Origin of the sequence: Pseudomonas sp. NFACC32-1, from assembly GCF_900101215.1 — a bacterium.
In the GTDB taxonomy this organism is placed as follows: Bacteria; Pseudomonadota; Gammaproteobacteria; order Pseudomonadales; family Pseudomonadaceae; genus Aquipseudomonas.
Genome location: NZ_FMUL01000001.1, coordinates 287,859 through 345,529, shown reverse-complemented (window position 1 = coordinate 345,529; position 57,671 = coordinate 287,859). Strand labels below are relative to the sequence as shown.

Annotated in this window: 45 protein-coding genes and 1 other RNA gene (1 of these 46 only partly in view); 22 read left to right on the top strand and 24 right to left on the bottom strand. The window is 62.6% G+C overall.

The features are described from left to right. The 5 genes from ccoS to BLP99_RS01470 form a co-directional block, all read left to right on the top strand. A protein-coding gene (ccoS, locus tag BLP99_RS01490) for a cbb3-type cytochrome oxidase assembly protein CcoS (RefSeq protein ID WP_053158784.1) crosses the window boundary here: on the top strand, nt 1–70 show its final stretch. It extends 149 nt beyond the left edge of the window; the window shows 70 of its 219 coding nt (coding positions 150–219); the start codon falls outside the window, past its left edge; its stop codon occupies nt 68–70. Beyond that, entirely contained in the window at nt 63–746 is a 684-nt protein-coding gene (locus BLP99_RS01485; RefSeq protein WP_072389057.1) for a sulfite exporter TauE/SafE family protein, read from the top strand. The genes ccoS and BLP99_RS01485 overlap by 8 nt, the downstream gene beginning before the upstream one ends. A 143-nt stretch (nt 747–889) precedes the next feature. Further along, nucleotides 890–2,272 carry an oxygen-independent coproporphyrinogen III oxidase gene (gene hemN, locus BLP99_RS01480; protein ID WP_072458064.1) on the top strand — a complete coding sequence of 461 codons (1,383 nt, stop codon included), beginning with the start codon at nt 890–892 and terminating at the stop codon, nt 2,270–2,272. 95 nt (nt 2,273–2,367) lie between these two features. Next, entirely contained in the window at nt 2,368–3,102 is a 735-nt protein-coding gene (gene fnr, locus BLP99_RS01475; protein ID WP_072389061.1) for a fumarate/nitrate reduction transcriptional regulator Fnr, read from the top strand. A 76-nt stretch (nt 3,103–3,178) separates the two neighbouring features. After that, nucleotides 3,179–3,727: an adenine phosphoribosyltransferase gene (locus tag BLP99_RS01470; protein ID WP_072389063.1), complete on the top strand. Its 549-nt coding sequence runs from the start codon at nt 3,179–3,181 to the stop codon at nt 3,725–3,727. Nucleotides 3,728–3,852: 125 nt separating this feature from the next. On the opposite strand, the gene recR is transcribed toward BLP99_RS01470, so the two are convergent. From recR to dnaX, 4 genes are all read right to left on the bottom strand, one after another. After that, nucleotides 3,853–4,455: a recombination mediator RecR gene (gene recR / locus BLP99_RS01465; RefSeq protein WP_072389065.1), complete on the bottom strand. Its 603-nt coding sequence runs from the start codon at nt 4,453–4,455 to the stop codon at nt 3,853–3,855. Nucleotides 4,456–4,521: 66 nt separating this feature from the next. Continuing rightward, entirely contained in the window at nt 4,522–5,556 is a 1,035-nt protein-coding gene (locus BLP99_RS01460; protein WP_072458065.1) for an NADP-dependent oxidoreductase, read from the bottom strand. 175 nt (nt 5,557–5,731) lie between these two features. Further along, nucleotides 5,732–6,070, bottom strand: a complete 339-nt coding sequence (locus tag BLP99_RS01455; RefSeq protein ID WP_053153324.1) for a YbaB/EbfC family nucleoid-associated protein — start codon at nt 6,068–6,070, stop codon at nt 5,732–5,734. Nucleotides 6,071–6,134: 64 nt separating this feature from the next. Beyond that, nucleotides 6,135–8,204 (bottom strand): DNA polymerase III subunit gamma/tau, encoded by a 2,070-nt coding sequence (dnaX, locus tag BLP99_RS01450; RefSeq protein WP_072389069.1) that lies wholly within the window; start codon nt 8,202–8,204, stop codon nt 6,135–6,137. A gap of 142 nt (nt 8,205–8,346) precedes the next feature. Here dnaX and BLP99_RS01445 point away from each other — a divergent pair, with 142 nt between their 5' ends. Beyond that, complete coding sequence (locus tag BLP99_RS01445) at nt 8,347–9,111, top strand: substrate-binding periplasmic protein (RefSeq protein WP_072389070.1); 765 nt, start codon at nt 8,347–8,349, stop codon at nt 9,109–9,111. On the opposite strand, the gene BLP99_RS01440 is transcribed toward BLP99_RS01445, so the two are convergent. Beyond that, nucleotides 9,063–10,805: a putative bifunctional diguanylate cyclase/phosphodiesterase gene (locus BLP99_RS01440; RefSeq protein ID WP_092179554.1), complete on the bottom strand. Its 1,743-nt coding sequence runs from the start codon at nt 10,803–10,805 to the stop codon at nt 9,063–9,065. The genes BLP99_RS01445 and BLP99_RS01440 overlap by 49 nt on opposite strands. Nucleotides 10,806–11,111: 306 nt before the next feature. Here BLP99_RS01440 and BLP99_RS01435 point away from each other — a divergent pair, with 306 nt between their 5' ends. Next, the gene (locus tag BLP99_RS01435; protein WP_072389072.1) at nt 11,112–11,426 is read left to right on the top strand and encodes a helix-turn-helix domain-containing protein; all 315 of its coding nucleotides are present in this window, start codon (nt 11,112–11,114) and stop codon (nt 11,424–11,426) included. Between the two features lie 41 nt (nt 11,427–11,467). Here BLP99_RS01435 and BLP99_RS01430 read toward each other — a convergent pair whose 3' ends face one another. The 7 genes from BLP99_RS01430 to BLP99_RS01400 form a co-directional block, all read right to left on the bottom strand. Next, nucleotides 11,468–12,118 (bottom strand): Pr6Pr family membrane protein, encoded by a 651-nt coding sequence (locus tag BLP99_RS01430; protein ID WP_072458067.1) that lies wholly within the window; start codon nt 12,116–12,118, stop codon nt 11,468–11,470. Nucleotides 12,119–12,373: 255 nt separating this feature from the next. Continuing rightward, an RNA gene (gene ffs / locus BLP99_RS01425) (signal recognition particle sRNA small type) lies at nt 12,374–12,470 on the bottom strand. 133 nt (nt 12,471–12,603) lie between these two features. Beyond that, on the bottom strand, nt 12,604–13,764 hold the full coding sequence (locus BLP99_RS01420; RefSeq protein ID WP_072430341.1) for a zinc-binding metallopeptidase family protein: 1,161 nt from the start codon (nt 13,762–13,764) through the stop codon (nt 12,604–12,606). A gap of 184 nt (nt 13,765–13,948) precedes the next feature. Then, nucleotides 13,949–16,312, bottom strand: a complete 2,364-nt coding sequence (gene ligA, locus BLP99_RS01415) for an NAD-dependent DNA ligase LigA (RefSeq protein ID WP_072430340.1) — start codon at nt 16,310–16,312, stop codon at nt 13,949–13,951. 177 nt (nt 16,313–16,489) lie between these two features. Beyond that, nucleotides 16,490–17,332 carry a cell division protein ZipA gene (gene zipA / locus BLP99_RS01410; RefSeq protein ID WP_072389076.1) on the bottom strand — a complete coding sequence of 281 codons (843 nt, stop codon included), beginning with the start codon at nt 17,330–17,332 and terminating at the stop codon, nt 16,490–16,492. Nucleotides 17,333–17,587: 255 nt separating this feature from the next. Next, entirely contained in the window at nt 17,588–21,076 is a 3,489-nt protein-coding gene (smc, locus tag BLP99_RS01405) for a chromosome segregation protein SMC (RefSeq protein WP_072458068.1), read from the bottom strand. Nucleotide 21,077: 1 nt separating this feature from the next. Beyond that, complete coding sequence (locus BLP99_RS01400; protein WP_072389078.1) at nt 21,078–21,737, bottom strand: GntR family transcriptional regulator; 660 nt, start codon at nt 21,735–21,737, stop codon at nt 21,078–21,080. 389 nt (nt 21,738–22,126) lie between these two features. Between BLP99_RS01400 and xdhA the strand changes: the two genes are divergently transcribed. The 4 genes from xdhA (at nt 22,127) to guaD (ending at nt 28,248) form a co-directional block, all read left to right on the top strand. Beyond that, entirely contained in the window at nt 22,127–23,581 is a 1,455-nt protein-coding gene (gene xdhA, locus BLP99_RS01395; RefSeq protein ID WP_072389080.1) for a xanthine dehydrogenase small subunit, read from the top strand. Further along, entirely contained in the window at nt 23,574–25,973 is a 2,400-nt protein-coding gene (xdhB, locus tag BLP99_RS01390) for a xanthine dehydrogenase molybdopterin binding subunit (RefSeq protein WP_072430337.1), read from the top strand. Before xdhA ends, xdhB begins: the two co-directional genes overlap by 8 nt. A 121-nt stretch (nt 25,974–26,094) precedes the next feature. Next, complete coding sequence (gene xdhC / locus BLP99_RS01385) at nt 26,095–26,925, top strand: xanthine dehydrogenase accessory protein XdhC (RefSeq protein WP_072458069.1); 831 nt, start codon at nt 26,095–26,097, stop codon at nt 26,923–26,925. Between the two features lie 18 nt (nt 26,926–26,943). After that, nucleotides 26,944–28,248 carry a guanine deaminase gene (gene guaD, locus BLP99_RS01380; protein WP_072389086.1) on the top strand — a complete coding sequence of 435 codons (1,305 nt, stop codon included), beginning with the start codon at nt 26,944–26,946 and terminating at the stop codon, nt 28,246–28,248. A 130-nt stretch (nt 28,249–28,378) separates the two neighbouring features. Here guaD and BLP99_RS01375 read toward each other — a convergent pair whose 3' ends face one another. After that, nucleotides 28,379–29,143, bottom strand: coding sequence for a GntR family transcriptional regulator (locus tag BLP99_RS01375; RefSeq protein ID WP_003183531.1), 765 nt, complete (start codon nt 29,141–29,143; stop codon nt 28,379–28,381). A gap of 362 nt (nt 29,144–29,505) precedes the next feature. Here BLP99_RS01375 and BLP99_RS01370 point away from each other — a divergent pair, with 362 nt between their 5' ends. Continuing rightward, entirely contained in the window at nt 29,506–30,696 is a 1,191-nt protein-coding gene (locus tag BLP99_RS01370; protein WP_072389088.1) for a benzoate/H(+) symporter BenE family transporter, read from the top strand. 87 nt (nt 30,697–30,783) lie between these two features. Here the strand turns inward: BLP99_RS01370 and BLP99_RS01365 are convergent, their stop codons facing one another. Next, entirely contained in the window at nt 30,784–31,128 is a 345-nt protein-coding gene (locus BLP99_RS01365) for a YggL family protein (RefSeq protein ID WP_072389090.1), read from the bottom strand. 232 nt (nt 31,129–31,360) lie between these two features. On the opposite strand from BLP99_RS01365, the gene dacB reads away from it, so the two are divergent. Continuing rightward, nucleotides 31,361–32,827: a D-alanyl-D-alanine carboxypeptidase/D-alanyl-D-alanine endopeptidase gene (gene dacB / locus BLP99_RS01360; protein ID WP_072389093.1), complete on the top strand. Its 1,467-nt coding sequence runs from the start codon at nt 31,361–31,363 to the stop codon at nt 32,825–32,827. Nucleotides 32,828–32,891: 64 nt separating this feature from the next. Here the strand turns inward: dacB and BLP99_RS01355 are convergent, their stop codons facing one another. Together BLP99_RS01355 and rlmKL are read right to left on the bottom strand one after the other, a co-directional pair. Next, a complete protein-coding gene (locus tag BLP99_RS01355) occupies nt 32,892–35,276 on the bottom strand; it encodes a sensor domain-containing diguanylate cyclase (RefSeq protein WP_092179552.1) in 2,385 nt (794 codons plus the stop codon). Nucleotides 35,277–35,419: 143 nt separating this feature from the next. Continuing rightward, nucleotides 35,420–37,690, bottom strand: coding sequence for a bifunctional 23S rRNA (guanine(2069)-N(7))-methyltransferase RlmK/23S rRNA (guanine(2445)-N(2))-methyltransferase RlmL (gene rlmKL, locus BLP99_RS01350; RefSeq protein ID WP_072389097.1), 2,271 nt, complete (start codon nt 37,688–37,690; stop codon nt 35,420–35,422). A 560-nt stretch (nt 37,691–38,250) separates the two neighbouring features. Here rlmKL and rmf point away from each other — a divergent pair. Further along, the gene (gene rmf, locus BLP99_RS01345) at nt 38,251–38,466 is read left to right on the top strand and encodes a ribosome modulation factor (RefSeq protein WP_003223300.1); all 216 of its coding nucleotides are present in this window, start codon (nt 38,251–38,253) and stop codon (nt 38,464–38,466) included. Nucleotides 38,467–38,694: 228 nt separating this feature from the next. Here the strand turns inward: rmf and BLP99_RS01340 are convergent, their stop codons facing one another. Further along, nucleotides 38,695–39,714, bottom strand: a complete 1,020-nt coding sequence (locus BLP99_RS01340) for a quinone-dependent dihydroorotate dehydrogenase (RefSeq protein WP_072458072.1) — start codon at nt 39,712–39,714, stop codon at nt 38,695–38,697. A 242-nt stretch (nt 39,715–39,956) separates the two neighbouring features. On the opposite strand from BLP99_RS01340, the gene BLP99_RS01335 reads away from it, so the two are divergent. The 8 genes from BLP99_RS01335 to cobA all read left to right on the top strand — a co-directional run bounded on the left by BLP99_RS01335 (nt 39,957) and on the right by cobA (nt 51,688). Then, on the top strand, nt 39,957–41,168 hold the full coding sequence (locus BLP99_RS01335; RefSeq protein ID WP_092179550.1) for a CmpA/NrtA family ABC transporter substrate-binding protein: 1,212 nt from the start codon (nt 39,957–39,959) through the stop codon (nt 41,166–41,168). A 14-nt stretch (nt 41,169–41,182) separates the two neighbouring features. Next, nucleotides 41,183–41,758 (top strand): ANTAR domain-containing response regulator, encoded by a 576-nt coding sequence (locus BLP99_RS01330; protein WP_092179548.1) that lies wholly within the window; start codon nt 41,183–41,185, stop codon nt 41,756–41,758. A 359-nt stretch (nt 41,759–42,117) separates the two neighbouring features. Continuing rightward, a complete protein-coding gene (locus tag BLP99_RS01325) occupies nt 42,118–43,329 on the top strand; it encodes a nitrate/nitrite transporter (protein WP_072389103.1) in 1,212 nt (403 codons plus the stop codon). 9 nt (nt 43,330–43,338) lie between these two features. Continuing rightward, nucleotides 43,339–45,009: a bifunctional protein-serine/threonine kinase/phosphatase gene (locus BLP99_RS01320; protein ID WP_072389105.1), complete on the top strand. Its 1,671-nt coding sequence runs from the start codon at nt 43,339–43,341 to the stop codon at nt 45,007–45,009. A gap of 428 nt (nt 45,010–45,437) precedes the next feature. Continuing rightward, nucleotides 45,438–47,891 carry a nitrite reductase large subunit NirB gene (gene nirB / locus BLP99_RS01315; RefSeq protein ID WP_092179546.1) on the top strand — a complete coding sequence of 818 codons (2,454 nt, stop codon included), beginning with the start codon at nt 45,438–45,440 and terminating at the stop codon, nt 47,889–47,891. Beyond that, nucleotides 47,888–48,205: a nitrite reductase small subunit NirD gene (gene nirD / locus BLP99_RS01310; RefSeq protein WP_072389109.1), complete on the top strand. Its 318-nt coding sequence runs from the start codon at nt 47,888–47,890 to the stop codon at nt 48,203–48,205. Before nirB ends, nirD begins: the two co-directional genes overlap by 4 nt. Next, on the top strand, nt 48,205–50,922 hold the full coding sequence (locus tag BLP99_RS01305) for a nitrate reductase (RefSeq protein ID WP_076407239.1): 2,718 nt from the start codon (nt 48,205–48,207) through the stop codon (nt 50,920–50,922). The genes nirD and BLP99_RS01305 overlap by 1 nt, the downstream gene beginning before the upstream one ends. 10 nt (nt 50,923–50,932) lie before the next feature. Continuing rightward, nucleotides 50,933–51,688, top strand: a complete 756-nt coding sequence (gene cobA, locus BLP99_RS01300; RefSeq protein ID WP_092179544.1) for a uroporphyrinogen-III C-methyltransferase — start codon at nt 50,933–50,935, stop codon at nt 51,686–51,688. Nucleotides 51,689–51,911: 223 nt separating this feature from the next. Here the strand turns inward: cobA and BLP99_RS01295 are convergent, their stop codons facing one another. From BLP99_RS01295 to BLP99_RS01265, 7 genes are all read right to left on the bottom strand, one after another. Continuing rightward, nucleotides 51,912–52,946, bottom strand: a complete 1,035-nt coding sequence (locus BLP99_RS01295; protein ID WP_072389115.1) for an OmpA family protein — start codon at nt 52,944–52,946, stop codon at nt 51,912–51,914. 108 nt (nt 52,947–53,054) lie between these two features. Continuing rightward, complete coding sequence (gene sigX, locus BLP99_RS01290; RefSeq protein ID WP_053155315.1) at nt 53,055–53,645, bottom strand: RNA polymerase sigma factor SigX; 591 nt, start codon at nt 53,643–53,645, stop codon at nt 53,055–53,057. A 91-nt stretch (nt 53,646–53,736) separates the two neighbouring features. After that, nucleotides 53,737–54,561: a mechanosensitive ion channel family protein gene (locus BLP99_RS01285; protein ID WP_072389117.1), complete on the bottom strand. Its 825-nt coding sequence runs from the start codon at nt 54,559–54,561 to the stop codon at nt 53,737–53,739. A 2-nt stretch (nt 54,562–54,563) separates the two neighbouring features. Then, nucleotides 54,564–54,815 carry a CrfX protein gene (locus BLP99_RS01280; RefSeq protein WP_371128572.1) on the bottom strand — a complete coding sequence of 84 codons (252 nt, stop codon included), beginning with the start codon at nt 54,813–54,815 and terminating at the stop codon, nt 54,564–54,566. 56 nt (nt 54,816–54,871) lie between these two features. After that, nucleotides 54,872–55,867 (bottom strand): zinc transporter ZntB, encoded by a 996-nt coding sequence (locus BLP99_RS01275; RefSeq protein ID WP_072430333.1) that lies wholly within the window; start codon nt 55,865–55,867, stop codon nt 54,872–54,874. A 25-nt stretch (nt 55,868–55,892) separates the two neighbouring features. After that, the gene (gene rraA / locus BLP99_RS01270; protein ID WP_072389121.1) at nt 55,893–56,384 is read right to left on the bottom strand and encodes a ribonuclease E activity regulator RraA; all 492 of its coding nucleotides are present in this window, start codon (nt 56,382–56,384) and stop codon (nt 55,893–55,895) included. 137 nt (nt 56,385–56,521) lie between these two features. Further along, nucleotides 56,522–57,514, bottom strand: a complete 993-nt coding sequence (locus tag BLP99_RS01265) for an alpha/beta fold hydrolase (RefSeq protein WP_092179542.1) — start codon at nt 57,512–57,514, stop codon at nt 56,522–56,524. Nucleotides 57,515–57,671: the final 157 nt, after the last annotated feature.

Here is a 57,671-nt window from a genome sequence, read left to right as displayed (position 1 = left end):
CAAGGCCGCGGTGGACGAGGCCGACGGTCAACCCCGCGAACCGGACGACAAGGCCCCTCCTCATGCTTGAGCTGGCGCCGCAACTGGTCTCGGCGGTCATTCTCGGCCTGTTGGGCGGTGGGCACTGCCTGGGTATGTGCGGCGGCCTGATGGGTGCCCTGACCCTGGCGATTCCCAAGGAACAGCGCAGCCGGCGCTTGCGGCTGCTGCTGGCGTACAACCTGGGACGGATCCTGAGCTATGCCACCGCCGGACTGCTGATCGGCCTGGCCGGCTGGGCTGTCGCCAACAGCGCAGCGGCGATGATCCTGCGGGTCCTGGCCGGCTTGCTGCTGATCGCCATGGGCCTGTACCTGGCGGGCTGGTGGAGCGGCCTGACCCGTATCGAAAGCGTCGGTCGCGGGCTGTGGCGGCTCATCCAGCCCGTCGCCAATCGCTTGCTCCCTGTTTCGAGCCTGCCTCGGGCCCTGCTGCTGGGCGCGTTATGGGGCTGGCTGCCGTGCGGCCTGGTCTATAGCACCTTGTTGTGGTCGGCGAGCCAGGGCAACGCGCTGGACAGCGCGCTCTTGATGCTTGCCTTCGGCCTCGGCACCTGGCCGGTACTGCTCGCCACGGGCCTGGCAGCCGAGCGCGTCACGGCGCTGTTGCGCAAGCGCAGCGTGCGCGTGGCCGGCGGGCTGCTGGTGATGGTCTTCGGCCTCTGGACCCTGCCGGGGCCGCACCAGCATTGGCTTATGGGGCACTGATCGGCAACCGTCATCCCTCGCAGGCTCGCTCGTACACTCACCACGCCCCTGCCCACAGTCGACGCCCGTTGATGCAAATCAAGACGCTCCCCCGCTGGCATCCCTAGACTCGCCCCATGCCAGTTTATCCGGGGAACGCCCGCATGCTCGACGCCATTCGTTGGGACCCAGACCTGATCCGCCGCTATGACCTGGCGGGGCCTCGCTACACCTCGTACCCGACCGCGGCGCAATTCACCAGCCAGGTGGGGACCTTCGACCTGCTCCACGCCCTGCGCGAGAGCCGCAAGGCATTGCGGCCACTGTCGCTGTACGTGCACGTGCCGTTCTGCGCGAACATCTGCTACTACTGCGCCTGCAACAAAGTCATCACCAAGGACCGGGGCCGTGCCCACGCCTACCTGCAGCGCCTGGAACAGGAAATCCAGCTGATCGGTTGCCATCTGGACCCGACCCAGCGCGTGGAACAGTTGCACCTGGGCGGCGGCACGCCAACGTTCCTCAGCCATGACGAGTTGCGCCAGTTGATGGCCAAGCTGCGCAAGCATCTGAATCTGCAGGACGACGATTCCGGCGACTACGGCATCGAGATCGATCCACGGGAAGCCGACTGGTCCACCATGGGCCTGTTGCGGGAACTGGGATTCAACCGGGTCAGCATCGGCGTGCAGGACCTCGACCCTGCCGTGCAGCGGGCCGTCAATCGCCTGCAAAGCCTGGATGAAACCCGCGCCGTGATCGAGGCGGCCCGCACCTTGCAATTTCGCTCGATCAACATCGACCTGATCTACGGCCTGCCCAAACAGACCCCGGAAAACTTTGCCCGCACCGTACAGGAGATCATCCAGCTGCAGCCCGATCGCCTGTCGGTGTTCAATTATGCCCATCTGCCGGAGCGCTTCATGCCCCAGCGGCGCATCGACAGCCAGGACCTGCCGTGCCCCGTGCAAAAGCTGGCCATGCTGCAAGGCACCATCGAACAGCTGACCGCCGCCGGTTACCGCTACATTGGCATGGACCACTTCGCCCTGCCCGACGACGACCTGGCGATCGCCCAGGAAGAGGCCACCCTGCAACGCAATTTCCAGGGCTACACCACCCATGGCCACTGCGACCTGATCGGCCTCGGCGTGTCGGCCATCAGCCAGATCGGCGACCTTTACTGCCAGAACAACAGCGATTTGAACCAGTACCAGAACACCCTGGCCGACGGCCAACTGGCGACCAGTCGCGGCCTGCTCTGCACCGCCGACGACCGCCTGCGGCGGGCGGTGATCCAGCAGTTGATCTGCCATTTCAACCTGGAATTCGCCGAGATCGAGCGAGCCTTCGACATCGATTTCGTCGAGTACTTCGCCTCGGTGTGGCCATCCCTGCAAGTCATGGCCGACGATGGCCTGATCGAGCTCGACAGCGAACACATCAGGGTCCTGCCCGCCGGGCGCCTGCTGGTGCGCTCGGTGTGCATGGTGTTCGACGCCTATCTGGAGCAGCAAAATCGCCAGCGCTTCTCCCGCGTGATCTGAGCGCGACAATTTGACGACGAAAGCGCACTGGCCGGGTTGCCTGAGCTGGGTTACCCTTACGGCTGATGTGTGTTTTTCCCACAAGGATTAAAGAAATGTCCGAGCCCGTCAAATTGCGCGCACACAACCAGGCCCATTGCAAGGATTGCAGCCTGGCCCCTCTATGCCTGCCACTTTCTCTGAATCTGGAGGACATGGACGCGCTGGACGAAATCGTCAAGCGGGGCCGCCCCTTGAAGAAAGGTGAGTTCCTGTTCCGCCAGGGCGACACGTTCGACTCCGTGTACGCCGTGCGATCGGGCGCCTTGAAGACGTTCAACCTCAGTGACAGCGGCGAGGAGCAGCTCACCGGTTTCCACCTGCCCAGCGAGCTGGTGGGCCTGTCAGGCATGGACACCGAAAGCCATCCGGTCTCGGCCCAGGCGCTGGAAACCACCTCGGTCTGCGAGATTCCGTTCGAACGCCTCGACGAACTGGCGCTGCAACTGCCACAGCTGCGTCGCCAACTGATGCGGGTGATGAGCCGCGAGATCCGCGACGATCAGCAAATGATGCTGCTGCTCTCGAAAAAGACCGCCGACGAGCGCATCGCCACCTTCCTGGTCAACCTCTCCGCGCGCTTCCGTGCCCGGGGCTTCTCCGCCAACCAGTTCCGCCTGAGCATGTCGCGCAACGAAATCGGCAACTACCTGGGCCTGGCCGTGGAAACCGTGTCGCGGGTATTCACCCGCTTCCAGCAGAACGAACTGATCGCCGCCGAAGGCAAGGAAATCCACATCCTCGACCCGATCCAGCTCTGCGCCCTGGCCGGCGGCTCGATCGACGGCTGATGAATGCGAGCGGCTGAGGGTTTCCCTCGGCCGCGCTATACTGCCGCGTTTGCAGCCTTGCCAGGACACCTCGACGATGGTCTTCGACTCCTTCGACATCAAATCCCTGATCCGCCCCGTAATCGATTTCCCCAAGCCCGGCGTGATCTTTCGCGACATCACCCCACTGTTCCAGTCCCCCACCGCCCTGCGGCTGGTCATGGACAGCTTCGCCCACCGCTATGTCGAAGCCGACTTCACCCACATCGGCGCGATGGATGCCCGGGGCTTCCTGATCGGCTCGATCCTGGCCTACCAGTTGAACAAGCCATTGGTGCTGTTTCGCAAGCAAGGCAAGCTGCCAGCCGATGTGCTGGCCGAGGGTTACCAGACCGAATACGGCGAAGCCTTCCTTGAAGTGCACGCCGACAGCCTGTGCGAGGGTGATTCGGTGGTGATGTTCGATGACCTGATCGCCACCGGCGGCACGCTGATCGCCGCCGCCAACCTGATCCGTCGCATGGGCGCCAAGGTCCATGAAGCCGCCGCGATCATCGACCTGCCGGAACTGCTCGGTTCCCAGCGCCTGGAAGACATGGGCATCCCCACCTTCTGCCTGACGCAGTTCTCCCTCAGCGAAAAATAACGGGCAGGCAACCATCGAACCTGTGGGAGCGAGCTTGCTCGCGATGGCGGTCTATCAGTCGCATGGAGGTTGGCTGATCCACCGCTATCGCGAGCAGGCTCGCTCCCACAGGTACTGTGTAGCGGTTACAACGCGATCGGCTTGCGACCGGCAAACGAATGCGCCAGCGTCCCGCCGTCCACCAGCTCCAGCTCCCCACCCAGCGGCACGCCATGGGCGATGCGTGAGGCGACCAGGCCTTTGTTGCTCAGCAGCTGGGCGATGTAGTGCGCGGTGGCTTCGCCCTCCACTGTCGGGTTGGTGGCCAGGATCACTTCCTTGAAGGTGCCGGCCTCTTCGATGCGCGCCATCAGCTCAGGAATGCCGATGGCTTCCGGCCCCAGGCCGTCGAGGGGCGACAGATGTCCCTTGAGCACGAAATAACGCCCACGAAACCCGGTCTGCTCCACCGCGTACACGTCCATCGGCCCTTCCACGACGCACAACAGGCTGTCGTCCCGCCGCGGGTCGGCGCATTGGGGGCACAGGTCGTCCTCGGTGAGGGTCCGGCACTGACGGCAATGCCCTACCCCTTCCATGGCCTGGCTCAAGGCCTGGGCCAGGCGTGAGCCGCCGCTGCGATCACGCTCGAGCAACTGCAACGCCATGCGCTGGGCCGTTTTCTGACCCACGCCCGGCAAGGTTCGCAGGGCATCGATCAGTTGGCGAATCAAAGGGCTGAAGCTCATTGAGGAAATATCCGACATGACAACGAGACGCGGTTTATACCCGCGCCTCCGATTAGCGTCAAATACTCAATCCTGTGCCACCCGCACTACCAGCTTGCCGAAATTGCGTCCCTCCAACAGGCCGATAAACGCCTGCGGTGCGTTCTCGAGGCCATCGACCACGTCTTCGCGGAACCTCACCTTGCCGTCCCGGACCCAGGGTGCCATGGCACTGAGAAATTCCGGCTGCCGGTCGCCGTAGTCGTCGAACACGATAAACCCTTGCATCCGCACCCGCTTGGTCAGCAAGGTGCGCTGCAGGAGCGGCAGGCGGTCGGGACCGTCCGGAGCCTGGTGATCATTGTAGGAAGCGATCAGCCCGCAGAGTGGAATGCGCGCCTTGGCATTGAGCAGTGGCACCACGGCATCGAAAACCTTGCCGCCGACATTTTCATAATAGATGTCGATCCCTTTGTCACAGGTCCGGGCCAGCTCCTCGGCAAAATCCGCGCGTTTATGATCGACGCAGGCATCGAACCCCAACTCCTCCACCACGTATCTGCATTTCTCGCTGCCGCCGGCCACGCCTACCACCCGCAGCCCCTTGATCTTCGCCACCTGGCCGACCACCGAGCCGACGGCGCCCGAGGCCGCCGCCACGACCAGGGTTTCCCCGGCCCGGGGTTGGCCGATGTCCATCAATCCCATGTAGGCCGTCATGCCCGGCATGCCCAGCACACCCAGGGCCATCGATGGGCTGGGCAGCCCGGAGGGAATGGGGATGATGTTGCGGCCATCACTGATGCTGCGGCTCTGCCAGCCCGTTACCCCCACCACCAGGTCGCCTTCCTGGAATTTCGGATGCAGGGAGCGCTCCACGCGACTGACGGCCCCGCCGGTCATCACTTCATCGATCTGCACGGGCGCGGCATAGGACGGTGCGTCGCTCATTCGCCCGCGCATGTAGGGGTCCAGGGACAGGAACAGTGTCTTGAGCAGGACCTGCCCTTCTGCCAGGTCCGGTAATGTCACCTGCTCGATGCGGAAATTCTCCGGGACGGGCGCCCCCTTGGGACGGGAAGCAAGAACGATGCGCTGGTTGGTTATCGATGCCTGTGACATGGAAACGTCTCCTTGATCGTGGATGGGCGTGCATAGGCAGCAGACCACTGCCCAAGGGGCAGCGTTCGATGTTTGTGCGCTCGGCCCGCGACGCCAGGAATTTCTGAAGCGGACACAAAAATGCCAGGCGCGGTGCCTGGCATTGTGTGTAGCCCATCCCCGTAGGGATCGCGAATCAGAACGGCAGCTTCATGCCCGGTGGCAGTTGCATGCCGGCGGTCATGCCGGACATCTTTTCCTGGCTGTTGGCTTCGATCTTGCGCACCGCGTCGTTGACGGCGGCGGCGAACAGGGCCTCAAGCATTTCCTTGTCGTCTTCGCTCAGGCCTTCGACCACGCTTGGATCGATGCTGACGCGCTTGATGTCGTGGCGACCGGTCATGACCACGGTCACCATGTCACCGCCGGATTTGCCGGTGACTTCGGCGTTGGCCAGCTCTTCCTGCATCTTGGCCATTTTTTCCTGCATCTGCTGTGCCTGCTTCATCAGGCCGGCCATGCCACCTTTCATCATGGGAATCACCTCGAAAGTACTTGGATAGATACCGCGCCCGAACCGTCCGGTCCGGCGCTTTCAGTTATGAGCCCTGGCTGACCGGGGCCTCGACAGGTTCGATAGTATCGTGACGGACCACGGCGCCGAACTGTTGCATCATCTGCTGGATGAACGGATCGTTGTGGATCGACTCCTCGGCCTCGCGCTGACGGTCGGCACGGCGTCGTGCCGCCGCCTGGGCCGGGGTTTCCTGCTCGGGCTTGATCAGCTCGATGCTCAGGGTCAGGGTGCGCTGATGATACTGGTTCAGCGCATCGTTGAGGCGACGCTGCTGGGTCGCGTTGAACAGCGCACTGTGGGCCGGATCCAGGTGCAGCAGCCAATGGTCGCCCTCCACGGAAATCAGCGTGCAGTTGGCGGCGATACTGCCGGTCATGCCGGAAATCGGCAGTTTCGCAAACAGCTCCAGCCATTGCAGGGCCAGCCCGGTGGCCGGCATCGCGGCAGGTTCCGGCTCGGGTTCGGGCGTCGGCTCGCGGGCATGCTCGCTGGCCAGGTCGTCCAGATAGCTGTAGGCCGAGTCCAGGTCCGGCTCGATATAGTCTTCATCCAGCGGAGGCTCGTCGTCCAGGTCAGTGCCAGGGGTGGCGAGATCGACCTCGGCCGCCGTCGGCTCCGGCATGGGGGCCGCGACCCACTCGGGGGCGTCGGGCACCACACTGTCCGGGGTCGGCATGGGGAGCGGCGGCAGCTCGGGCTGCTGGGCTGTGGTATCCAGCACAGGCTGCCGGGCAGGCGGCTGGACGATCTCAGGCTCCACCGGATCGTTCCAGGGCAGGTCGATGACTGCTTCGGCAACCGGTTCGGGAGCTGGCTCTGGTTCGGGCACAGGCTGCGCAGCCGCGACAACAGGTGTCGGGGCCGGTTGCGCAATGGCTGCTACCGTAGCCGGGGCAGAAACCACTGCCGGCGCAACAACAGGCGCGGCAGCCACTGGCCTGGTGGAATCAGCTGTGGCCTGGCTGATCCCCACTGGCTTTAGCACCGGCCTCGGCGCGTCCGCCGTATCGGCGGGCCGGAACGCCAGCATCCGCAACAGCACCATTTCGAAGCCGCCTCGCGGATCCGGCGCCAAAGGCAGGTCGCGACGGCCGATGAGGCCCATCTGGTAATAGAACTGCACGTCTTCGGCTGGCAAGGCCTGGGCCAGGGCCAATACCCGATCACGGTCGCCATGGCCATTGTCGACACCTTCAGGCAAGGCCTGGGCGATGGCGACACGGTGCAATACGTTGAGGATTTCCGACAGCACGCCATTCCAGTCCGGGCCTTGCTCGGCCAGGTGACGCACGGCTTCGAGCAACGCCTTCGCGTCGCCTTCGATCAGCGCATGCAACACGTCATAGACCTGGCCATGGTCCAGGGTACCGAGCATGGCCCGCACGTCGGCGGCCATCACCTTGCCTTCGCCAAAGGCAATGGCCTGGTCGGTGAGGCTCATGGCGTCACGCATCGAACCGTCGGCGGCGCGCCCCAGCAGCCACAACGCGTCGTCTTCGAACGGCACGTTCTCGACACCCAGCACATGGGTGAGGTGCTCGACGACCCGCTCCGGCGTCATGTTCTTGAGGGAGAACTGCAGGCAACGGGACAAAATTGTCGCGGGAAGTTTCTGCGGGTCGGTGGTCGCCAGGATGAACTTGACGTAGGGCGGCGGCTCCTCAAGCGTCTTGAGCAGCGCATTGAAGGAATGGCTGGAGAGCATGTGCACTTCGTCGATCAGGTAGACCTTGAAGCGCCCACGGCTCGGGGCGTACTGCACGTTGTCGAGCAGTTCGCGGGTGTCTTCGACCTTGGTGCGACTGGCGGCGTCGATCTCGATGAGGTCGACGAAACGGCCCTCGTCGATCTCGCGACAGACCGAACATTCGCCACACGGCGTGGAAGTGATGCCGGTTTCGCAGTTCAGGCACTTGGCGATGATCCGCGCAATGGTGGTCTTGCCCACGCCCCGCGTCCCCGTGAACAGGTAGGCGTGGTGCAGCCGCTGGCTGTCCAAGGCATTGATCAGAGCCTTGAGCACATGGGTCTGGCCGACCATTTCGCGGAACGAGCGCGGACGCCATTTACGTGCAAGAACCTGATAACTCATCGAAAACCGTCGCAACGAAGGAACACAAGCGGCTAATGCTAGCGGAGCAGGGGCGAAATTGCATCCGGTGCGCTCGCCTAATCTGACTAAGCTGTGGATCATGACTCGGTTGTCGACAGGATTCGCGGGATCAGGAGAGCGTATGCACGGGGCCATGGGGGCTTTGCTGTTGTTGAGTACGGGTTGTCTGGCCGCCGAAACGCCCTTGCGATTTGCCGTCACCGACGGCTGGGCCATGCCCATGGTACAGATCGAACGGGGCCGTCCGACCCAGGGCATCATGCCCGACATCATGACCAGCCTGGCGACCCAGGCAGGCATGCCGGCCGAGTTCCACGTGCTGTCTCGGGCCAGGCTCGACTCGGCCATGCAGAATGGCGAAGTCGATATGCGCTGTTATGTCAGCCCCGACTGGGTGGATGGCAACGGCAATTATCTATGGAGCGTCCCGCTGTTCTTCCAGCGCGACCTGCTGATCGGCACCACCAGCGTGTCCACGCAACTGTCGCCGGCGGCACTGGCACCACAACCGATCGGCACGGTGCTGGGCTATACGTACCCGACCTTGCAGCCGCTGTTCGACAGCGGCCACTTGCGGCGCGACGATGCGCGTAGCCAGGAGCAGGTGCTGGCCAAGCTGCTTGCCGGTCGCTATCGCTATGGCGTGAGCAATCAATGGGCACTGGACTGGTTCAATCAACGGCATGGGGCTGACCGTCAACTGCACGAGGTGGCTGTTCTCCAGGAACAACAGCTGGGCTGCTACCTGCGTAACGATCCCGGTCTTGCGACACAACGCATTCTGCGCACCCTGGAAAAAATGAAAGCGTCGGGGGAAATCGACGCCATCATCCGGCTCTATACCGGCCGCAACGCCGCATCGCAGGCAGAGACCGAGTCGCCCTGAATGCCGGGCCGTTGCTTCCACTGCGGCGGTGGAACAAAGCCCCTTACCCACCCTGGTATCTGCTCGGGGGGCATGGGTCGGGCAATGAAATACCCTTGAGCCACTTCACACCCCAGCCGCAGCAACAATTGCCCATGTTCCAGGCTGTCCAACCCCTCGGCCACCACCTGGCGCCCGAATGCCTGAGCCAGACCGATCACGGCGCGGGTCAGGGCCAGGTCGTCCCGGTCCTCCAGGATGTCGCGGACAAAGGTCTTGTCGATCTTGATGGTCTGGGTGCGCAGGTGCTTGAGGTCATTGAGGGAACAGTGGCCCGTTCCGAAGCCTCCCAGGGAAAACACCACGCCCAAGGCCTGGCAGGCCTGGAGACAGTCGCTGACGTGGGCCAGGTTTTCCACCGCGACGGATTCGACGATCTGCAGGTCCAGCATGCGCGGCGACACCGTCGGGTGTCGTTCCAGCACCTGCCGCAGGCGCTCCACGAAATCCGCGCGCTGGAAGTGTCGCGCCGAGATGTTGATGCTCACCGGCCAACACTGCCCCGCCTGCTGCCATTGCTGCAACTGGGTCATGACCTGCTCCATGACCCATTCGCCGATGTCGACGATCAGGTCGGTTTCTTCCACCAGGGGCAGGAACTCCCGGGGCGGCACCAGGCCACGTTGCGGATGTTTCCAGCGCAGCAGCGCCTCGAGACCGACCACGCAGCCATCGCGCATATTGACCTTGGGCTGGAAATGCAGCCGCAACTCGTCGTCCACCAATGCCTGCCGGACTCGCTCGACGGACTGGTACGTGGCCTGTACCTCCCTGTCCCGGGACACATCGAACAGATGGAAACGATTGCGACCGCTCTGCTTGGCCACGTACATGGCCTGGTCGGCGTGGCGCAGCAAGGTTTCGGCATCCTCGTCGTCCCACGGGTACAGCGTGACACCGATGCTGGCGAACACCTTGATACTCTTGCCATCGATCACGTAGGGCGCGGAGACGGCGATCAGCACCCGGTTCAAGGCGCCATGCAGCTCATCCATCCCACGCACATGACGCAGCACCAGTACGAACTCATCCCCGGCCAGCCGCGCCACCACGTCCTCGCCACGCACGATACTGCGCAGCCGCCTGGCCACCTCCACCAGCAGCCGGTCGCCACTGGCGTGGCCATGACCATCATTGACGGCCTTGAAGCCGTCGAGGTCGAGCATGCATATCGCCAGGGGCAGGTTTTCCGCCCGGGAAAAGGCCAGGGACTGATTCAACAAGTCCGACAGGTAGGTGCGATTGGGCAGCCCGGTCAGCACATCGTGTCCGACCCGCCATTGCAGGGAATGCAGTTGCCGACGCTTCTCGCTGACATCGAAACGAATCGCCAGGTAACGCTCGATCCGCCCTGTCGTATCGTCGGCCACCGGTACCAGGGTGGTGTCGACCCAATGCAAGGTTCCGTCCTTGGCCCGGTTGCAGATCTCGCCTTTCCAGATCTGGCCCAAGGCAATGGTGCGCCACATGGCGCTGAAGAACTCGCCAGGGTGCTGTCCGGAGTTGAGCAGGCGATGATTTTCGCCCAGCAGTTCATCGCGCTGGTAGCCAAAGAGAAGACAGAACTGATCGTTGACGTAGGTGATACGCCCGTTCAAATCGGTTTCGGAGAAAATCGCGGCTGCGTCAACGGCTCTGCGGTACTTCTTATCCATCGAAGCAGTCATCCATGAGTCATGGCTGGGCAGACGAAACAGCCAACTCGCTTCGAACACCTCGAAATGAGTTGGAGCGCGGGCCGTGCCGGCGATTGGGGTCAAGCCTCTACCGTTTGTCGCGACAATAAACGCAAGCGCTGTGTTTTTCGCGCATCCCGGTGTCTGATGCAGGTCACCAAATACCCGTGCCAAAGGCCGATTCTACGAAACACATCACATTTTGCAAAGCAAAGTGATGGAACATGCGGTTGCCTAATGCAAAAATCTATCGTTAAGTTCTTGATTCTAAATGGGAATTGAGCGATGCGAATTTCGAGCTTGGGGGCGGCCATCAGACGCTATCGCAAAGTAGCGGGGCTGACTCAGGCTGAACTGGGCGAAAAGACCGGCTTTGACCCCAAAACCATCAGCCGTTTCGAAACCGGCACCTACACCCCCAGCGTCGAAGCGCTGATCCTGCTTGCCAAGGCGCTGGACGTACAGCTCAAGGCATTTTTTGTCGATATGAACGACGAAGACGAACAACGCGCCTACCTGTTCGGCGTCATCCACAAAGCCACGCCAAAGGACCTGGGGAAGCTGATCGCGGCGGTAGACCAGGCGCTGTCCAAGCCTTAGGGCATGTCCCCTGAAATCCAGGGGAGCAGGTCATCGGCCAGTCAACGCTCCCCCTTCGCCCGATCCACGGCAGTCACGACCAGCGATATCACCACGAACCCCACCAGCACCATGGCCGCATTGCCAAGCGCCTGCATATAACCCAGCCGATTCACTTCGATGAACGGATAGGGATAGGTGTCCAGCAGATGGCCGCGCACCAGGGCGTAGATGAAATAGGCCAACGGATAGATCAGCCACGGCCAGGCGTTGCGCCAATGCAGCCCCTTGGGAACGCAGAACCACCAATAGATCACGAACACCACTGGCATCACGTCGTGGAGCAACTCGTCGGCCACCCATTGCCAGCCCTGGGGATCCCACACGTTACGCAGCAAGAAATTGTAGGCCAGACCCACCAGCACGATGGCGGCTGCCACGCCGCCTTGTGTCGACGGTCGGAGAAAGAAGCTGCGCAGCGCCGAGCTCCCTGTCGTCGCGGCATAAGTCAGCACCACCGCCACCAGGATATTGGTCAGCACCGTGAAGTAACTGAAGAAGATATCCAGCCCACCCGCCAGGCTCTTGCCGGCCTGCCAGCGCGAAGTCAGGATCAAGTAAAGCTGGAGCACCAAGGCAAACCAGGCCAGCCCAGCGGTCAGCTTCACGGCCACATTGCCCTTGCCTTGCGTTAACACCATGTCGTCGCTCATCACGTTGCCCTCCGGCCACGTGGCAGCTGCGACTGCGAAGTCCCTGAAAGGGATGTTCAACGACAGGCTGCCTGTTGGACGAGACCCTAGAAAAGCACCCGCAAGGATTCCACTGTCATTGCTGACAGTTCCGACCAGTGGTCATGCTGCAGGCGGCACAAGGCTGCGAAAGCATTCGAAGAGTAGAACAGGAAGACAAGGAAGGATGAAGTGAGAAGAACCTTGCGAAGGAAGGTTCGGGCGTTATGGAGGCAACCCCACCAGCCACACCCCGGCACACAATGTTCCCGCTGTGGCTGCTTCCTTCCGGATCTGACCAGGTTCACGGGTAATCGTTGCGGGGGGACCGATGGGGTCACCATAACGACGCCCGCCTGACGGCGAGCCGCGCCATTGTACCTATCTGGCAAGAACTTACAACCGTCCGCGCCGGATTAAAAACCGAAGATGTTCAAGCACTTGCCGCGCAGGCAAGGCCCGCGTGGCTATAGCAGCACTTCATCGGCCCGACCGCCCTCCTCCTGGATCACCATGTGGATGAAATGCAGCTTGGTAATCACCGCGGCCGGCAGGACGAAAGGGTAGAAATCCGGCTGGCCCATGCTGCGGGACAGTTCGTTGAGCATGCCGGCCAGTTCGATCCAGGCGTTGACGAAGGACAGGAAGGCCGAGCCACCGGAATGCCCCGGGTCGAACAGGGTGTCGGGCGGGAACGGCTGGTAGTCGAAATCCATGTCCTGGGCGCTCATGCCAAAACCCAGCGCGGTGTCCACCGCGTCCATCATGTGCAGGTAGTGAGCCCAGGTCTCGGCCCAGTCTTCCCAGGGATGCATGGTGGCGTAGGCGCTGACGTAACGGCTTTGCCAATCCTGGGGCGCGCCTTGCTGGTAGTGACGCTCCAGGGCTTCGGAATAACTGGCGCGCTCGTCGCCGAACAATCCACGAAACGGCTCGAGCCAGTGGCTGTTGGCGACCAGCCGGTCCCAGTAGTAATGGCCCACTTCGTGACGAAAATGCCCGAGCAGGGTGCGATACGGCTCGCGCATCTGCTGGCGCACGTATTCGCGATGGGCATCGTCGGCTTCCTTGATGTCCAGGGTGATCAATCCGCTGGCGTGACCGGTGGTCGGCGGGGTGCCGTCAGGGTCGACGCCGATGAAATCGAAGGCCAGGCCAATGTCTTCATCGACACTTTTCGGGACCACCGGTAAACCCAGGGTGATCAGTTGCGCCACCAGGCGGCGCTTGGCGGTCTCGACCTTGCGCCAGCGCTCCGGGTTTTCCGGGAGCGACAGATCCGGAATGGTGCGGTTCAGGCTGCAAGCAATGCACAGCGTGTCCTGGTCATTGGCCGGCAGCAACCAGTTGCAGGCCGCCGGGGTATCCAGGTTGGCACAGCGACGGAACAATCCCGCCTGCGGATCGGCATCCAGCGTCCAGGTGCCCGGTTGCTCGCCGGGTTGCAGGGAAGACAGACGGCTCTGTTCGGGCTGATACCCCAGCGCCGCCAGGCAGGCCAGGCATTGGCTGTTGCGAAAGAACAGGGACTGGCCGCAGCGACACGGCCAGATCTTGCTGTTACGCGAACGATCGGCCATGAAAGGCGCGGCGATGCGTGAACTCAGCTGTTCGAAGAAGCGGTACATGGCGATCTTTCTCCCGGGAGCCTGAAGATTAGTGGCCTGTGTGGCTAATTCGTGCCCTCGACGTCAAGTTGACCGTACAGACCACTAGATCACCCCGCGCGCAGGATCGTTCCTGCGCGCATCGCTTCAAACGCGGCAAGGAGCGGCTCGCGTCATGGAGCCCCGCTCCACACCACAGGCCTGCTCAGGACTGGACGGCGATGCCATGCTTGCCCAGGAAAGCCACGAACGCCTCTTCGTCCAGCACCTCGATGCCCAACTCGTTCGCCTTGGCCAGTTTCGAACCTGCCCCCGGCCCAGCCACCACGCAATGGGTTTTCGCTGACACGGAACCGGCCACCTTGGCACCCAGGCTCTCGAGCTTGTCCTTGGCGACGTCGCGACTCATCAGTTCCAACGAGCCGGTCAGCACCCAGGTATGCCCCGCTTCGGGCAAGCCTTCGACGACTTTCTTCTCGCTCTGCCAGTGCATGCCGAAGTCCCGCAGCTGTTTTTCGGCGGCCTCGGCCTGCCGGCGATTTTCGGCGATGGCGAAGAATTCCCGAACGGCATTGGCCTGTTTCTCCGGCAGGGTCTGGCGCATGTCCAGCCAGTCCGCCTCCATCACCGCTTCGAGGGATCCGAACCTGTCCGCCAGTTTCTGCGCCCCACCGGGCCCGACCGAAGGGATGTCCAGCTTGTCCAGGAAACCACCCAGGGTGGTGCTGGCCGAGAATTCCGCCCCCAGTTCGCCCTGGTCCTGGATATCCAGACCGTGGCGCAGCAGTTCCTTGATCACCTGGCGGTTATGCGGGTCTTCGAAGAAGCTGTGGATCTCGTGGGCGACTTCCAGCCCTACATCCGGCAGGTAAGTGAGTACCTGGGGCAACGCTGCCTGAACGCGCTCCAGCGACCCCAGGGAGCGGGCCAGGACCTTGGCGGTTTCCTCGCCGACATCCGGAATGCCCAGGGCATAGATGAAGCGCGCCAGGCTCGGCTTCTTGCTGTCGGCGATGGCCGCCAGCAGGTTCCTGCTGGACAGCTCGGCGAAGCCTTCCAGGTCCACCACTTGCTCGAAGGTCAGGGCGTACAGATCGGCGGGCGAGCCCACCAGGCCCTCGTCCACCAATTGCTCGACACTCTTCTCCCCCAGCCCTTCGATGTCCATGGCCCGGCGCGACACGAAATGAATGATCGCCTGCTTGAGCTGCGCACCACAGGCCAGGCGCCCGACGCAGCGATACACCGCGCCTTCGCTGACGGTCTCGCGTCCCTTGCTGCGCCTGATCAATTGCGTGCGCTCCACGTGGGAACCGCACACCGGGCATTGCTGGGGGATCGCCACGGGACGTGCGTCATCCGGACGACGTTCGGTGACCACTTGCACCACTTGTGGAATCACATCCCCGGCACGGCGGATGATCACGGTGTCGCCGATCATCAGGCCCAGGCGCGCCACTTCGTCCATGTTGTGCAGCGTGGCATTGGCCACCGTCACGCCGGCCACCTTGACCGGCTTGAGCCGTGCCACGGGCGTCACCGCTCCGGTGCGGCCCACCTGGAACTCGACATCCAGCAGCTCGGTGAGCTCTTCGCTGGCCGGGAATTTATGGGCAATGGCCCAGCGTGGCTCACGGGCGCGGAAGCCAAGCTCGCGCTGGGAAGCGATGCTGTTGACCTTGAACACCACCCCGTCGATTTCATAAGGCAGTGCGTTGCGCCGCTCACCGATGTCGCGGTAGTAGTCCAGGCATTCATCGATGCCATGGGCAAGCTTCAGCTCGCGACTGATGGGCAGGCCCCAGGCCTTGAGTTGCTTGAGGTTACCGATGTGGGTATCGGCGATGTCCGCTGTCACCTGGCCGATGCCGTAGCAGCAGAACTCCAGGGGTCGGTTGGCGGTGATCCTGGAATCCAGTTGCCGCAGGCTGCCGGCCGCCGCGTTGCGCGGGTTGGCGAAGGTCTTGCCGCCCGCCTCCAGCTGCGTGGCGTTGAGCCGTTCGAAGCCGGCCTTGGACATGTACACCTCGCCCCGTACTTCCAGCACGGGTGGCCAGCCGCTGCCCTGCAGCCTGAGGGGGATGTTGCGCACTGTGCGCACGTTGACACTGATGTCTTCGCCGGTAGTGCCGTCACCGCGGGTGGCACCGCGTACCAGCATGCCGTCCTGGTACAACAGGCTGACCGCCAGGCCATCGAGTTTCGGCTCGCAGCTGTATTGCACCGCCGCGCCGCCGCCCAGCAGATCGCCCATGGGCAGGTCGAGCCCCTCGGTCACCCGGCGGTCGAACTCGCGCATGGTGGTTTCATCGAAGGCGTTGCCCAGGCTGAGCATCGGAATCTCGTGGCGGACCTGGCTGAACGCAGACAGGGCGACGCTGCCGACACGCTGGGTCGGGGAGTCGCTGGTCACCAGTTCCGGATGCTGCTCTTCCAGGGCCTTGAGTTCATGGAACAGACGATCGTACTCGGCGTCCGGGATGGTTGGTTCATCGAGGACATGGTAACGGTAGTTGTGCTGATCCAGCTCGGTACGCAGCTCTAGGATGCGGGTTTCGACGGCATTCATGGTGTTCTCTCATAAAGCAAAAGAGCAGCCGAGGCTGCTCATTTCAATCAGTCATGCAACGCTCGGCGGAAAACCTGCGGCAACATAATATTTTGGGAGCTGCTTCGCAGCCCAGCGGGGCGGCGCGACGTTTCGCCAAATCCCCTCGCCACAAAAGCGCCTCGCCAGTTGGCAGCCTCAGCGCTTCTGGGTCAATGCCCGGCGCTCGAATTCGACGATGCGCTGACGGTAATGTTCGATGGTCTGGGCCGTCAGCACGCTGCGTTGGTCATCCTTCAATTCGCCGTTGAGTTCCTGGGACAGCTTGCGGGCCGCCGCGACCATCACGTCGAATGCCTGTTTGGGATGACGCGGTCCCGGCAGGCCCAGGAAGAAACTTACCGCCGGGGTGCTGAAGTGATCGATGTCGTCCAGGTCGAACACGCCAGGCTTGACGGCGTTGGCCATGGAAAACAGGACCTCGCCGTTACCAGCCATGCTTTCGTGGCGGTGGAAGATGTCCATCTCGCCGAAGCGCAGGCCGCTTTCCAGGATGTTCTGCAACAGCGCCGGGCCCTTGAAGCCGCCCGGATCGCGGCAGATGACGCTGATCACCAGCACTTCTTCTGCCTGGGCCTGGTCCTTGTCGCTGCCGGAAGTCTTGCTTTCGTCCGGGAAATCGTCGCGGCTGCTGAAGCTCGGACCACCGTCCAGGTCGAGGTTGAGGTTCAGGTCGCCCTGGGACGGCTCACTGTTACGCTTGCCGCGCTTGGAGCCCGACTCCCGTGGTTCGCGTGCGGGTGCGCTGACCGAAGGCAGGTCATGCTCGTCCAGCTGCGGCTCCTTGTGGGTGTCCAGCACCCGGGGCGGCCCCAGCAGCTCGGTGTTGTCATCGTCATCCGGCAGGTTCGACAGGCTGCGATCAAGGCGGAACTTGAGCTTCCCCTTGCCGCCGCGCATCCGGCGCCAGCCGTCGAAAAGAATACCGGCAATGACAATGATGCCGATGACGATCAGCCACTCGCGCAGACCGATTTCCATGTAATCCCGTGCCTCTATAAAAATGCTGAAAAATAAGGGGCTTAGCTATTTGCAAACCGCTTTAAAACGTGGCGCCAACTCTATGTTCTGAATGGCGTTTTGCCCACGCATAGGAAAAATTGACATTAAACTAGCACGACCAAAGATAACTTTACACCGTCTGTCGCATAGGCTTGTGCCAATCTGTGATTTGCACGGCACCGTTCAACGGTTAAAAGCCCCGCGGCCCTCCAGGAAGATGTCCGGCTTGCCACTTCAGGCATCCACCATTGCCATGGCCTCCTCGACATCCACCGCCACCAGACGCGAACAGCCGGGCTCATGCATCGTCACCCCCATCAACTGGTCGGCCATTTCCATGGCGATCTTGTTGTGGGTGATGTAGATGAACTGCACCGTTTCGGACATTTCCTTCACCAGCCGCGCGTAACGACCCACGTTCGCGTCGTCCAGCGGCGCATCGACCTCGTCGAGCATGCAGAACGGCGCCGGATTCAACTTGAAGATGGCAAATACCAGGGCCAGGGCCGTCAGCGCTTTTTCACCGCCGGAGAGCAAATGGATGGTGCTGTTCTTCTTTCCCGGTGGACGCGCCATGATCGTCACCCCAGTATCGAGTAGATCTTCGCCCGTCAGTTCCAAATACGCGCTGCCGCCACCGAAAACTTTCGGGAAAAGTGCCTGCAAACCGCTGTTGATCTGATCAAAGGTATCCTTGAAGCGATTTCGGGTTTCCTTGTCGATCTTGCGAATGACGTTTTCCAGGGTCTCCAGCGCTTCCACCAGGTCGGCATCCTGGGCGTCCAGGTAACGCTTGCGCTCGGACTGCTGCTCGTATTCGTCGATCGCCGCCAGGTTGATCGCGCCCAGGCGCTGGATGCGCGCGGCGATGCGCTCCAGCTCCTCCTCGGCGTCTTTCTCGTTGGCGCCGGGCACCAGCGTGGCGAGCACACCATTGAGGTCGTAACCGTCTTCGAGCAACTGATCCTGCAACGCCTTGCGGCGCACTGTCAGGGCCTGCCACTCCAGGCGTTGCTGCTCCATCTGGCCACGGATCAGTTGCGATTGCTGCTCGGCCTGGCTGCGCCGCTTCTCGGCGTCACGCAGCTCTCGGTCGGCGTCTTCCAGGGCGATCTGCGCAGTCTTGAGTTCTTCGTCGACGCTCATGCGCTTGTCCAGCAGCTCTTCGAGCTTGAGCCGCAGTTCCTCCAGCGGTGCCTCCCCCTCCTCCAGGTTGAGACTCAGCTGTTCGCGCTTTTCAGTCAGGCGCTCGGATTGCATTTCCAGGCGCTCCAAAGCCTGACGGGTGGAATCGTACTGGGCCTGGAGCGAGCCCAGGCGTACCGCCAGTTGATGGGCATGGTCCTTGTGCTGGCGAGCCTCCTGGCGTACCCGATCCAGGCGCTCGCGCAAGCTGTCGCGCTGGGCCAGCAACAGTTCGCGTTGCTCGGTGTCCAGAGCCATGGCATCGAGGGCCTCTTGCAGTTGCAAGCGCGCCTCGCCGATCTGTTCATGTTCCAGTGCCCGTTGCTCGCCCAGCTCGGCGATCTCTTCTTCGAGACGAGTGCGACGCAGGGCCAGTTGTTCGACCTTGGCCTTGCCGGCCGACAGCCCGGCCTTGAGCTCACCCTGATGGCGCGCTTCGTCCTGCAACAGCCGACGCAGGTGTTCACGGCCATTTTCCTGCTGACGTTGCTGCGCCCGCAGGTTCTGCAATTCGCTTTCCAGGGCCTCGACGCTGGCTTCGCGCTCTTCGCGTTCGGCCCCCAGGCGCTGGATCTCCTGGCCTCGGGCAAGCATGCCGCTCTCGGCTTCGCTGGCCCGGCGCACCCGCAGGAAGTGTCGGCCAACCCAATAGCCGTCGCGGCTGATCAGGCTCTCACCCGTCGCCAGTTGTCCGCGCAAAGCCAAGGCCTGTTCGAGGCTATCCACGGGCTTGACCTGGCCCAGCCAGGGCGACAGATCGACCTGGGCCTCGACCTTGTCCAACAGGCTGCCCGGCATCCGCACACCGTCACCGGCCGGACTGAGCAGCCGCAGGTCGCCCTGGGTAAAGCCCGACAGGTCGAAACCGGCGAAATCGTCCACCAGTACCGCCTGCAGGTCGGCACCCAGCACCGTCTCCACCGCCAGTTCCCAACCGGCGTCGACCTTCAGGCCTTCGGCCAAGCGTGGACGCTCGGCCAGATGCTGGTCGCGCAGCCATTCGGCGGTGCCGGTGCCTGGGTCGAGCGCGGCTTGCTGCAAGGCTTCCAGGGAGGCCAGACGCCCATTGAGTCGCTGCAACTCGCCCTGGGCCTGTTGCTGGTTGTGCAAGGCCTGCTGCAAGGCCTGGCGCAACTGTTCAAGGCGTTCGACCTGGGCGTCTTCACTGGCCTGTAAGTCTTCGAGGGTGGCTTCGCTGGCCGCCAGCTGCTCGCTCAGGTCCAGGATCGCCGCGTCTTCCGGGTCGGCCGCCAGCAGGGCGCGCTCTTCGGCCAGGCGCCGCTGGCGCTCGGCCAGGCGCTCCATGCTGGTTTCCAATTGCTGGATGCGCGACTGCTGCACCTCGGCCTGGCGCCGCGGTTCGGCGGAAGTCAGGTTGAAACGGTCCCACTGCTCCTGCCAGCCATGCATGGTCAGCTCGGCTTCCTCCAGGGCAGCGGCAGCCTCTTCGGCCGCGGCGCTGGTAACTTCCTGTTCCGGGGTGAGTCGGTCCAGCTCTTCGCCGAGGGTCAGCAGCAACGTACGGTCGTGCCCCAGGTGAGACTCGGTTTCCAGCCGCGCCCGCTCGGCTTCCTTCAAGTCATCCTGCAACTGACGCAGCCGTTGCTGGCCGTGCTGGATACTCTGCTCGACCCTGGCGATGTCGCCGCCCACCGAATAGAAGCGCCCCTGCACCAGATTGAAGCGCTCGGACAGTTCGTGATGCCCGTCGCGCAGGCGCTCGATGGCCGCGTCGGCGTTGCGCTGCTCGGCCACCAGGGCTTCGAAGCTGACCTCCTGGTTGCCGATGATCGACTCGCGCTGGCCGACCTGCTCATTCAGGGCCTGCCACCGCAGGGCCGAGAGCTGGGCCTTGAGCTGGCGCTCCTCGCCCTTGTATTCCTGGTACTTGCGGGCGGCTTCGGATTGGCGGTGCAACCGTTCGAGCTGGCGATCGAGCTCTTCGCGCAAGTCGGTCAGGCGGGCAAGGTTTTCGTGGGTGCGGCGGATACGGTTTTCAGTCTCGCGCCGCCGCTCCTTGTATTTGGAAATACCCGCGGCTTCCTCGATGAAGTTGCGCAGGTCTTCGGGCTTGGCCTCGATCAGCTTGGAGATCATGCCCTGCTCGATGATCGAATAGCTGCGCGGCCCCAGGCCGGTGCCCAGGAAGATATCGGTGATATCGCGCCGCCGGCACTTGGCACCATTGAGGAAATAACTGTTCTGGCTGTCCCGGGTCACCTTGCGCCGAATGGAGATCTCGGCATAGGCGGCATATTCGCCCACCAGGGTGCTGTCGGAGTTGTCGAACACCAGCTCGATGCTTGCCTGGCTCACCGGCTTGCGACTGGTCGAGCCGTTGAAGATGACGTCGGTCATCGACTCGCCGCGCAGGTTCTTGGCCGAGCTCTCGCCCATCACCCAGCGGACGGCGTCGATGATATTGGACTTGCCGCAACCGTTGGGCCCCACCACCGCCGCCATGTTGCTGGGGAAGTTCACCGTGGTCGGGTCGACGAAGGACTTGAACCCCGCCAGCTTGATGCACTTGAGTCGCACGTCAGGCCGCCGTCAGGGCAGAAACCACCAGATCGCAACTGCGCTGGGCATAGGCCGTCAGCACGATGCGAATCTGCGGCAGGTCACGGGCCAGCACGGCCACGAGCAGGCGCTGGAACAGATCGAGGAACTCGCTCATTTCCGCCTTGCGCTGTTCCAGGGCCAGGAAGTAGGCACGGCTCATGGCCGGCTGCAGGTTCTCGACGGTTTCCTGCAGGTACGGATTGTTGGCGAAAGGATAGGCGGCACGCATCACACTGAAGCTTTCATCGACGAAGGTACGGATGTCCTGTCGGACGAAGGCCTCCTTGAGGCGCTGCTGGATCACCAGGAAGGGCGCCATGTCGGCCTGATCCTTCCAGCCCTGGGCCACGGCGTTGCCCAGCAGGATGTACAGCTCGCTCATCAGCGCGCAGAGGCTGCGTACCTTGTGCTCGGTGAGTTCGGTGACATGGGCGCCACGGCGCGGCAGGATCGCGACCAGATGGCGCCGTTCCAGGATCAGCAAGGCCTCGCGGACCGAGCCGCGGCTGACATTGAGCGCCAGCGTGACCTTCTGCTCCTGGATGCGCTCCCCCGGCCTCATTTCGCCGCGAATGATGCGCTCGGCGAGATGATGGGCGATTTGCTCCGCGAGGCTGTCCGGGGCCTTGAACGTCATGGTTGTCCTTCAAACTCTTCGATTTGCACAAGCGGCGCAGTGTACCGCACTCGATACGTCATGGCGCAGGGCCTGCACCGGGTTTTTGGCACGATATAAGCAAATTTTCAAGGGCCCGGCCTTTGCGCAAGCAGGGCTCGCCCGCGAACGTGGACCGACCGCCGCAGATCCTTGCGCAGGCCGGCATCCGAGCAAGCAAGCCCGTCCCACAAGGATTTGCGCTTAACTGATGGAGAGAGGACATCGCTCGAAGTTCGACCCCGAAACCTGTTGTTCATCGACAAAGCGAATTTTCCTGACCTTAAAGTCAGAAAATCGTTGACCGAAAAGTCAGAACTGATAAATTCGGCCCACGTCGATACAACAATAATGAATCTGCGAGGCCTTCCGTGATCCAGTTTTTACTCAACCAGGAACTCCGTAGCGAGCACAGCCTGGACCCGAACCTGACCGTGCTCAATTACCTGCGCGAGCATGTCGGCCGGTCCGGCACCAAAGAAGGCTGCGCCAGCGGCGACTGTGGTGCGTGCACCGTGGTGGTGGGCGAACTGCACGTAGATGAATCCGGTCATGAGCGCCTGCGCTATCGCAGCCTCAACTCATGCCTGACCTTCGTCTCGTCCCTGCACGGCAAGCAACTGATCAGCGTCGAAGACCTCAAGCACCAGGGCCGGTTGCACAGCGTCCAGCAGGCCATGGTCGATTGTCACGGCTCGCAATGCGGCTTCTGTACCCCCGGCTTCGTCATGTCGCTGTTTGCCCTGCAGAAAAACAGCGAACAGCCCGACGCGCACAAGGCCCACGAGGCCCTGGCCGGCAACCTGTGTCGCTGCACCGGCTACCGGCCGATCCTGGCTGCCGCCGACCAGGCCTGCTGCGGCAAGCAAACGGACCAGTTCGACGCTCGTGAAGCCCAGACCATCGCTCGTCTCAAGGCCATTGCGCCCAAGGAGACCGGCGAACTCAACAGCGGCGACAAGCGCTGCCTGGTGCCGCTGACGGTCGCCGACCTGGCCGAACTCTACGACGCGTATCCCCAGGCGCGCCTGCTGGCCGGCGGCACGGACCTGGCCCTGGAAGTCACCCAGTTCCACCGTACCCTGCCGGTGATGATCTATGTGGGAAACGTGGCCGAACTCAAGCGCATCGAGCGCTTCGACGACCGCCTGGAGATCGGCGCCGCTACCGCGCTCTCCGATTGCTACGAGGCCTTGCAGGCCGAATACCCCGACTTCGGTGAATTGCTGCAGCGCTTCGCCTCGCTGCAGATCCGCAACCAGGGCACCCTGGGCGGCAACATCGGCAACGCCTCGCCCATCGGCGACTCCCCGCCCCTGCTGATCGCCCTCGGCGCGCAGATCGTACTGTGCAAGGGGCAGGTGCGCCGCACACTGGCCCTGGAGGACTATTTCATCGATTACCGGGTCACGGCTCGCCAGGAAAGCGAATTCATCGAGAAGATCATCGTGCCGAGGGCCAGCGCCGAGCAGGCATTTCGCGCCTACAAGGTTTCCAAGCGCCTGGACGATGACATTTCCGCCGTGTGCGCGGCATTCAACCTGCGGATCGACAACGGCGTGGTGCGCGACGCCCGCGTAGCGTTCGGCGGCATGGCCGCGACGCCCAAGCGCGCCAAGCATTGTGAGGCGGCCCTGATCGGCTCTGCATGGAACGACAGCACTGTCGAGCGTGCCTGCGCGGCCCTGGGCGAGGATTTCACGCCGCTGTCGGACTTCCGCGCCAGCAAGGAGTACCGCTTGCTCGGCGCCCGCAACCTGCTGCGCAAATACTTCATCGAACTGCAAACGCCGCACATCGAGACTCGGGTGACCGCTTATGTCTAACCATCACGCCGCAGAAAAGACCCAAGCCGAACTGGCCGAACTGTTCGCCCGCGACCTCACCACTGGCGTGGGCCGCAGCGTCAAGCACGACAGCGCCGCCAAGCATGTGTCTGGTGAAGCCCAGTACATCGATGACCGCCTGGAGTTTCCCAACCAGTTGCACGTCTATGCCCGGCTGTCGGACCGCGCCCACGCCCGGATCCTGCGCATCGACACCACGCCGTGCTATGCCTTCGACGGGGTGCGCATCGCCATTACCCATGCGGATATACCGGGCCTGAAGGACATCGGACCGTTGCTGCCCGGCGATCCACTGCTGGCCATCGATGATGTGCAGTTCGTCGGCCAGCCCGTGCTGGCCGTGGCCGCCCGGGACCTGGAAACCGCGCGCAAGGCGGCGATGGCGGCCATCGTCGAATATGAAGACCTGGAGCCGGTGCTCGACGTGGTCGAAGCCCTGCGCAAGCGTCACTTCGTGCTCGACAGCCACACCCATCGGCGCGGTGATTCGGCCGCCGCCCTGGCCGGTGCCGAACACCGTATCCAGGGCACGCTGCACATCGGCGGCCAGGAACATTTCTACCTGGAAACCCAGATTTCCTCGGTGATGCCCACCGAAGATGGCGGCATGCTCGTCTATTGCTCGACCCAGAACCCCACCGAAGTGCAGAAACTGGTGGCCGAAGTGCTGGGGGTTTCGATGAACAAAGTCGTGGTGGACATGCGCCGCATGGGCGGTGGGTTCGGCGGCAAGGAAACCCAGGCCGCCAGCCCGGCCTGCCTGTGCGCGGTCATCGCCCATCTCACTGGCCAGCCGACCAAGATGCGCCTGCCCCGGGTCGAAGACATGCTGATGACCGGCAAGCGCCACCCCTTCTACATCGAATACGACGTCGGCTTCGACAGCACCGGGCGCCTGCACGGCATCGCCCTCGAACTGGCCGGCAATTGCGGCTGTTCGCCGGACCTGTCCGCCTCTATCGTCGACCGTGCGATGTTCCACGCCGATAACGCCTATTACCTGGGCGATGCGACCATCAACGGCCATCGCTGCAAGACCAATATCGCCTCGAACACCGCCTATCGCGGCTTCGGCGGCCCCCAGGGCATGGTCGCCATCGAGGAAGTCATGGACGCCATCGCCCGACACCTGGGCCTGGACCCGCTGGCCGTGCGCAAGGCCAACTACTACGGCAAGACCGAGCGCAACGTCACCCACTACTACCAGACCGTCGAGCACAACATGCTCGAGGAAATGACCGCCGAGCTTGAGCAAAGCAGCCAGTACGCCGAACGCCGCGAGGCGATCCGCCGCTACAACGCCAACAGCCCGATCCTGAAAAAAGGCCTGGCGCTGACCCCGGTGAAATTCGGCATTTCGTTCACCGCCAGTTTCCTCAACCAGGCCGGCGCGCTGATCCACATCTACACCGATGGCAGCATCCACCTTAATCATGGTGGCACCGAAATGGGCCAGGGCCTCAACACCAAGGTCGCCCAGGTGGTGGCCGAAGTGTTCCAGGTGGAAATGGACCGGGTGCAGATCACCGCGACCAATACCGACAAAGTGCCCAACACCTCGCCCACCGCCGCCAGCAGCGGCGCCGACCTGAACGGCAAGGCCGCGCAGAACGCCGCCGAAACCATCAAGCGGCGCCTGGTGGAGTTCGCTGCGCGGCAGTACAAGGTCAGCGAAGAAGACGTGGAATTCAAAAACGGCCATGTTCGGGTGCGCGATCACATCCTGACGTTCGAGGCGTTGGTGCAACAGGCCTATTTCGCCCAGGTCTCGCTGTCCAGCACCGGTTTCTACAAGACTCCGAAGATCTACTACGACCGCAGCCAGGCCCGTGGCCGGCCGTTCTACTACTACGCCTATGGCGCGGCCTGCGCCGAGGTCATCGTCGATACCCTGACTGGCGAATACAAGATGCTGCGCACCGACATCCTCCACGACGTCGGCGCCTCGTTGAACCCGGCGATCGATATCGGCCAGGTCGAGGGTGGCTTCATCCAGGGCATGGGCTGGCTGACCATGGAAGAGCTGGTGTGGAACGACAAGGGCAAGCTGATGACCAATGGCCCGGCCAGCTACAAGATCCCGGCCGTGGCCGACATGCCCCTGGACCTGCGGGTCAGGCTGGTGGAGAACCGCAAGAACCCGGAAGACACGGTGTTCCATTCCAAGGCCGTTGGCGAGCCGCCCTTCATGCTCGGCATCGCCGCATGGTGCGCCATCAAGGACGCCGTGGCGAGCCTGGGGGATTACAGGCACCAACCGAAAATCGATGCGCCGGCGACGCCGGAGCGGGTGTTGTGGGGGTGTGAGCAGATGCGAGGGTTGAAAGCGGTCAGGACTGAGGAAGCTGAAGTCGAAGTGGCTTCGCTCTAGACCGCGGCGCGGCTATCGCGAGCAAGCTCGCTCCCACAAGGGACTGCGGACACCGTCCCAATGTGGGAGCGAGCTTGCTCGCGATGAGGCCGGAACAGACAAAAGAGATATCGAGGTGAATATGTACAACTGGATCAGCGCCCTCGCCGACCTGCAGACCCGCGGTGAACCCTGCGTGCTGGTGACGATCATCGAAGAACTGGGTTCCACACCGCGCAATGCCGGCTCGAAGATGGTCATCAGCGCCAGCCAGACCTTCGACACCATCGGTGGCGGGCACCTGGAATACAAGGCCATGGAGATCGCCCGGCAAATGCTCGCCAGCGGCCAGCAGGACACCCATCTGGAGCGTTTCAGCCTCGGCGCCAGCCTGGGCCAGTGCTGCGGTGGCGTCACGGTGCTGCTGTTCGAACCCATGGGCCAGGTGCAGGCACAGATCGCAGTGTTCGGCGCCGGTCATGTCGGTCGCGCGCTGGTGCCGCTGCTGGCGAGCCTGCCTTGCAAGGTGCGCTGGATCGACTCGCGGGAGACGGAATTTCCTGAACAACTGCCCCACGGCGTGCGCAGGATCGTCAGCGAAGATCCGTTGGATGAAGTCGACGCACTGCCGCCCGGCAGCTACTGCATCGTCATGACCCATACCCATCAGCTGGACCTGGAGCTGAGCGCCGCGATCCTCAAGCGCAATGACTTCGCCTATTTCGGCCTGATCGGTTCGAAGACCAAACGGGTCAGGTTCGAACACCGCCTGCGCGACCGCGGCTTCGACAGCGGCGCCTTGCAGCGCATGCGCTGCCCGATGGGCATTGGCGAAGTCAAAGGCAAGCTGCCTGTGGAAATCGCCATCTCCATCGCCGGCGAAATCATCGCCACCTATAACGCGAATTTCGGCCAGCAGACCCGCCGCGCCGAGCCCATTGCCAAACTGCTGCCGGCCTCGCGTCGCAGCTGACCATTTCCGAGAGTTCCCATGCCCCTGACTCGCAAAGCCTACCGTGCCGCCCTGCTCCACAGTCTCGCCGATCCTGCCGAAGCCGGGATCGAAGCGTCCTACGAATACTTCGAAGACGGCCTGCTGGTGGTGGAGAATGGCCAGATCAGCGCCATCGGCCCCGCCTGCGACCTGCTGCCCACACTGGCCGCCGACATCGAGATCGTCCATCACCAGGATGCGCTGATCACTCCTGGCTTCATCGATACCCATATCCATCTGCCCCAGACCGGCATGGTGGGCGCCTATGGCGAACAGTTGCTGGACTGGCTGGACACCTACACCTTTCCCTGCGAGAGCCAGTTCGCCGACAAGGCCCACGCCGACGCGGTGGCGGATATTTTCGTCAAGGAACTGCTGCGCAACGGCACCACCACGGCGCTGGTGTTCGGCAGCGTGCACCCGCAATCGGTGAACGCGTTCTTCGAAGTGGCCCAGAAACTCGACCTGCGGATGATCGCCGGCAAAGTGATGATGGACCGCAATGCCCCGGACTACCTGGTCGATACGGCCGAATCCAGCTACACCCAGAGCAAGGCGCTGATCGAGCGCTGGCATGGCAAGGGTCGCCTGCACTACGCCGTGACACCGCGCTTCGCCCCCACCAGCACACCGGAACAACTGGCCCTGGCCGGTCAATTGCTGAGGGAATATCCCGATCTCTACATGCAGACCCACATCAGTGAAAACCTGCAGGAAGTGCAGTGGGTCAAGTCCCTGTTTCCCGAGCGAAAGGGCTATCTGGACGTCTACGACCACTACCAGTTGCTCGGCCAGCGCTCGGTACTGGCCCATGGCGTGCACCTGTGCGACGACGAATGCGCGCGCCTGGCCGAGACCGGTTCGGCCATAGCCTTCTGCCCGACTTCGAACCTGTTCCTCGGCAGCGGACTGTTCAACCTGCCCATGGCCGAGAAGCATAAGGTGAATGTGGGGCTGGGCACGGACGTCGGTGGCGGTACCAGCTTTTCGCTGCTGCAGACCCTGAACGAAGCCTACAAGGTGATGCAGTTGCAGGGCGCCAGGCTGAGCCCGTTCAAGTCACTCTACCTGGCCACCCTGGGCGGCGCCCGGGCCTTGCGCCTGGAGGATCGGATCGGGACCTTGCAACCGGGTACGGATGCGGACTTCCTGGTGCTGGACTACAACGCCACGCCGCTGCTGAGCTATCGCCTCAAGCAGGCCAAGGACATTGCCGAGCGGTTGTTCGTATTGATGACGCTGGGGGATGACCGGACGGTGGCGCAGACCTATGCGGCCGGTAAATTGGTGCATCAGCGCTAGAATCTCGGCGCCTGTCGGAACGCTATCGCGAGCAGGCCCGCTCCCGCAGGGATTATGTGAACAACACAAATCCACTGTGGAAGCGAGCCAGCTGGCGATGAAGGCGACTCGGAATAACTGGCTCACCCCATCAGAGCTTGGCCGTCGACCGCCCAGGCTTCTTGCTCTGCAGCAGATGCGAGAACACCGCATGCAAATCATCCGACGCGCTTTCTTCGTCGAGGTTGAGCTTGCTGTCGATGTGATCCATGTGGTGCATCATCAGGTCAACCGCCAGCGTGGCGTCCCGGGCCTCGATGGCGTCGATCAGCTGGGTGTGTTCGTCATAGGAACAGTGGGAACGGTTGCCGCTTTCGTATTGGGCGATGATCAGGGACGTCTGGGACACCAGGCTGCGCTGGAAGCTGATCAATGGCGCGTTCTTCGCCGCTTCGGCCAGCTTGAGGTGGAACTCGCCCGACAGGCGAATGCCGGCGCCACGGTCGCCACGGGAAAAACTGTCGCGCTCGTCGCTGACCATCTGCCGCAGTTCGGCCAGTTGCTCGGCGGTGGCGTGCTGCACCGCCAATTCGGTGATGGCCCGTTCCACGAGGCGCCGGGCCATGAACACCTGGCGAGCCTCCTCGACACTCGGGCTGGCCACCACGGCGCCCCGATTGGGTCGCAGCAGCACCACCCCTTCATGGGCCAGGCGAGACAGCGCGCGCCGGATGATCGTGCGGCTGACTCCGAAAATTTCCCCCAGTGCCTCTTCGCTCAACTTGGTACCGGGCGCCAGGCGTTGTTCGAGGATGGCCTCGAAGATATGTGCATAGACAATATCGTCCTGGGTTCCGCTGCGGCCGGCTTTACCTGCTCGCGGTTGTTTCTTGAGGGGTTGCAACTGTTCGTTCATGGGCACTCGGGTCGGGAGAACTGCGGCGAATTGACCGTGACTGTAATACGGCACAGCGGGTCGCTGGCAAGTATCGTGTAAAAAACAGCTCGATTGTACACAACCTCTGATGGCAACACGACTGTACGGCTGTTTGCAGGCATGGCTGTATTGCAATCGACAACTGCGTTGAGTTTAGGCTTAAACCACAAAATCTGTGGCGAGGGGATTGATCCCCGCCGGGTCGCAAAGCGGGCGGTCTCAGCCATACCAGCCTTGTTGCAACGAGACTTTCCAGGACCGCCATGCAGTTCATCGGGGATCAATCCTCTCGCCACACAGTCAGGCTCTAGCTGTTCTACCAATCAGGATCATCCCGCACCATGACCGAAGTCACGACTACGCCACTTCGCCCCTTGGCCGACACCTCCCTCTCGGCCATCGTCGCCGGGTTCATTGCCATGATGACCGGCTACACCAGTTCCCTGGTGCTGATGTTCCAGGCCGGGCAGGCGGCCGGGCTGACCAGCGGGCAGATTTCCTCGTGGATCTGGGCGATTTCCATTGGCATGGCGGTGTGCTCCATCGGGCTGTCGTTGCGCTATCGCACACCGATCACCATCGCCTGGTCGACACCCGGCGCGGCGCTGTTGATCACCAGCCTGGGCGGTGTGAGTTACGGCGAGGCCATCGGCGCCTATATCACCTGTGCAGTGCTGGTGACGATCTGCGGCCTGACCGGCAGCTTCGAACGCCTGGTCAAGCGCATTCCGGCCTCGCTGGCGGCGGCGCTGCTGGCGGGCATCCTGTTCAAGATCGGCAGCGAGATTTTCGTCGCCGCCCAGCATCGCACCGGCCTGGTGCTGGGGATGTTCTTCACCTACCTGGTGGTCAAGCGCGTGTCGCCTCGCTACGCCGTGCTGGCAGCGCTGTTGATCGGTACCGCGCTGGCGAGCGTGATGGACCTGCTGGACTTCAGCGGTTTCGCCCTGGAAGTCGCGACTCCGGTCTGGACCACGCCGCACTTTTCCCTGGCAGCCACCATCAGCATCGGCATTCCGCTGTTCGTGGTGGCGATGACTTCGCAGAACATGCCGGGCATCGCCGTGCTGCGAGCCGACGGCTACAACGTGCCGGCCTCGCCGCTGATCACCAGCACGGGCATCGCCTCCCTGCTGCTGGCGCCCTTCGGCTCCCATGGCATCAACCTGGCGGCCATTAGCGCTGCCATCTGCACCGGGCCCCACGCCCATGAGGATCGCAACAAACGCTACACGGCGGCCGTCTGGTGCGGGGTTTTCTACGCAATCGCCGGCGTGTTCGGCGCAACGCTAGCGGCGTTGTTCGCGGCACTGCCCAAGGAACTGGTGCTGTCCATCGCGGCGCTGGCGCTGTTCGGCTCGATCATCAATGGCTTGAGCATCGCCATGAGCGAAGCCAGGGAACGGGAAGCGGCGCTGATCACCTTCATGGTCACGGCGTCGGGGCTGACGCTGTTCTCCATTGGTTCGGCATTCTGGGGGATCGTGGCGGGGGTGTCGACGTTGCTCATCCTGAACTGGAGCAAGGATTGATCGCCCCCACGCTCAGCGTGGGAACGATCGCTCCAACCGACAGGCGCAAAAAAACCGGCACCCATGAGGGTTGCCGGTTTCGGAACATCAAGCGACCGGGTTGATCTGCTTTTCCGGGTACCACACGTCGATCAGCGGGCTGACTTCAACGCTGGTCAGCTCAGGACGGGCCTTGAGCCAGGCTTCTACAGCCGCGCGCTGCTCTTCGCTGACCGAACCGCGCTTCTGCAGGCAGACCAGACCGTAGTCGTCGCCGCCCACATAACCCAGGCCATTGGCTTCCATGGCTTCTTTCAGGAACGCGTCGAGGAAAGCGTCAATAGCCTCATCGGCCAGATCTTCTTTGAAATCCAGGTTCAATTCGAAACCCAGCTCTTGAAATTCATCCACGCAAAGCTTTTTGCGCAGACGCCGGGAACGGTTAGTCGCCATTGAAACAATCCTCATAAGTAATAACGGCCGGCACTTTACCAGTTTGGAGCACCGTTTGCCCGACTGATCGGCGCAACCGCCTACCGTCGGTAAAAAAATAGCGCCTGGAAGGACTCGGGCACGGCAAAGCCGCTACGCCTTGGGGCATAATGCCGACACATTCATTACCGTTGAGGACGTTCAATTTTCATGTCCTCGTTTTTTCCCCCTCGCCCGCAGGGTTTTATTTCAAATGATCAAGTCTTTGCGTCCACTGCTTCTGGCCAGCCTTCTTCTTCCCCTGGCCCTTCCTGCCTACACCAGCGCCGCCACCATCAATACCGCCCTGTCGCCCAACGTGCAAAAGGCCCTCAAGGCCAGCAAGCTGCAGGACAACGCCCTGTCCCTGGTACTGGTGCCGCTCAACGGCCCTGGCACGCCGACCCTTTATAACGCCGACGTTTCGGTCAATCCTGCCTCCACCATGAAGCTGGTGACCACCTACGCGGCGCTGGAAATGCTCGGCCCCAACCATCAGTGGAAAACCGAGTTCTACACCGACGGCACCCTCAACGGCGGCATCCTCAACGGCAACCTGTACCTCAAGGGCGGCGGTGACCCCAAGCTGAACATGGAAAAGCTCTGGTTGCTGATGCGCGACCTGCGGGCCAACGGTGTGCAGCAGGTCACGGGTGACCTGGTGCTGGACCGCGGCTTCTTCATCCAGCCGCAACTGCCCGAGTTCAACGACGACGGCAACGACGAGAACAAGCCTTTCCTGGTCAAGCCCGACTCCTTGCTGGTCAACCTCAAGGCCCTGCGCTTCGTGGCACGCAATGACGGCGGGCGGGTGCTGGTGTCGGTGGAACCGCCCATCGCCAGCATCCGTATCGATAACCAGGTCAAGGCCGTCAACGGCAAGCAGTGCGCCGGCAACGTGCGCTACAACCCGGTGCCGCAAGCGGACGGCAGCGTGAACGTGACCGTCAGCGGCCAACTCGGTGACGGTTGCAGCTCCCAGACCTATCTGTCGCTGCTGGATCACGCCACCTACACCGCCGGCGCGGTGCGGGCGATCTGGAAAGAACTGGGTGGCAGCATCCAGGGCCAGGATCGCCTGGCCTCGACGCCAAACAATGCCAAGGTACTGGCCCGGGCGTTCTCGCCGGACCTGGCGGAAATCATCCGCGACATCAACAAATACAGTAACAACACCATGGCCCAGCAACTGTTCCTGAGCCTGGGCGCGCAGTTTCGCAACGAAGCCGACGGTGACGACGCCAAGGCCGCGCAACGCGTGGTGCGCCAATGGCTGGCCAAGAAAGGCATCACCGCGCCGCACCTGGTGATGGAAAACGGTTCCGGGCTGTCTCGCGCCGAACGGGTGAGCGCCCGGGAAATGGCAGCGATGCTGCAAGCGGCGTGGCGCAGCCCGTATTCGGCGGAGTTCATCAGCTCGATGCCCATCGTCGGCACCGACGGGACCATGCGCAAGCGCCTCAAGACCACCGCCATGGCCGGTGAGGCCCATGTCAAGACAGGCACCCTGAACACCGTTCGAGCCATCGCCGGCTACAGCCGGGACGTCAACGGCAATACCTGGGCGGTAGTAGCGATCCTCAACGATCCGAAGCCGTGGGGTGCGTCCTCGGTGCTGGACCAGGTGCTGCTGGACCTGTACCGCCAGCCGAAACTGCCACAGACGGCTTCGGTGCTGTAACCCATCGACCCACAGTGGGAGCGAGCCAGCTCGCCCCCACTGGATCGGCGGCTTCCGACAGTCGCTACTCCAGTTGTGCCTCGACCCGATCCCGCCCGGCCTGCTTGGCCGCATAGACCCCTGAGTCGGCCCGCAACAGCAACGCATCCGCCCCTTCTCCGGCACGCCAACTGGCAATGCCGAAGCTGGCGGTAATCACACCGACATCCTCGATGGGCGCATTTCGCAGCCCTTCCCACAACCCGATGGCCAGCGCATGGGCGCTTTCACCGTCGGTATCCGGACACAGCACCACGAACTCTTCCCCACCCAGGCGACAGAAGACGTCGGTACGCCGCAGGCGCTGGGTAATGCGCAGGCAGACCGCCTGCAACACCCGATCGCCTACAGCATGGCCGTGCTGGTCGTTGATGCGTTTGAAGTGGTCGATGTCCAGCATGATGACCGAGAGGTCGCCGGAGCCGCGTTCGACCCGCGTCATTTCCGAAGTCAGGCGCTCCTGGAAATAACGCCGGTTGCGGATACCGGTCAGGGCATCGGTCACTGACAGGGCCCGCAGTTCCTCCTCCACGCGCTTGAGATCGGAAATATCCGAGATGTAGCCATGCCAGAGCACGCCACCGCCCGGCAACTGTTCGGGCGTCGCCTCGCCGCGTACCCAACGCAGCCCCCGCTGCGGCAGTTGCACCCGATACTCTTCGCGCCAGGGGCTCAGGGTATCGGCCGAGGTGCGGATCGAAGCCCGGACCCGGGCACTGTCCAACGGATGGATGCGTGAAAATACCGCCTCCGCGTTCTGGACCAGCACATCGGGCGCCAGCTCATAGATGTCGCGGATCCCGTCGCTGGCATAAATCACGCTGAAGCGGCCGTTGAAGTCCATCTTGAACTGGTAGATACCGCCGGGGACGTGGGCGCTGAGCTTTTTGAGCAGCATATCCCTGGCCGCCAGTGCCTCATGGACACGCTTGCGCTCGGTGATATCGATACAGATCGCCAGGTGGCCGACCCACAGCCCCTGGTCGTCAAGCATCGGCGTGGCCAGCATGTTCACTGTCAGGTGGCTGCCGTCGCGGCGCACCAGGGTCCACTCCCGGGCCTGCTGTCCGCCACGCTCGCCGCTCTCCAGCAGCATCGCATGGCAGGTGGGTATCGGCTTGCCATAGCGCGAGGCGAGTTGGGCCGCCCGCGCCTGGAGCTCACGCGGAACGTGCAGGCTCTCGAGGGTCATGCTCTGCAGGACCTCGCTGCTCTGGTAGCCCAGCATGTGCTCGGCCCCGGCGTTGAACGTGGTGATGACACCTCGCAGGTCCGTGGCGATGATCGCCACCTGGGTCGCGGCATCCAGCACACCGCGCAGCTGGCTGTGGGTCCCGCGCAGTTCCTGCTCTCGGGCACGCAGTTCCCGGGTACGTTGTTCCACCAGCGTCAGCGCCCGCTGCCGCTGGCTCACCAATACATAGAGCAGGGCGCTGAGCAGGAAACTGAGCAGGCCGCCCAACACCACCAGGCTCGATACCGAGGAATGGTTGGCCGACAGGAAGATCCGGCTGGGCCGCAGTTCTACCCGATAGTCTCGATCCCCAAGGCGCAACAGGCGAACCGCCGATAAATCGCTGTCACCGGGCGGCTCCGGGGAATCGAACAGCACTTCTTCCCGGACATCGCCGGACAGGTCCAGGACGCGCATGGAGAGGTTTTCATGGTTGGACGCCGGCAAGCCGTCACCCACCAGGCGGCGCATGCTGATGGCAGCCACCACGTAACCGAACGGCTCCCTGGATGCTGCCCTGGTCACCGGGGCAACCAGCAAGACGCCACGGGCGAAGGCCGGATCGCCTCCCAGCAGATCCAGGGGCTGCGAGACCGCCAGGGCATCGCGCTGGCGCGCCTGTTCAAGGACCGCCCGACGCGATGGGTCAGACAATAGATCCAGGCCCAATGGCGAGACGAAGGACGGTTGGCTCTGGATGTACAGGACAGGCACGTACTCGCCCCGTTCGGCAGCGGGTCGCAAGCCGCCGCTACCATCCGCCTCACGAATGGAAAACGCATCCAGCCCCTCCTCCCGCGCCTGAAGCTCGAACGCCTGCCGCTCGGCCCCGGTCACCCGAGGCGCCCAGCCGAAAGCCTGGGTACGGCGCAACAGCGCCTCGGCGTAGCCGTGGAATTCGTCGCTGGAGACGCCTGATGAATTGGCAAAGAAGCGTCTGAGGCTATCGAGACGCTGCTCCTGGTCCTGGAAGCGTTCCTCGATGCGGCTGAACCGTTCCTCGGCCTGCAGCTCGAAGCGTTGGCGCAGTTGCTGGTTGAACAGATTGGTCATCGCCCAGGTCAGCAAACCGGTCATGCAAGTGCCCGCCACGAAGACCAGTGAAGCCACCAGCCAGGCCGAGACATCTTCGCTGATAAAGCCCAGGATCCTGGGACGTACCGGATGCAATGCCATAACGCCAACTCGAAGAAAGGGGGCAGGCATCGTTACAGCCCTGGCCACAGGCTTAGTTATAGCTATTAGCCATCACTTTGACCAGCACTAAAAACGGCTGGAAGCCTTGAATTACAAGGCTTCGTGGATCCAATCCGGAAATTTCAACGTGCCATGATCTTCCAGGCGCGGTGGATTTTTCCGTTGCGGGCGAAATCCGGGTCGATGGTGCTGGCGGTGATTTCCTCCACCGCGTAGCGCTCGCCAAGATTGTCCTCGAGTTGGAACTTGCGGAAATTGTTGGAGAAGTACAGCACGCCGCCCGGTGCCAGGCGGGCCATGGCCAGATCCAGCAACTGGACATGGTCACGCTGCACGTCGAACACGCCTTCCATGCGCTTGGAGTTGGAGAAGGTTGGAGGGTCGATGAAGATCAGGTCGTATTCATCGCGGCAGTCCTGCAGCCAGGTCATGACATCGCCCTGCTCCAGCCGGTTCTTGTCGGAAAAACCGTTGAGGGACAGGTTGCGCCGCGCCCAGTCCAGGTAGGTTTTCGACAGATCGACGCTGGTGGTGCTCCGGGCACCGCCCTTGGCGGCATGGACGCTGGCGGTGGCGGTGTAGCAGAACAGGTTGAGGAAGCGCTTGCCGGCGGCTTCCTTCTGGATCCGCAGGCGCATTGGACGATGATCGAGGAACAGGCCGGTGTCCAGGTAGTCGGTGAGGTTGACCAACAGCTTCACGCCTCCCTCGTTGACCTCGGTGAACTTGCCCTGGGTACTCTGGCGTTCGTACTGCCGGGTGCCGCTCTGGCGTTCGCGGCGCTTGATCACTACATGACTCTTGTCGATGTTCAACGCCTGGGGAATGGCCGCCAGGGCATCGAACAGCCGGGCCGAAGCCTTTTCCGGGTCGATGGACTTGGGCGCGGCGTATTCCTGGACGTGCACCCAGTCGTGATACAGATCGATGGCCATGGAATATTCCGGCATGTCGGCATCGTAGACCCGGTAGCAGTCCACGCCTTCGCGCTTGGCCCATTTGCCCAACTGCTTGAGGTTCTTTTGCAGGCGGTTGGCGAACATCTGCCCGCCTTCGCTCAACCGGGCCAGTTCGACCACCGGGGCCGGGGCCGGTTTGATCGGGTTGCCGTTCTTGTTGTACTGACGCTCTTGCGGCGTAGCCGGGGCCTGATCCTGCTCGGCAAGGGCTTGCTCGCGCTCCGCCTGGCGCTGTTCCGGGGTGCGGCGCTCGCCGGTGACGAACTGGTCGGGCAGCACCTTGATCAGCAGCAATTTGCACGGCAAGGCGCCGTTCCAGAAGGAATACTGCTTGTGGCTGCGGATCCCCATGCGCTTGCCCAGGTCCGGGGCACCGGTGAACACCGCCGCCTCCCAGTTCAGGCAAGCCTGGCGCAGACGCTCGCCAAGGTTCTGGTAGAGATACAGCAAGCTGGCCTCGTCGCCCAGGCGCTCGCCATAGGGCGGGTTGCAGATCACCAGGCCTTTCTGGTTCTGGTCCGGCCGCGGCTCGAACGTGGCGACCTCGCCCTGGTAGATCTTGATCCACTCGCTCAGGCCGGCACGCTCGACGTTGTTGCGGCCCGGCTGGATCAGTCGTGGGTCGGCTTCGTAGCCGCGAATCCACAACGGTGGCCTGGCCAGCCCGGCAGCGGCGCGGGCGGTGGCTTCTTCATGAAGTTTTTTCCACAACGCCGGCACATGGCCCAGCCACGCAGTGAAGCCCCACTGCTGACGGCGCAGGTTCGGCGCCATGTCGGTGGCGATCATCCCGGCTTCCACCAGGAACGTGCCCACGCCGCACATGGGGTCGGCCAGCGCCCCGCCTTCGGCGGCGATACGCGGCCACCCGGCCCGGATCAGAATGGCCGCCGCGAGGTTTTCCTTGAGCGGCGCAGCGCCCTGCTGCAAGCGGTAGCCGCGCTGGTGCAGGCTGTGGCCGGACAGGTCCAGGGAGAGGATCGCTTCACCGCGATCCAGGCGCAGGTGGATGCGCAGGTCCGGATTGAGCTTGTCGATGGATGGCCGCTCCCCCGCAGGCGTGCGCAGCTTGTCGACGATGGCATCCTTGACCTTCAGCGCGCCGAAGTGGGTGTTATCGATGCCCGAACCATGACCGCTGAACTCCACCGCCAGGGTGCCATCGGCCAGCATGTGATCCTGCCAGTCTACATCCAGCACGCCGTGGTACAGGTCGTCGGCGCTCTTCATGGCAAAGCGCTTGAGCACCAGCAACACGCGGTTGGCCAGGCGCGACCACAGGCACAGGCGATAGGCGGTTTCCATGTTGGCCATGCCGCGCACGGCCGAGGTGTGCTCGCGCGCCTCTTCAAGGCCAAGCCCGACGGCTTCCTCGAGCAGCAGGCCTTCTAGGCCCTTGGGGCAGGTGAGGAAGAGTTCGAAACGATCGGACATTGGAATTCCAGAGCCTTTGGCTAAGTGGACAGGCAACGCATTGCCTGTCGGGTTCAATCAGGTGCTTTTCACCTGGGCCTGCACAGTGGCTTTTCGTACAGGTCCAGAGCACCCGGTGGCACGAGAATGTGCCGTTCCACCCTCGCCGCTCGGGTTAAAAAAGCTTAGATGCGGGGGCAGATAAAAAATTCTGTGGAACAAATCGGGGAAAACGCGTCCCTTTCGTCGAATAGTACCCGACGGCCGTACGAGGACATTCTCATTCGCAACAGGATAGCCCCTTCCACGCAGGGCCGATCATACAGGGGTCTTGCTCAAAAGCGGTCAACGAACATCATGTTACTTATCTCCCTAACATCTTTATTGTTACGTGCTTATGACAAAACGATCATTCCATCCATGTGACGCTTTGGTTAGAACTCAACACAGGTTGACGTCGCAACGGCGCCAACACCTTGGCTCGTCACGCCGGCAACGAGCCGCCAACGGCAGAATGATTCTGCCCCGGCCTCGATAGAGGTCGACGCTAAGCAACAGTCAACAAGTGAGGGCAACACCCTATGAGAAGACTTAAGCGTGATCCGTTGGAAAGAGCATTTTTACGCGGTTACCAATATGGCGTTGGTGGTAAATCCCGTGAGCTTTGCCCCTTTACTCTACCGTCGGTACGTCAAGCCTGGATCAATGGCTGGCGAGAAGGACGTGGCGACAACTGGGACGGTATGACCGGCACTGCGGGTATCCACAGACTCAACGAACTTCACGCCGTCGGCTGACACAGGGCTTAACACTCAAGAACTCGACAATCTGATACTCACAACGATTTAACCACGCGCGTCCCATCCGGACGGCGGGCTACGGCCCAGGGGCTCCTTCGAGGAGCCCTTTTTAATGCCCGGCTTCCTGTGGCAAACGCCCTTGTGGCGAGGGGATCTATCTCCTCGCCACGGATAGATCGACTCACCACAATAAATCCCTTCGCCGCAGTGGGTTTCAGAGATCAATCAACGCAACGCCGCGATGGCATCCACCGATTCACGAATCAGCGCCGGGCCTTTGTAGATAAAGCCCGAATAGATCTGCACCAGGCTCGCCCCCGCGGTGATTTTTTCGGCGGCGTGGCGGCCTTCCGTGATCCCGCCCGCGGCGATGATCGGCAGCCGTCCGGCCAGTTCGGCGGCCAGTACCTTCACCGTATGGGTGCTCTTGTCGCGCACTGGCGCGCCGGACAGCCCGCCCGCCTCGTCACCGTGCTCCAGCCCCTGGACACCTTCACGCCCCAGCGTCGTGTTGGTGGCGATCACGGCGTCCATTCCGGTCTCCATCAGGGCCTGGGCCACTTGTACGGTCTCCTCGTCGCTCATGTCCGGGGCAATCTTGATCGCCAGGGGAACATGCCGGCCATGAATCGTCGCCAGCTCAGCGCGACGCCGGGCCAGGTCGGCCAACAGCTGCTTGAGCGAGTCACCGAATTGCAGGCTGCGCAGGCCCGGGGTGTTGGGCGAGCTGACGTTGACGGTGACATAGCTGGCGTGGGCGTAGACCTTGTCCAGGCAGATTAGGTAATCGTCGACGGCACGTTCCACCGGGGTGTCGAAGTTCTTGCCGATATTGATGCCCAGCACGCCCTTGTACTTGGCCGCCGCCACGCGGGCCAGCAGATGATCGACGCCGAGGTTGTTGAAACCCATGCGGTTGATGATCGCCTCGGCCTGGGGCAGGCGGAAGAGCCGGGGCTTGGGGTTGCCTGGTTGCGGCCGTGGCGTGACAGTGCCGATTTCCACGAAACCGAATCCCAGTTGCGCGAATCCGTCGATGGCCGCGCCATTCTTGTCCAGCCCTGCCGCCAGGCCGACGGGGTTGGGGAACTGCAGCCCAATCACGGTCACCGGCAACTTCGCCGGCGCCTTGCACAACAGGCCATTGAGGCCCAGGCGCCCGCCCGCGCCGATCAGATCCAGGGACAGGTCGTGGGAGGTTTCCGGGGAAAGTTTGAACAGCAGTTCACGGGCCAGGGTGTACATGGGCGGCTTTGACTCGGGCGACAAAATGAGGCGGCGATTATAGCCGCGCAGCGCCGGTTCAGCGAGGCGCCTGCATAAAACAGCACCGATGGCATATGCCTTGCACCCTTTTCGGTCATCGGCGCTCATACCAACGGCGGAATGAGTGCCACACTGTTTAAAGAGGACAATGGCGTCGTCATCCGGCACTGCTCTGGCAGCAGCCCGGGTACGGCGCTTTTTCATGTGGAAGGTGATGCCCGATGAATGAAGTTCCAGCCACTCCCCTGGCCTGGGTCAATGGCAGCGATGCACCGGAAAAAAGCGTGCTCGATCTCGGCTTCATGGCCCTGAGCGATTGCGCCCCGGTCGTGGTGGCCGCTACCCAGGGGTTCGCCCAACCCTACGGCCTGACCTTGAACCTCAAGCGCCAGGCCTCCTGGGCCAACTTGCGGGACAAGCTGGTCAGCGGTGAAATCGACGCGGCCCACAGCCTGTACGGCCTGGTCTACGCCGTACACCTGGGTATCGGTGGCGTCGCGCCGACCGACATGGCCGTACTGATGGGCCTGAACCAGAACGGCCAGAGCATCAACCTTTCCCATGGCCTGCAGGCCCTGGGCGTGAACAGTCCTGAGGCACTGGAACGCCATGTGCACCAAACTCGCACGAAACTGACCTTCGCCCAGACTTTCCCCACGGGCACCCATGCGATGTGGCTTTATTACTGGCTCGCCGCCCAAGGCATCCACCCCTTGTCGGACGTCGACAGCGTGGTGGTCCCGCCGCCACAGATGGTCGCCCACCTGCAAGCGGGGCGCATCGATGGCCTCTGCGTCGGCGAACCCTGGTGTGCCAGCGCGGTGAAGCAGAACCTGGGCTTCACCCTGGCGACCACCCAGACCATCTGGCCCGATCATCCGGAAAAGGTCCTGGGTTGCACCCGAGCATTCGTGGAGCAGTACCCCAACACCGCGCGGGCCTTGGTAATGGCTGTCCTCGAAGCCAGCCGATTCATCGAACAGAGTACCGAGAACCGTCGCAGCACCGCGCAACTGCTGAGCGCGCCCGAGTACCTCGACGCACCGCTGGACTGCATCGAGCCCCGCCTGCTCGGCATCTATGCCGACGGCCTGGGCAACAGCTGGCAGGATCCCCACGCCATGCGCTTCCACGGCAACGGCGAGGTGAACGTGCCGTACCTGTCCGACGGCATGTGGTTCATGACTCAGTTCCGGCGTTGGGGCCTGCTGCGCGAAGACCCGGATTACCTCGCCGTGGCGCGGGAGGTCCAACAGCTCGAGTTGTACCATGAGGCCTGTGCGGCGCTGGGCATCGCGTCCCCACGCCAGGACATGCGCAGCAGCCAGTTGATCGACGGCATCCGCTGGGACGGTTCCGATCCGGCCGGGTATGCCCGTGGCTTCAAACTGCACGCCTTGAGCGATGCGGCTCCCCTTCTCGCCAGCCGCTGACAGGAGCCCCGACCATGTTGCGTATCCTGCTGATCAACGACACCGCGAAAAAGGTCGGGCGCCTCAAGGCTGCCCTGACGGAGGCCGGATTCGACGTCATCGACGAATCCGGGCTGACCATCGACTTGCCGGAACGCGTCGAAACAGTGCGTCCGGATGTCATCCTGATCGATACCGAGTCACCGGGACGAGACGTCATGGAACAAGTGGTGCTGGTCAGCCGCGACCAGCCACGACCGATCGTCATGTTTACCGACGAGCACGACCCGGATGTGATGCGCCAGGCGATCAAGTCCGGCGTAAGCGCCTATATCGTCGAAGGCATCCACGCCGCGCGCCTGCAGCCGATCCTCGACGTGGCCATGGCCCGCTTCGAAAGCGACCAGGCCCTGCGGGCCCAGCTCCTGGCACGGGACCAGCAACTGGCCGAACGCAAGCGCATCGAACTGGCCAAGGGCATGCTGATGAAGATGAAAGCCTGCAGTGAGGAACAGGCCTACACCCTGATGCGCCGCCAGGCCATGAGCCGCCAGCAGAAGCTGATCCAGGTGGCGGAGCAGATCATCGCGATGAATGAGCTGCTGGGCTGAAAACCTTGAAGCACCTGGCCTGGCGCCATCGCAAGCCAGCTCGCTCCCACAGTTGATCCGGGGTATCCACAGATATTGTGTTCACCCCAGTCCCTCTGTGGGAGCGAGCTGGCTCGCGATAGTCCTCAGCCCAATCCCTCCTGTTGGCACAGATCTCGCTTAAGCAATCTCACCGGTAGCCAACGGCGGTTGCCCACCTACGACAAAGACGTCGCACACCCTGCTCGCCCCCAGGCGGCCCGGGTTGCGGCGTTTTTTTTGCTTTGGCCCCACCGTCCGGGGTCGGTGGGGTCGCCATGACGGCGCACCACCTCGAAGCACTGACTCATTACCCGAGACTTTTACCGCTGAGGTGCGCGATGAATTCAAGCTTCTGGAAATCCGGCCACACCCCGACCCTGTTCGCAGCCTTCCTCTACTTCGACCTGAGCTTCATGGTCTGGTACCTGCTCGGCCCACTGGCGGTGCAAATCGCCACCGACCTGCAACTGACCACCCAGCAACGCGGCCTGATGGTGGCGACGCCGATCCTGGCCGGCGCCGTACTGCGCCTGCTCATGGGCCTGCTGGCCGACCGGATCTCCCCCAAAACCGCCGGCATGGTCGGCCAGGTGATCGTGATCGGTGCGCTGTTCTGCGCCTGGAAACTGGGCATCCACAGTTATGAGCAGGCATTGCTGCTGGGCCTGTTCCTGGGCGTGGCCGGCGCATCGTTCGCCGTCGCCCTGCCGCTGGCCTCCCAATGGTATCCGCCGCAGCACCAGGGCAAGGCCATGGGCATCGCCGGTGCCGGTAATTCGGGCACCGTGCTGGCCGCGCTGATCGCACCGGTCATGGCCGCCACGTTTGGCTGGACCAACGTATTCGGCTTCGCCCTGATCCCTCTGGGCCTGACCCTGGTCCTGTTCGCCTGGCTGGCCAAGAACGCGCCGGAGCGGCCGAAAGCCAAATCCATGGCCGATTACCTCAAGGCCCTGGGTGACCGTGACAGCTGGTGGTTCATGTTCTTCTACAGCGTGACCTTCGGCGGCTTCATCGGCCTGGCCAGCGCCCTGCCTGGCTACTTCAACGACCAGTACGGCCTGAGTCCGGTGACAGCCGGCTACTACACCGCCGCCTGCGTCTTCGGCGGCAGCCTGATGCGCCCGCTGGGCGGCGCCCTGGCGGACCGTTTCGGTGGCATTCGCACCCTGCTGGGCATGTACACCATCGCGGCGGTGTGCATCGCCGCGGTGGGTTTCAACCTGCCAAGCTCCTACGCGGCGCTGGCCCTGTTCGTCTGCACCATGCTGGGGCTGGGGGCGGGTAACGGCGCGGTGTTCCAACTGGTGCCGCAGCGCTTCCGTCGCGAAATCGGGGTCATGACCGGGCTGATCGGCATGGCCGGCGGTATCGGTGGCTTCGCCCTGGCGGCGGGCATGGGGGCGATCAAGCAGAGCACCGGCAGCTATCAACTGGCGCTGTGGCTGTTCGCCAGTCTCGGCGTATTGGCCTGGTTCGGCCTGCACGGCGTCAAGCGCCGCTGGAGGACCACCTGGGGTTCGGCCGCCGTTACTGCGGCCCGGGTATAACCAACCACCATGAGCCTGCAACTGAGTTTCGCCGAAGCCAGTGCCATCGGCCCGCGCGAGGAAAACCAGGACGCCCTGCGCCTGGTCACGCCAGCCCCGGCCCTGGCCGCCAGCAAGGGCTACCTGTTCGCCATCGCCGACGGCGTGAGCCAATGCGCCGATGGCGGCCTGGCCGCCCGTTCGACGTTGCAGGCGCTGGCCCTGGATTACTACGCCACGCCACAGACCTGGGGGGTGGCCCAGGCCCTGGATCGGCTGTTGCTGGCACAGAACCGCTGGTTGCAGGCCAACGGTGGCGGACAGCCCCTGCTTACCACTGTCAGTGCCCTGGTGCTACGGGGCCGACGCTTCACCCTGGCCCATGTGGGCGATTGTCGGGTCTACCGCTGGCACGCCGATCAGTTGCAACGGGTCAGCGAAGACCACGTCTGGGAACAGCAGGGCATGCAGCACGTGCTCAAGCGTGCCCTGGGGCTGGACCAGCACCTGATCCTCGACTTCCTCGACGGCGAACTGCGCACCGACGAAACCTTCGTCCTGCTCAGCGACGGCGTCTGGGCGGTATTGGGGGACACGGCCATCGCCGGCATCCTGCGCGACCAACCGGACCTGGACCTCGCGGCCCAGACGCTGGTCAACGCCGCACACCTGGCCGGCAGCCAGGACAACGCCAGCGCGCTGCTGGTACGGGTCGATGCACTGGGTGAAGCAAGCATCGGCGATGCGCTGATTCAACTGCAGCAATGGCCCCTTCCCCCGGCCCTGAAACCAGGCCAGGTGTTCGAAGGCTGGCGGATCGAAGGGCTGCTCGGCCAGAGCCAGCAATCGTTGCTGTATCGGGTACACGACAGTCAGGGCCAGCCGTGGCTGTTGAAAACCCTGCCTGGGCACCTGCGGGACGACACCCGGGCCGGGCAGGCGCTGCTCTCCGAGGAATGGTTCCTGCGCCGGGTCGCAGGCCGGCAGTTTCCGGAAGTCCATGGGGTTGCCCAACGTCAGCACCTGTACTACGTGATGCGTGAATACCCGGGCATCACCCTGGCCGAACTGTTCGACCGGGGCGGCACCTTGCCGTTGGCCCGATGGCAAGACCTGGCGCAGCGGCTGGTACGGGCCGTGGGGTTGCTGCACCGACGGCAGATCTACCATCGCGACATCAAGCCGGAAAACCTGCACCTGGGGGACGATGGGGAACTGCGCCTGCTGGATTTCGGCCTGGCGTATTGCCCGGGACTGTCGGAGGACCAGGCCAATGTCTTGCCGGGAACCCCAAGTTATATTGCCCCGGAAGCCTTCGGCGGTATCGCCCCCACCGCACAGCAGGACCTGTATGCGGTCGGTGTGACCTTGTACTTCCTGCTGACGGGGCATTACCCCTACGGCGAAATCGAGGCCTTCCAGCGGCCGCGCTTTGGCGTGCCGGTCAGCGCCAACCGTTACCGGCCGGACCTGCCCGAATGGCTCGGGCAAAGCCTGGAGCGGGCCGTTGCCGCCGATCCTGGCCAACGCTTCGAAACCGCCGAGGAATGGCTGTTATTGCTGGAACAGGGCGAGCGCCGCAGCTTGAGCGTCAGGCCCCGTCCGCTGCTGGAGCGCGAACCGCTGAAAGTCTGGCGGACGTTGGCGCTGGTGTCGTTGGTGGTGAATGTCGTGCTGCTGTTCCTGGTGTTTCACAGCTGAGATCCGGTCGCGCCTGTCGCGCGCAAGCTCGCTCCCGCAGTGTGTGTGTCCACCGCAGATCCAATGTGGGAGCGAGCTTGCTCGCGATGGCAGCCCGATCGTCCATACAACTGCTCCTGCAAGACGCTCCATTACCGGGCAACACGCTTTGATTCGGTGCAATAAATCCCTCCCCAATCCGCTCAATCAAGCCGCTGCTCAATGAATCCGCGCCTTCGAGCCAGTTGGCACAACCACTGCATAAATCCCTTTCAACAGACATAAGGCAACGCCTCCAACGATGAAGGCGGTGCTTCCCGAGAGAACGGGACCAGGACAAAGGCGTCCTCGCTAGCTTGCTAGCGGGACGCCTTTTTTTGTTTTCGTGAAAATTGCCGAGCCAGTCCGATCGCCGTGATGAAACGGACATGAGCTTGCGGAGAACCCTGATGAAAAAACTCAAACTGGTGATGATCGGCAATGGCATGGCCGGGGTTCGAACCCTCGAGGAACTGCTCAAGCTGAGCAACGAGCTGTACGACATCACGGTGTTCGGTGCCGAACCCCACACCAATTACAACCGCATCCTGCTCTCCCCCGTACTGGCCGGCGAACAGACGTTCGAAGATATCGTGCTCAACGACCTGGCCTGGTACCAGGACAACAACATCAACCTGCTGCTCAATCGCAAGGTGGTGCAGATCGATCGCGTCAAACGCCGGGTCATCGCCGAGGACGGCAGCGAAGCCGAATATGACCGCCTGTTGATCGCCACCGGCTCCACCCCGTTCATCCTGCCGATTCCCGGCAACACCCTGGACGGTGTGATCGGTTACCGCGACATCGCCGACACCCAGGCGATGATCGACACCGCCAAGACCCACAGGCACGCCGTGGTCATCGGCGGCGGCCTGCTGGGCCTGGAAGCGGCCAACGGCCTGAAGCTGCGCGGCATGGACGTGACCGTAGTGCATCTGGGCGAATGGTTGCTGGAGCGGCAACTGGACAAGAACAGCGGCCAGTTGCTGCAGACCGCCCTGGAGAATCGCGGCCTGAAATTCCGCCTCAGCGAGCAGACCCAGGCCCTGCACGACGCCGGCAATGGCCGGGTCGGCTCGGTGCAGTTCAAGAACGGCGACATCATTCCCGCCGACCTGGTGGTGATGGCCGCCGGTATCCGCCCCAATGTCGAACTGGCGGAAAAGGCCGGCATCCCGTGCAACCGCGGGATCCTGGTCAACGACACGATGCAGACCTACGACCCGCGCATCTACGCCATCGGTGAATGCGCCAACCATCGCGGCACCGCCTACGGTCTGGTCGCACCGTTGTTCGAACAGGCCAAGGTCTGCGCCAACCACCTCGCCCAACTGGGCTTCGCCACTTACAAAGGCTCGGTCACCTCGACCAAGTTGAAAGTGACTGGCATCGACCTGTTTTCCGCCGGCGACTTCATGGGCGGCGAAGGCACCGAAACCATCACCCTTTCCGACCCCATCGGCGGCGTCTACAAGAAGCTGGTGATCAAGGATGACGTGCTGGTCGGTGCCTGCCTGTACGGCGATACGGCAGATGGCGGCTGGTATTTCCGCCAGATCCGTGAAAACCATGCCATCAGCGAGATCCGCGATCACCTGATGTTTGGCGAGAACGCCTTGGGCGACGTTGGCCACCAAGGCCAGGACAAGGCCATGAGCATGGCCGACAGCGCCGAGGTCTGCGGCTGCAACGGCGTGTGCAAGGGCACCATCGTCAAGGCGATCCAGGAACACGGGCTGTTCAGCGTCGATGATGTGAAAAAACACACCAAGGCTGCCAGCTCCTGTGGCTCCTGCGCCGGCCTGGTGGAACAGATCCTGATCAACACCGTCGGTGGCGCAGCGGACGTCAAGCCGAAAAGCGAAAAGGCCATCTGCGGTTGCAGCGACCTCAACCACGGCCAGATTCGCCAGGCGATCCGCGACCAGCACCTGCTGACCATCGCCGGGACCATGAGTTACCTGAACTGGCGCACCCCGAACGGCTGTGCCACCTGCCGTCCGGCATTGAACTACTACCTGATCTCCACCTGGCCCGGCGAAGCCCAGGACGATCCACAATCGCGGCTGATCAACGAACGCGCCCATGCCAACATCCAGAAGGACGGCACCTACTCCGTGGTCCCGCGCATGTGGGGCGGCGTGACCAATCCTTCGGAACTGCGACGCATCGCCGACGTGGCCGACAAATACAACGTGCCCATGGTCAAGGTCACGGGCGGGCAGCGCATCGATTTGCTCGGAATCAAAAAGCAGGACCTGCCGGGGGTCTGGAAAGACCTCGACATGCCGTCCGGCCACGCCTACGGCAAATCCATCCGCACCGTGAAGACCTGCGTAGGCAGTGAGTTCTGCCGCTTCGGCACCCAGAACTCGACCCAATTGGGCATCGAGCTGGAGCATGACCTGTTCAACATGTGGTCGCCGCACAAGGTGAAACTGGCCGTCTCCGGCTGCCCGCGCAATTGCTCGGAAGCCGGTATCAAGGACGTCGGCATCATCGGCGTCGACTCCGGCTGGGAGATGTACATCGGTGGCAACGGCGGGATCAAGACCGAGGTGGCGGAGTTCTTCGTCAAGCTCAAGACCGCCGAAGAAGTGCGCGAATACAACGGCGCTTTCCTGCAGCTGTACCGCGAGGAAGCCTTCTACCTTGAACGCACTGTGCATTACATGCAGCGAGTCGGCATGGAGCACATCAAGAAAGCCGTGCTGGAAGACCCCGAGCGGCGCAAGGCCCTCCACGAACGCCTGAAGTTCTCCCTGTCGCTGGAACAGGACCCTTGGAAGCAACGCCTGGAACAACCTCAGCTCAAGAAAGAGTTCGAGGTCATTCCCGTGAAAAACCTGGAGGTGCCGGCATGAACTGGCTGGATATCTGCGCACTGGAGGAGATCAACATCCTCGGTTCGCGCATCATCAATGGTCCTGAAGGCGATATCGCGATTTTCCGCACCAGCGACGATGAAGTGTTCGCCCTCGATGACCGTTGTCCGCACAAGGGCGGGCCGTTGTCACAAGGCCTGGTCTACGGCAAGCGCGTGGCCTGCCCGCTGCACAACTGGCAGATCGACTTGGAAAGCGGTCAGGCCCAAGCCCCCGACGTGGGCTGCGCCCATCATCATTCGGCCCGGGTCGAAAACGGCCGGGTGCAGTTGGCCCTGCGGGACGCAAGCTGATGAACCGCCAGACCACTGCCTCGACCTGCTGTTACTGCGGGGTCGGTTGCGGCGTCCTGATCGAGCATGACGACGAGCGCATCCTCGGCGTCAGCGGCGATCCGGCCCATCCGGCCAATTTCGGCAAACTGTGCAGCAAGGGTTCCACCCTGCACCTGACCGGCGACCTGGCCGCCCGCGCCCTGTATCCCGAATTGCGCCTGGGCAAGGGCCTGGCCCGGGCCCGTACCGACTGGGACAGCGCCCTGGATCACGCCGCCAGCGTGTTCGCCGATACCATCGCCGAACATGGTCCGGACAGCGTGGCCTTCTACATATCCGGCCAACTGCTGACCGAGGATTACTACGCTTTCAACAAACTCGCCCGGGCGCTGGTGGGTACCAACAACATCGACAGCAATTCCCGGCTGTGCATGTCTTCGGCCGTGGTGGGCTACAAGCGCAGCCTGGGTGCCGATGCCCCCCCTTGCAGCTATGAAGACCTGGAACTGAGCGACTGCGTGATGATCGTCGGCAGCAACATGGCCTACGCGCATCCGATCCTGTTTCGACGCCTGGAAGCTGCAAAATCCCAACGGTCCCAGATGAAAATCATCGTCATCGATCCCCGTCGCACCGACACTTGCGACCTGGCGGACCTGCACCTGGCGATCCTGCCGGGCACCGATGTCGCCCTGTTCCATGGGATCTTGCACTTGCTGCTGTGGGAAGACTGGGTCGACCGCGACTTCATCAAGGCCCATACCGAAGGCCTGGCGGACCTGAAGAACCTGGTGCGCGACTACACTCCCGCCATGGTCGCCCAGTTGTGCGGCATCAGCGTCGAGCAATTGCATCAGTGCGCCGAGTCCATTGGTAACGCGTCGAGCTTCCTGTCGTTGTGGTGCATGGGCCTTAACCAATCCACCGCCGGCAGCGCGAAAAACAGCGCACTGATCAACCTGCACCTGGCCACCGGACAGATCGGCCGGCCGGGCGCCGGTCCTTTCTCGCTGACCGGCCAGCCCAATGCCATGGGCGGTCGCGAAACCGGCAGCCTGTCGAACCTGCTGCCCGGTCATCGCGAAGCCGCCAATCCCGAGCACCGGGCCGAAGTCGCTCGCTACTGGGGCGTCGAGCAGCTACCCGCCACCACGGGCCTGAGCGCCATCGAACTGTTCGAGCAGGTGCGCAACGGCAAGGTCAAGGCACTGTGGATCGCCTGTACCAACCCTGCCCAATCGATGCCGGACCAGACAGCGGTGCGAGAGGCCCTGCAGGCCTGCCCGTTCGTGGTCCTGCAAGAGGCTTTCCGCACCACCGAGACCGCCGGATTCGCCGACCTGCTGCTGCCGGCAGCCAGCTGGGGCGAGAAAGAAGGCTCGGTGACCAACTCCGAGCGGCGCATTTCCCACGTTCGTCGGGCCGTTGCCGCACCGGGCGAAGCCCGAGCGGACTGGGCAATCACCGTGGATTTCGCACAACGCCTGGAAAAACGCCTGCGCCCCGGCGAACCCAGCCTGTTCGATTTCGATGCGCCGGCCCAGCTGTTCGACGAATACAAGCAACTGACCCGAGGTCGCGACCTGGACCTGTCGGGCATCAGCCATTCGCTGATCGACCAGTTGGGTCCTCAGCAATGGCCGTTCCCGGAGGGCGCCACCGAAGGCACTCCGCGCCTGTATGTGGATGGGATTTTCCCTACCGACAGCGGCCGTGCCCGCTTCGTGGCCGACCCCTATCGCGCCGCCAGGGAGCTGCGCGATGCCCGCTTCCCGTTGACCCTCAACACCGGCCGGCTGCGGGACCAGTGGCATGGCATGAGCCGCACCGGAACCGCTGCGCAGTTGTTTGGCCATGTGAACGAGGCCGTGCTGAGCCTGCATCCCGACGAACTGCTTCGCCATCACCTGCAGGCCGGCGACCTGGTCAGCCTCAAGAGCCGTCGCGGCGCCGTGATCGTGGCCGTGGACAGCGATGAAAGCGTGCGCCCCGGACAGGCGTTCCTGCCCATGCACTGGGGCGACCGGTTCCTCAAGGGCGGGGTCAATACCCTGACGCAACCAGCCTTCGATCCCTTGTCGAAACAGCCGGAACTCAAGCACAGCGGCGTGCGCCTGGAACCGGTGAACCTGCCCTGGCAGCTTTACGCCCTGGTCGAAGGCGATGTCCAGCTGCACCTGGAGACCTTGCGACCGCTGTGTGAGGCGTTTGCCTACGTCAGCCTGAGCCTTACCGGCCGTGAGCGTCCGGCGCTGCTGATTCGCGCCGCCAGCGCCCTGGCCCCCGAACCGCAATTGCTGCACGCGATTGACGAACAACTGGGCCTGATCGAGGGGCCGGTGCTGGCCTATGACGATCCGCGTCGCGCCATCGGCAAACGTGTCCGCATCGAAAACGGCCGTATAACGGCCATCCGCCTGGCCGGCGAAACCCTGGCCCGGCACTGGCTGCAGAACCTGTGGCTGGAAGGCCGTGCCGACGAGCAGTTGCGACGCTGGTTGCTGGCGCCCTTGAGTGCACCACCAGGCAATACCGGCGCCGCGCTGGGCGGCGGCAAGACCCTGTGCAACTGCATGAACGTCAGCCAGCGAGCGGTCTGCGCGGGCATCGAACGCGGCCTGGACCTGCAAGGGCTGAAACAGGAACTGGGTTGCGGCACGCAATGCGGTTCCTGTGTACCGGAAATCAAGCGTCTGCTGGTCGCCACTGCGCGGCCGGTGGCGGCAGTCTCGTGAGGAAAACACTATGAACGCAAAAGTCTGGCTGGTGGGTGCAGGTCCTGGCGACCCGGAATTACTGACCCTCAAGGCCGTGCGCGCCCTGCGCGAAGCCGACGTGGTGCTGATCGACGATCTGGTCAATGGCGCCGTGCTTGAGCATTGCCCCACCGCACGCGTCATCGCCGTGGGCAAACGCGGCGGATGCCGATCCACGCCACAAGCTTTCATCCATCGCCTGATGCTGCGCTATGCCCGCCAAGGCAAATGCGTGGTACGCCTCAAGGGCGGCGACCCGTGCATTTTCGGCCGGGGTGGTGAAGAGGCGCAGTGGCTACGTGAACACGGTGTCGACGTTGAGCTGGTCAACGGCATCACCGCCGGCCTGGCGGGCGCCACCCAGTGCGACATCTCGCTGACCCTGCGCGGGATCGCCCGGGGCGTGACGCTGGTCACGGCCCACACCCAGGACGGCAGCAGCCTGAACTGGCAGGCGCTGGCCCAGAGCGGGACGACCCTGGTGGTGTACATGGGGGTGGCAAAACTGAGTGAAATCCGCGAGCAACTGCTCAAAGGTGGCCTGGCGGCGAATACCCCGGTGGCCATGATCGAAAACGCTTCCCTGCCCCACCAGCGGGACTGCCGCAGCGACCTAGCCTCGATGGAAGCCGACGCCAGCACGTTCGAGCTCAAGAGCCCGGCAATCCTGGTCATCGGGGCAGTAGCGGCTGGCGCGCAGTTAACCCAGGCACAACAGACCTGGGTCCAGGCAGCAGCGTTGTAACCGCAAACAACAAACCTGTGGGAGCGAGCCTGCTCGCGATAGCGGTCAGTCAGTCAACCTCTCTGTTGGATGATCCGACGCATCGCGAGCAGGCTCGCTCCCACAATTGATCGTTGGCGCTCACAGAATCACCACTCACCGCAGCTATTGGTTCCTCATTTCATAAATCGCAGGCAAAGAAAAACCCGGCCTGAGCCGGGTTTTTCCACAAGCCTTGGGCTAATTACTTGCCTTGGGCTTCTACTTGAGCTTCTACGCGACGGTTTACAGCGCGGCCAGCTTCAGTGGCGTTGTCAGCGACTGGGCGGGATTCGCCGTAGCCAACAGACTGAACGCGGGACGATTCAACACCGTACTGGTTGGTCAGAACTTCCTTAACGGCTTTTGCACGACGCTCGGACAGCTTCTGGTTGTAAGCGTCAGTACCGACGGAGTCAGTGTGACCTTCAACAGTGGTGCTGGTCGATGGGTACTGCTTCATGAAGTCAGCCAGGTTCTTGATGTCGCCATAGCTGTTTTCTTTGACGACCGACTTGTCGAAGTCGAACTTGACGTCCAGCTCGACACGAACGACTTCAGCAACAGCTGGGCAGCCATCAGCGTCAACGGTTACGTTGGCTGGGGTGTCAGGGCACTTGTCGACGTTGTCGCACACGCCGTCATTGTCGCTGTCGGAGCAGACTTCAGCCGGAGCTGGAACTGGAGCAGCGGCAGGCTTGGAACCGCCACCGAAGTTCACACCGATACCGACGCTAGGAGCCCACTCGGTGTCGCCCTGGTCGATGTTGTACTGAGCTTCAACGCCAGCACGGGCGTAGAAGTTGTCGGTGAAGTACAGCTTGGCACCGCCGCCCACGTTGGCGAAGGTGGAACGGTTACGGCTGTTGCTGCCGTTCTGGTCGATGCTCTGGTCGGAGAAACCGGCCGAGACGTATGGACGCAGCATGTCACCTGGGTTGTTGAAGTGGTACAGGGCATCCAGAGCGGTGTTGGCGCCCTTGACGTTGGTACCGTCTTCAGTGCGTGCGTTGTGCACTTCGTCGTAGGCCAGACGCAGTTCTACGTCGTCGGTCAGGAAGTAACCGATCGAACCGCCGAAAAGGTTGCCGTTGTTTTTGAAGTCACGAGCGCTGTCGAATTGCTCTTTCTTGGCGAAGCCTTCGATTTCAACTGCGCCTTGGCCTTGTGCCAGCGCGCCGAACGAAGTAGCGGCAATAAGAGAACCAATGGCAAAGCCCAAGGTGTTTTTCAGTTTCATCCGTTAAATCCCCATCTGGTGATTGTGAAGCAGTCCCGCAAACCGGGGGACAACTCGGCGGCAAGTCTATCAGAACTTGCCTACACGTAAGAGATATTTGCGCCGAAGTTAAGTTTCAGCAATGCCTGCAAATTTCTCACGCAGCTTATCGAGAGCGCGCTTGTAACGCATTTTTGTCGCGCTCAAACCCATGTGCATTATGTCTGCGATCTCCTGGAACTCCAGTTCTGCGACAAATCGTAGCACCAGAATCTCCCTGTCGATCGGGTTCACATAAACCAGCCAGCGATCGAGTCCACCCTTTTCCTCGGGCTTGGGCGCCTTTTCATCAGACGCTTCCTCGAGAGGGTCCAGGCTCAACGCGTCCATCAAGCGACGCTTTCGCCGTTCCTTGCGATACTGTGTGATGCATTCGTTGTAGGTGATGCTATATAGCCATGTCTTGAACTTCGATTTCCCCTCGAAGTTCTTCAGGCCGTAAAGCACCTTCAACATCACCTCCTGACAGACATCGTCAGCATCGCGATCGTTCCCCAGATAACGTGCACAGACGTTAAATAATGTTCTCTGGTAACGGCGCATCAACTCTTCGTAAGCACGTGTTACGTGGAACAGCTCCGTATGCGCGCGCGCAACCAACTCCTCATCGGAGAGATCACGGGGGTCATAGCGCGTGGATAGCGATTGGGGTTTGTTCAAAACAAGTCGGGCCGACGGTCTAGGTCAATGTGCGCCGCAGCCTGCGATAGCAGGCATTTTGCGGCGGCATACATTAGCAGAGTTTGCCGGGTTAGCGGCTACTCACATGCTGCTCCAGCAGGATCCGATTGGAGAGCGACACCAGTTCGCCCTCATCGGTCAGCAATGTGGTCTTCACCGTGCCGATCTCCTCGATCTGGCCTTCGACCTCGCCAACACGCACTTGTTGTCCAACCTCATACAGCTCACGCACATAGATTCCCGCAAGAATCTGGCCGGCGATTTCCCGGCTTCCCAGTCCCATGGCCAGCGCAATCGCCAGACCAACGGTAATCAATACGATCACGATCACATGGTTGAGCAGGTCGGTCTTGACCTCCAACTGGCTGATCGCGACGGAAATGCTGATGATGATCACCAGGCCCTGGGCGATACGTCCAAGACCCGATGCATAATCCAACCCCACGCCTTCGGCCGCGCCGCGCACCAGGCCGTTGACCAGTTGCGCCAGCAGCACCCCTACCAGCAACACCAGCGCAGCGCCGAAAACCTTCGGCAGATACAGCGCAAGCATATCGAGCGTAGCTGAAACTCGTTGCAGGCCAAGGGATTCGGCTGCGGAAACCAGGAAAATAAGCAATACGAACCAATAGACGATCTTGCCGATCAGCGTCGAGATCGGCACCTGGATACCGCCACGGGACAGCAGCTTGGTCAGGCCGGTGCCCCCCATCAGACGGTCGAGGCCCAGCTTGGCGAGCAGCTTGGACAGCAGCGTGTCGAGCAGCTTGGCCACCACGAACCCCAGCAACACCACCACCAGGGCGCCGAACAGGTTGGGGATGAAGTTAGCCACCTTGGTCCACAACGCAGTCATTGCCGCGACAAGGCTCTGGGTCCAGAGATTCAATTCCATATTCAGTCAGCCTTATGAGCGGTGCGAGTAGCAGGTTTACGACGGGAAACCGGCGAGACATGGGCCGAGCCGTTGTTCAAGGCGATCATCAGCGCGGGCAACCAGCGGCCCAGCAGGCTGAAAAGATCGCCGGCGCCGACCTGGCGGTTGGCGGTTTTCAGTACACGTCCCAGGCAGGCATCGTCGTCGCGGCTGGACGGCGAGGCCTTGAGCATGTCGCGCAAAGACTGTTCAAACGGATCGTGCATATGCACCTCTCGTGATGTCTGTGGAAGACGCGATCAGAATTCTTCGGGTCACATGAAACCCATCACACCCAGCGCAAGCGGCGGAACAGCCACCATTGCCCCAACGCCACGCAGACCATCAGCAGGCAAGCGGCGAGGAAGCCGTACGGGCTTTCGGAGAACGGAATACCGCCCACGTTGATGCCCAGCAGACCGGTGAGAAAACTCATCGGCAGGAAAATCCCGGTGATGATGCCGAAGCGGTACATGGTGCGGTTCATGCGCACGGAAAGACGCCGGTCCTCGGCCTCCAGCACCAGCCCCACGCGCTCGCGGGCCAGTTCCAGCTCCTCGAGGTAGCGGGTCAGGCTGTTGTTCAGTTCATTCCAGTAGTCACCGTCGTCTTCGACGAACCAGGGCAACTTGAGCCGCGACATCTGGCCGAAAATGTCCCGCTGTGGAGACAGGAAGCGCTTCAGTCCGGCCGCCCGCCGACGGATGTGCAAAATGGCGTCGTGCTCGGGGGTGTACCGTTCGTCGGCATCGAGTTTTTCTTCCTCGCCGTCGACGATTTCCGAGAGATGGGACACCAGGTCCTGCACTTTGTCGGTCAGGTATTGCGCCATATAAAGGATGAGTTCCGAAGAGTTTCTCGGCCCCTCGCCCTCGGCCAGGTGCGCCAGCAGTTCATCGGTGGCGCGCAATGGACGAAGGCGCAGGGAAATCACCCGCTGGGCAGACGCGAAGATGCGCACCGAGACCATGTCTTCCGGCTCGGCCCCCGGGTTGAGGTTGATCCCCCTGAGAAACAGCAGCAGCTCGGCGTCGGGCAATGGCAGCAGGCGTGGCCGGGTGTTCTCCTCGAGCAGCAGGTCACAGTTGAACTCGCTGAGGCCGCTGGACTTGCGCAGCCAGGTGTGGGTCTGCGGATGACTGCGATCCCAATGCAACCACAGGCTTTCATGCGCCTGCAGCTGCAGATCGTCCAGTTCGGTCCGGGCTATCGAACGCGCACCACCTTTACCATCCAGCACCAGGGCATGCACCAGCCCCCATTGCGCGTTTTCTTCCTCGAACATCCTCATCCCTTACGGCTTTGACGCTTCATTCAGGCATTTGCAGCGGGCTGGGCGAAACGATCACGCCGTTATTGTCCGCATAGACATATTCGCCCGGACGGAAGGTCACGCCGGCAAACGTCACGGCTACATTGAGATCGCCGATACCGCGTTTATCGGTCTTCATTGGATGGCTGGCCAGGGCCTGGACGCCGAGGTCGGTCTGGGCAATGACATCCACATCGCGGATGCAGCCGTAGATCACAAGGCCCTCCCAACCGTTTTTCGCAGCCTTTTCGGCGAGCATGTCCCCCAGCAAGGCCCGACGCAGGGAACCGCCGCCGTCGACCACCAGCACCTTGCCGTTGCCCTTGAGCTCAACCTGCTCCTTGACCAGCGAATTGTCCTCGAAGCACTTGATGGTCACGATTTCGCCACCGAAGGAATCGCGGCCACCGAAATTGCTGAACATCGGCTCCACCACCTGAACCAGGTCCGGGTAGGCGTCGCACAGGTCGGGCGTGAGGTAATGCTTCATCGAATGACTCCCGCAAGGGCCCTGGAAGGGCTGAACGTCAGGCTGAATGAATAACCGTTTATGACCGAAACAGCGTAGCGCGTCATATCTTAGCCGTAAGCCGGGCAGAGCGGAATGCCCCTGTCAGAGCTCCCGCTTCAAACCGCCTCGGCCAGAATGGGCTGGCTCGCCGGCAATGGCGCGCATTGTTCCTCCAGCCAACGCACCACCAACGGCCATACTTCGGCCTGCGCGGCCTTGCTGACCAGCATTTCCACATGGCCGAAATCGTCGCTGAAGCCCTGCTCCCGGCCCAGGCAGACGAACTGCTTATGGGCGGAGCCGACCTGGTCGAAGAGCTTGCGGCAGGCCCAGGTCGGATCCTGGTGGTCGCCACTGGCACTGACCGCCAGTACCGGCACCTGCACATCGGCCAGGCCCGCCCACCAGTTTTTTTCAGCGTCGCCGAAACGCCCGAACAGGCCGTACCAGCGCATGCTCTCCAGTGCCAGGCCGATGGGCTCGTCCTCCGGGCCACGCTTGAGCCTGGAACCGGAGAGTTGGGCAAACCGCTTGAGGATAAACCGACCGCCCCACTCCACTGGCGGGATCTTCAACGGCCAGTAGGTTCGACTGACCTGGGTCCCGAAAAACGCCGCCGACGCCACGGCCGGCTCCCCCAGGTAATGACCGCCCAGGGCCGCAGCCAGGGTAATGCCGCCCAGGGAGTGACCGATCCAGTGGGGCACCTGCCCGCTCTGCTCACGGACAAAGGCACCGATGGCCGGCAGATCGTAACGGGCATAATCGGCCACGCGGTTCTTGCGGTAGTCCAGGTTGCGCTGGGACAGGCCGTGACCGCGCATTTCGGGAATCCACACGTCGAACCCCAGTCGCGCCAGGTAGGCACCCAGGCCCAGGCCCTTGGGCGAATACCAGAAGCGCCGGTTGGAAAAACTGCCATGCAACAGGATCACCGGAACGCCACGGACCGCTTCGGTGGCATCGGCCATGCCCAGGCGCGTGACGGCCAGTTCGACGCTGTGGTCCGGACTGTTTCCAGGTTTCAAACGATAGACATCTTCGCTCAGATCGCCACGCCGCTCGGCGCTGATCAGGGCGACAGGAAAAAGGTCGCTGCTGCTTTGCATAATCTTCTTGCACAAAAAAAGACGACTGTGGGAGCGAGCTTGCTCGCGATTGCGGCGGATCAGCAAAATAATCTTGGCTGACACACCGCTATCGCGAGCAAGCTCGCTCCCACAAAGGTTACCCGGCTTACATTACCGGTGAGGCCCCTTCACGCGA

Bases quoted from the DNA above. Each gene is read 5' to 3' on its own strand.
- BLP99_RS01485 (WP_072389057.1), top strand. From the start codon at position 63: ATGCTTGAGCTGGCGCCGCAACTGGTCTCGGCGGTCATTCTCGGCCTG.
- hemN (WP_072458064.1), top strand. From the start codon at position 890: ATGCTCGACGCCATTCGTTGGGACCCAGACCTGATCCGCCGCTATGAC.
- fnr (WP_072389061.1), top strand. From the start codon at position 2,368: ATGTCCGAGCCCGTCAAATTGCGCGCACACAACCAGGCCCATTGCAAG.
- BLP99_RS01470 (WP_072389063.1), top strand. From the start codon at position 3,179: ATGGTCTTCGACTCCTTCGACATCAAATCCCTGATCCGCCCCGTAATC.
- recR (WP_072389065.1), bottom strand. From the start codon at position 4,455: ATGAGCTTCAGCCCTTTGATTCGCCAACTGATCGATGCCCTGCGAACC.
- BLP99_RS01460 (WP_072458065.1), bottom strand. From the start codon at position 5,556: ATGTCACAGGCATCGATAACCAACCAGCGCATCGTTCTTGCTTCCCGT.
- BLP99_RS01455 (WP_053153324.1), bottom strand. From the start codon at position 6,070: ATGATGAAAGGTGGCATGGCCGGCCTGATGAAGCAGGCACAGCAGATG.
- dnaX (WP_072389069.1), bottom strand. From the start codon at position 8,204: ATGAGTTATCAGGTTCTTGCACGTAAATGGCGTCCGCGCTCGTTCCGC.
- BLP99_RS01445 (WP_072389070.1), top strand. From the start codon at position 8,347: ATGCACGGGGCCATGGGGGCTTTGCTGTTGTTGAGTACGGGTTGTCTG.
- BLP99_RS01440 (WP_092179554.1), bottom strand. From the start codon at position 10,805: ATGGATAAGAAGTACCGCAGAGCCGTTGACGCAGCCGCGATTTTCTCC.
- BLP99_RS01435 (WP_072389072.1), top strand. From the start codon at position 11,112: ATGCGAATTTCGAGCTTGGGGGCGGCCATCAGACGCTATCGCAAAGTA.
- BLP99_RS01430 (WP_072458067.1), bottom strand. From the start codon at position 12,118: ATGAGCGACGACATGGTGTTAACGCAAGGCAAGGGCAATGTGGCCGTG.
- BLP99_RS01420 (WP_072430341.1), bottom strand. From the start codon at position 13,764: ATGTACCGCTTCTTCGAACAGCTGAGTTCACGCATCGCCGCGCCTTTC.
- ligA (WP_072430340.1), bottom strand. From the start codon at position 16,312: ATGAATGCCGTCGAAACCCGCATCCTAGAGCTGCGTACCGAGCTGGAT.
- zipA (WP_072389076.1), bottom strand. From the start codon at position 17,332: ATGGAAATCGGTCTGCGCGAGTGGCTGATCGTCATCGGCATCATTGTC.
- BLP99_RS01400 (WP_072389078.1), bottom strand. From the start codon at position 21,737: ATGACGTTCAAGGCCCCGGACAGCCTCGCGGAGCAAATCGCCCATCAT.
- xdhB (WP_072430337.1), top strand. From the start codon at position 23,574: ATGTCTAACCATCACGCCGCAGAAAAGACCCAAGCCGAACTGGCCGAA.
- xdhC (WP_072458069.1), top strand. From the start codon at position 26,095: ATGTACAACTGGATCAGCGCCCTCGCCGACCTGCAGACCCGCGGTGAA.
- guaD (WP_072389086.1), top strand. From the start codon at position 26,944: ATGCCCCTGACTCGCAAAGCCTACCGTGCCGCCCTGCTCCACAGTCTC.
- BLP99_RS01375 (WP_003183531.1), bottom strand. From the start codon at position 29,143: ATGAACGAACAGTTGCAACCCCTCAAGAAACAACCGCGAGCAGGTAAA.
- BLP99_RS01370 (WP_072389088.1), top strand. From the start codon at position 29,506: ATGACCGAAGTCACGACTACGCCACTTCGCCCCTTGGCCGACACCTCC.
- BLP99_RS01365 (WP_072389090.1), bottom strand. From the start codon at position 31,128: ATGGCGACTAACCGTTCCCGGCGTCTGCGCAAAAAGCTTTGCGTGGAT.
- dacB (WP_072389093.1), top strand. From the start codon at position 31,361: ATGATCAAGTCTTTGCGTCCACTGCTTCTGGCCAGCCTTCTTCTTCCC.
- BLP99_RS01355 (WP_092179552.1), bottom strand. From the start codon at position 35,276: ATGGCATTGCATCCGGTACGTCCCAGGATCCTGGGCTTTATCAGCGAA.
- rlmKL (WP_072389097.1), bottom strand. From the start codon at position 37,690: ATGTCCGATCGTTTCGAACTCTTCCTCACCTGCCCCAAGGGCCTAGAA.
- rmf (WP_003223300.1), top strand. From the start codon at position 38,251: ATGAGAAGACTTAAGCGTGATCCGTTGGAAAGAGCATTTTTACGCGGT.
- BLP99_RS01340 (WP_072458072.1), bottom strand. From the start codon at position 39,714: ATGTACACCCTGGCCCGTGAACTGCTGTTCAAACTTTCCCCGGAAACC.
- BLP99_RS01335 (WP_092179550.1), top strand. From the start codon at position 39,957: ATGAATGAAGTTCCAGCCACTCCCCTGGCCTGGGTCAATGGCAGCGAT.
- BLP99_RS01330 (WP_092179548.1), top strand. From the start codon at position 41,183: ATGTTGCGTATCCTGCTGATCAACGACACCGCGAAAAAGGTCGGGCGC.
- BLP99_RS01325 (WP_072389103.1), top strand. From the start codon at position 42,118: ATGAATTCAAGCTTCTGGAAATCCGGCCACACCCCGACCCTGTTCGCA.
- BLP99_RS01320 (WP_072389105.1), top strand. From the start codon at position 43,339: ATGAGCCTGCAACTGAGTTTCGCCGAAGCCAGTGCCATCGGCCCGCGC.
- nirB (WP_092179546.1), top strand. From the start codon at position 45,438: ATGAAAAAACTCAAACTGGTGATGATCGGCAATGGCATGGCCGGGGTT.
- nirD (WP_072389109.1), top strand. From the start codon at position 47,888: ATGAACTGGCTGGATATCTGCGCACTGGAGGAGATCAACATCCTCGGT.
- BLP99_RS01305 (WP_076407239.1), top strand. From the start codon at position 48,205: ATGAACCGCCAGACCACTGCCTCGACCTGCTGTTACTGCGGGGTCGGT.
- cobA (WP_092179544.1), top strand. From the start codon at position 50,933: ATGAACGCAAAAGTCTGGCTGGTGGGTGCAGGTCCTGGCGACCCGGAA.
- BLP99_RS01295 (WP_072389115.1), bottom strand. From the start codon at position 52,946: ATGAAACTGAAAAACACCTTGGGCTTTGCCATTGGTTCTCTTATTGCC.
- BLP99_RS01285 (WP_072389117.1), bottom strand. From the start codon at position 54,561: ATGGAATTGAATCTCTGGACCCAGAGCCTTGTCGCGGCAATGACTGCG.
- BLP99_RS01275 (WP_072430333.1), bottom strand. From the start codon at position 55,867: ATGTTCGAGGAAGAAAACGCGCAATGGGGGCTGGTGCATGCCCTGGTG.
- rraA (WP_072389121.1), bottom strand. From the start codon at position 56,384: ATGAAGCATTACCTCACGCCCGACCTGTGCGACGCCTACCCGGACCTG.
- BLP99_RS01265 (WP_092179542.1), bottom strand. From the start codon at position 57,514: ATGCAAAGCAGCAGCGACCTTTTTCCTGTCGCCCTGATCAGCGCCGAG.